The sequence below is a fragment of the Flavobacterium sp. Arc3 genome (genome assembly GCF_041431375.1).
In the GTDB taxonomy this organism is placed as follows: Bacteria; Bacteroidota; Bacteroidia; order Flavobacteriales; family Flavobacteriaceae; genus Flavobacterium.
Genome location: NZ_JASMRI010000008.1, coordinates 115,343 through 173,013 on the forward strand (window position 1 = coordinate 115,343; position 57,671 = coordinate 173,013).

Annotated in this window: 47 protein-coding genes, 1 tRNA gene and 3 pseudogenes (2 of these 51 running past the window's edge); 26 read left to right on the forward strand and 25 right to left on the reverse strand. The window is 33.0% G+C overall.

The window, feature by feature from the left end; translation table 11 throughout:
- Positions 1 to 696 carry the 3' portion of an aminotransferase class V-fold PLP-dependent enzyme gene (locus QO200_RS07695; protein WP_371538441.1) on the forward strand. The gene continues 792 nt to the left of window position 1, outside the view, so 696 of the gene's 1,488 nt are visible here — the last part of the coding sequence; the start codon falls outside the window, past its left edge; its stop codon occupies positions 694 to 696.
- A 78-nt stretch (positions 697 to 774) separates the two neighbouring features.
- Here the strand turns inward: QO200_RS07695 and QO200_RS07700 are convergent, their stop codons facing one another.
- Positions 775 to 2,340: a YdiU family protein gene (locus tag QO200_RS07700; protein WP_371538442.1), complete on the reverse strand. Its 1,566-nt coding sequence runs from the start codon at positions 2,338 to 2,340 to the stop codon at positions 775 to 777.
- 79 nt (positions 2,341 to 2,419) lie between these two features.
- Entirely contained in the window at positions 2,420 to 3,289 is an 870-nt protein-coding gene (locus QO200_RS07705; protein ID WP_371538444.1) for a lysophospholipid acyltransferase family protein, read from the reverse strand.
- Positions 3,290 to 3,404: 115 nt separating this feature from the next.
- Between QO200_RS07705 and QO200_RS07710 the strand changes: the two genes are divergently transcribed.
- Both QO200_RS07710 and QO200_RS07715 read left to right on the forward strand, forming a co-directional pair.
- Complete coding sequence (locus QO200_RS07710) at positions 3,405 to 4,043, forward strand: rhomboid family intramembrane serine protease (RefSeq protein ID WP_371538446.1); 639 nt, start codon at positions 3,405 to 3,407, stop codon at positions 4,041 to 4,043.
- Between the two features lie 53 nt (positions 4,044 to 4,096).
- Positions 4,097 to 4,786: an SIMPL domain-containing protein gene (locus QO200_RS07715; RefSeq protein WP_371538447.1), complete on the forward strand. Its 690-nt coding sequence runs from the start codon at positions 4,097 to 4,099 to the stop codon at positions 4,784 to 4,786.
- A gap of 323 nt (positions 4,787 to 5,109) precedes the next feature.
- Here QO200_RS07715 and QO200_RS07720 read toward each other — a convergent pair.
- The 5 genes and pseudogenes from QO200_RS07720 to QO200_RS07740 all read right to left on the reverse strand — a co-directional run bounded on the left by QO200_RS07720 (position 5,110) and on the right by QO200_RS07740 (position 8,130).
- Positions 5,110 to 5,194, reverse strand: a tRNA-Tyr gene (locus tag QO200_RS07720).
- 176 nt (positions 5,195 to 5,370) lie between these two features.
- Positions 5,371 to 5,757: pseudogene (locus QO200_RS07725) on the reverse strand (TlpA family protein disulfide reductase); the annotation flags it as partial.
- An 18-nt stretch (positions 5,758 to 5,775) separates the two neighbouring features.
- Positions 5,776 to 6,552, reverse strand: coding sequence for a DUF4369 domain-containing protein (locus QO200_RS07730; RefSeq protein ID WP_371538449.1), 777 nt, complete (start codon positions 6,550 to 6,552; stop codon positions 5,776 to 5,778).
- Positions 6,553 to 7,263: 711 nt separating this feature from the next.
- Complete coding sequence (locus QO200_RS07735; RefSeq protein ID WP_339921332.1) at positions 7,264 to 7,704, reverse strand: KTSC domain-containing protein; 441 nt, start codon at positions 7,702 to 7,704, stop codon at positions 7,264 to 7,266.
- A 177-nt stretch (positions 7,705 to 7,881) separates the two neighbouring features.
- Complete coding sequence (locus QO200_RS07740; RefSeq protein ID WP_371538450.1) at positions 7,882 to 8,130, reverse strand: hypothetical protein; 249 nt, start codon at positions 8,128 to 8,130, stop codon at positions 7,882 to 7,884.
- A 94-nt stretch (positions 8,131 to 8,224) separates the two neighbouring features.
- On the opposite strand from QO200_RS07740, the gene QO200_RS07745 reads away from it, so the two are divergent.
- Complete coding sequence (locus QO200_RS07745) at positions 8,225 to 8,782, forward strand: hypothetical protein (protein WP_371538452.1); 558 nt, start codon at positions 8,225 to 8,227, stop codon at positions 8,780 to 8,782.
- Between the two features lie 15 nt (positions 8,783 to 8,797).
- Here QO200_RS07745 and QO200_RS07750 read toward each other — a convergent pair whose 3' ends face one another.
- Positions 8,798 to 9,193 carry a response regulator gene (locus tag QO200_RS07750; protein ID WP_371538453.1) on the reverse strand — a complete coding sequence of 132 codons (396 nt, stop codon included), beginning with the start codon at positions 9,191 to 9,193 and terminating at the stop codon, positions 8,798 to 8,800.
- Complete coding sequence (locus QO200_RS07755; RefSeq protein ID WP_371538455.1) at positions 9,190 to 12,033, reverse strand: PAS domain S-box protein; 2,844 nt, start codon at positions 12,031 to 12,033, stop codon at positions 9,190 to 9,192. Before QO200_RS07755 ends, QO200_RS07750 begins: the two co-directional genes overlap by 4 nt.
- Before the next feature lie 487 nt (positions 12,034 to 12,520).
- Here QO200_RS07755 and QO200_RS07760 point away from each other — a divergent pair, with 487 nt between their 5' ends.
- Genes QO200_RS07760 through QO200_RS07770 form a run of 3 tightly spaced genes read left to right on the forward strand, consistent with a single transcriptional unit; the run spans position 12,521 to position 13,307 of the window.
- On the forward strand, positions 12,521 to 12,676 hold the full coding sequence (locus QO200_RS07760) for a hypothetical protein (RefSeq protein WP_371538456.1): 156 nt from the start codon (positions 12,521 to 12,523) through the stop codon (positions 12,674 to 12,676).
- 11 nt (positions 12,677 to 12,687) lie between these two features.
- The gene (locus QO200_RS07765; RefSeq protein ID WP_371538457.1) at positions 12,688 to 12,918 is read left to right on the forward strand and encodes a hypothetical protein; all 231 of its coding nucleotides are present in this window, start codon (positions 12,688 to 12,690) and stop codon (positions 12,916 to 12,918) included.
- Positions 12,919 to 12,926: 8 nt separating this feature from the next.
- Positions 12,927 to 13,307: a YchJ family protein gene (locus QO200_RS07770; RefSeq protein WP_371538458.1), complete on the forward strand. Its 381-nt coding sequence runs from the start codon at positions 12,927 to 12,929 to the stop codon at positions 13,305 to 13,307.
- Between the two features lie 112 nt (positions 13,308 to 13,419).
- Here QO200_RS07770 and QO200_RS07775 read toward each other — a convergent pair whose 3' ends face one another.
- On the reverse strand, positions 13,420 to 14,655 hold the full coding sequence (locus QO200_RS07775) for an ATP-binding cassette domain-containing protein (protein WP_371538460.1): 1,236 nt from the start codon (positions 14,653 to 14,655) through the stop codon (positions 13,420 to 13,422).
- A 148-nt stretch (positions 14,656 to 14,803) separates the two neighbouring features.
- Between QO200_RS07775 and QO200_RS07780 the strand changes: the two genes are divergently transcribed.
- The 3 genes from QO200_RS07780 (at position 14,804) to QO200_RS07790 (ending at position 18,295) form a co-directional block, all read left to right on the forward strand.
- Complete coding sequence (locus QO200_RS07780; protein ID WP_371538461.1) at positions 14,804 to 15,922, forward strand: VWA domain-containing protein; 1,119 nt, start codon at positions 14,804 to 14,806, stop codon at positions 15,920 to 15,922.
- 152 nt (positions 15,923 to 16,074) lie between these two features.
- Complete coding sequence (locus tag QO200_RS07785) at positions 16,075 to 17,538, forward strand: AAA family ATPase (RefSeq protein WP_371538463.1); 1,464 nt, start codon at positions 16,075 to 16,077, stop codon at positions 17,536 to 17,538.
- Positions 17,539 to 17,701: 163 nt separating this feature from the next.
- Complete coding sequence (locus QO200_RS07790; protein ID WP_371538465.1) at positions 17,702 to 18,295, forward strand: 2OG-Fe(II) oxygenase; 594 nt, start codon at positions 17,702 to 17,704, stop codon at positions 18,293 to 18,295.
- A 185-nt stretch (positions 18,296 to 18,480) separates the two neighbouring features.
- On the opposite strand, the gene QO200_RS07795 is transcribed toward QO200_RS07790, so the two are convergent.
- Both QO200_RS07795 and QO200_RS07800 read right to left on the reverse strand, forming a co-directional pair.
- Entirely contained in the window at positions 18,481 to 19,191 is a 711-nt protein-coding gene (locus tag QO200_RS07795; protein WP_371538466.1) for a DUF4339 domain-containing protein, read from the reverse strand.
- A 100-nt stretch (positions 19,192 to 19,291) separates the two neighbouring features.
- Positions 19,292 to 20,434, reverse strand: coding sequence for a saccharopine dehydrogenase family protein (locus QO200_RS07800; RefSeq protein WP_371538468.1), 1,143 nt, complete (start codon positions 20,432 to 20,434; stop codon positions 19,292 to 19,294).
- A gap of 824 nt (positions 20,435 to 21,258) precedes the next feature.
- On the opposite strand from QO200_RS07800, the gene QO200_RS07805 reads away from it, so the two are divergent.
- From QO200_RS07805 to QO200_RS07815, 3 genes are all read left to right on the forward strand, one after another.
- Positions 21,259 to 21,459: a hypothetical protein gene (locus QO200_RS07805; protein WP_371538470.1), complete on the forward strand. Its 201-nt coding sequence runs from the start codon at positions 21,259 to 21,261 to the stop codon at positions 21,457 to 21,459.
- 58 nt (positions 21,460 to 21,517) lie between these two features.
- On the forward strand, positions 21,518 to 23,728 hold the full coding sequence (locus QO200_RS07810; RefSeq protein WP_371538472.1) for a bifunctional alpha,alpha-trehalose-phosphate synthase (UDP-forming)/trehalose-phosphatase: 2,211 nt from the start codon (positions 21,518 to 21,520) through the stop codon (positions 23,726 to 23,728).
- 220 nt (positions 23,729 to 23,948) lie between these two features.
- The gene (locus QO200_RS07815; protein ID WP_371538473.1) at positions 23,949 to 25,025 is read left to right on the forward strand and encodes a DNA topoisomerase IB; all 1,077 of its coding nucleotides are present in this window, start codon (positions 23,949 to 23,951) and stop codon (positions 25,023 to 25,025) included.
- A gap of 271 nt (positions 25,026 to 25,296) precedes the next feature.
- On the opposite strand, the gene QO200_RS07820 is transcribed toward QO200_RS07815, so the two are convergent.
- The 3 genes from QO200_RS07820 to QO200_RS07830 form a co-directional block, all read right to left on the reverse strand.
- Entirely contained in the window at positions 25,297 to 27,099 is a 1,803-nt protein-coding gene (locus QO200_RS07820; protein ID WP_371538474.1) for a glycoside hydrolase family 15 protein, read from the reverse strand.
- Between the two features lie 686 nt (positions 27,100 to 27,785).
- Entirely contained in the window at positions 27,786 to 27,962 is a 177-nt protein-coding gene (locus QO200_RS07825; protein WP_264619783.1) for a histone H1, read from the reverse strand.
- Between the two features lie 499 nt (positions 27,963 to 28,461).
- Entirely contained in the window at positions 28,462 to 28,785 is a 324-nt protein-coding gene (locus tag QO200_RS07830) for a helix-turn-helix domain-containing protein (RefSeq protein WP_371538475.1), read from the reverse strand.
- Positions 28,786 to 29,388: 603 nt separating this feature from the next.
- Between QO200_RS07830 and QO200_RS07835 the strand changes: the two genes are divergently transcribed.
- Positions 29,389 to 29,541, forward strand: coding sequence for a hypothetical protein (locus tag QO200_RS07835; protein ID WP_371538477.1), 153 nt, complete (start codon positions 29,389 to 29,391; stop codon positions 29,539 to 29,541).
- Between the two features lie 1,214 nt (positions 29,542 to 30,755).
- Entirely contained in the window at positions 30,756 to 31,274 is a 519-nt protein-coding gene (locus QO200_RS07840) for a peroxiredoxin-like family protein (protein ID WP_371538478.1), read from the forward strand.
- A gap of 121 nt (positions 31,275 to 31,395) precedes the next feature.
- Here QO200_RS07840 and QO200_RS07845 read toward each other — a convergent pair whose 3' ends face one another.
- A complete protein-coding gene (locus QO200_RS07845) occupies positions 31,396 to 31,938 on the reverse strand; it encodes a hypothetical protein (RefSeq protein ID WP_371538479.1) in 543 nt (180 codons plus the stop codon).
- 446 nt (positions 31,939 to 32,384) lie between these two features.
- Between QO200_RS07845 and QO200_RS07850 the strand changes: the two genes are divergently transcribed.
- Entirely contained in the window at positions 32,385 to 34,349 is a 1,965-nt protein-coding gene (locus QO200_RS07850; RefSeq protein ID WP_371538481.1) for a metallophosphoesterase, read from the forward strand.
- Positions 34,350 to 34,412: 63 nt separating this feature from the next.
- Here QO200_RS07850 and QO200_RS07855 read toward each other — a convergent pair whose 3' ends face one another.
- On the reverse strand, positions 34,413 to 35,477 hold the full coding sequence (locus QO200_RS07855; protein ID WP_371538482.1) for a phosphatidylinositol-specific phospholipase C1-like protein: 1,065 nt from the start codon (positions 35,475 to 35,477) through the stop codon (positions 34,413 to 34,415).
- A gap of 239 nt (positions 35,478 to 35,716) precedes the next feature.
- Between QO200_RS07855 and QO200_RS07860 the strand changes: the two genes are divergently transcribed.
- The 4 genes from QO200_RS07860 (at position 35,717) to QO200_RS07875 (ending at position 42,365) form a co-directional block, all read left to right on the forward strand.
- Positions 35,717 to 36,247, forward strand: a complete 531-nt coding sequence (locus QO200_RS07860) for a sigma-70 family RNA polymerase sigma factor (protein ID WP_371538484.1) — start codon at positions 35,717 to 35,719, stop codon at positions 36,245 to 36,247.
- 78 nt (positions 36,248 to 36,325) lie between these two features.
- Positions 36,326 to 37,249, forward strand: a complete 924-nt coding sequence (locus QO200_RS07865; RefSeq protein ID WP_371538486.1) for a FecR family protein — start codon at positions 36,326 to 36,328, stop codon at positions 37,247 to 37,249.
- 67 nt (positions 37,250 to 37,316) lie between these two features.
- Complete coding sequence (locus QO200_RS07870; RefSeq protein ID WP_371538487.1) at positions 37,317 to 40,589, forward strand: SusC/RagA family TonB-linked outer membrane protein; 3,273 nt, start codon at positions 37,317 to 37,319, stop codon at positions 40,587 to 40,589.
- 3 nt (positions 40,590 to 40,592) lie between these two features.
- Positions 40,593 to 42,365: a RagB/SusD family nutrient uptake outer membrane protein gene (locus QO200_RS07875; protein WP_371538488.1), complete on the forward strand. Its 1,773-nt coding sequence runs from the start codon at positions 40,593 to 40,595 to the stop codon at positions 42,363 to 42,365.
- A 227-nt stretch (positions 42,366 to 42,592) separates the two neighbouring features.
- Here the strand turns inward: QO200_RS07875 and QO200_RS07880 are convergent, their stop codons facing one another.
- The 5 genes and pseudogenes from QO200_RS07880 to QO200_RS07900 all read right to left on the reverse strand — a co-directional run bounded on the left by QO200_RS07880 (position 42,593) and on the right by QO200_RS07900 (position 45,612).
- Positions 42,593 to 43,843: a type II toxin-antitoxin system HipA family toxin gene (locus QO200_RS07880; protein WP_371538489.1), complete on the reverse strand. Its 1,251-nt coding sequence runs from the start codon at positions 43,841 to 43,843 to the stop codon at positions 42,593 to 42,595.
- A gap of 49 nt (positions 43,844 to 43,892) precedes the next feature.
- Positions 43,893 to 44,183, reverse strand: coding sequence for a helix-turn-helix domain-containing protein (locus QO200_RS07885; protein WP_371538490.1), 291 nt, complete (start codon positions 44,181 to 44,183; stop codon positions 43,893 to 43,895).
- Between the two features lie 95 nt (positions 44,184 to 44,278).
- A pseudogene (locus tag QO200_RS07890) lies at positions 44,279 to 44,767 on the reverse strand (conjugal transfer protein TraG); the annotation flags it as partial.
- A 158-nt stretch (positions 44,768 to 44,925) separates the two neighbouring features.
- On the reverse strand, positions 44,926 to 45,282 hold the full coding sequence (locus QO200_RS07895) for a type II toxin-antitoxin system HigA family antitoxin (protein ID WP_371538491.1): 357 nt from the start codon (positions 45,280 to 45,282) through the stop codon (positions 44,926 to 44,928).
- 2 nt (positions 45,283 to 45,284) lie between these two features.
- Positions 45,285 to 45,612: pseudogene (locus QO200_RS07900) on the reverse strand (type II toxin-antitoxin system HigB family toxin).
- Positions 45,613 to 45,881: 269 nt separating this feature from the next.
- On the opposite strand from QO200_RS07900, the gene QO200_RS07905 reads away from it, so the two are divergent.
- From QO200_RS07905 to QO200_RS07915, 3 genes are read left to right on the forward strand one after another with little or no spacing between them, the layout of a single operon-like run.
- Positions 45,882 to 46,091 (forward strand): helix-turn-helix transcriptional regulator, encoded by a 210-nt coding sequence (locus QO200_RS07905; RefSeq protein WP_371538492.1) that lies wholly within the window; start codon positions 45,882 to 45,884, stop codon positions 46,089 to 46,091.
- Positions 46,092 to 46,093: 2 nt separating this feature from the next.
- Entirely contained in the window at positions 46,094 to 46,408 is a 315-nt protein-coding gene (locus QO200_RS07910; RefSeq protein ID WP_371538493.1) for a HipA N-terminal domain-containing protein, read from the forward strand.
- On the forward strand, positions 46,401 to 47,327 hold the full coding sequence (locus QO200_RS07915; RefSeq protein ID WP_371538494.1) for a HipA domain-containing protein: 927 nt from the start codon (positions 46,401 to 46,403) through the stop codon (positions 47,325 to 47,327). The genes QO200_RS07910 and QO200_RS07915 overlap by 8 nt, the downstream gene beginning before the upstream one ends.
- A gap of 327 nt (positions 47,328 to 47,654) precedes the next feature.
- Here the strand turns inward: QO200_RS07915 and QO200_RS07920 are convergent, their stop codons facing one another.
- Positions 47,655 to 47,978, reverse strand: a complete 324-nt coding sequence (locus QO200_RS07920; RefSeq protein ID WP_371538495.1) for a helix-turn-helix domain-containing protein — start codon at positions 47,976 to 47,978, stop codon at positions 47,655 to 47,657.
- Between the two features lie 2,092 nt (positions 47,979 to 50,070).
- On the opposite strand from QO200_RS07920, the gene nagB reads away from it, so the two are divergent.
- A complete protein-coding gene (gene nagB, locus QO200_RS07925; RefSeq protein WP_371538497.1) occupies positions 50,071 to 51,984 on the forward strand; it encodes a glucosamine-6-phosphate deaminase in 1,914 nt (637 codons plus the stop codon).
- Between the two features lie 126 nt (positions 51,985 to 52,110).
- Here the strand turns inward: nagB and QO200_RS07930 are convergent, their stop codons facing one another.
- Together QO200_RS07930 and QO200_RS07935 are read right to left on the reverse strand one after the other, a co-directional pair.
- The gene (locus tag QO200_RS07930; protein ID WP_371538499.1) at positions 52,111 to 52,827 is read right to left on the reverse strand and encodes a LytR/AlgR family response regulator transcription factor; all 717 of its coding nucleotides are present in this window, start codon (positions 52,825 to 52,827) and stop codon (positions 52,111 to 52,113) included.
- A gap of 77 nt (positions 52,828 to 52,904) precedes the next feature.
- Positions 52,905 to 53,705, reverse strand: a complete 801-nt coding sequence (locus QO200_RS07935; RefSeq protein ID WP_371538501.1) for a sensor histidine kinase — start codon at positions 53,703 to 53,705, stop codon at positions 52,905 to 52,907.
- Between the two features lie 383 nt (positions 53,706 to 54,088).
- Here QO200_RS07935 and QO200_RS07940 point away from each other — a divergent pair, with 383 nt between their 5' ends.
- Both QO200_RS07940 and QO200_RS07945 read left to right on the forward strand, forming a co-directional pair.
- Positions 54,089 to 56,338, forward strand: coding sequence for a GH92 family glycosyl hydrolase (locus QO200_RS07940; RefSeq protein WP_371538503.1), 2,250 nt, complete (start codon positions 54,089 to 54,091; stop codon positions 56,336 to 56,338).
- On the forward strand, positions 56,338 to 57,671 hold the 5' portion of the coding sequence (locus tag QO200_RS07945) for a sodium:solute symporter family protein (RefSeq protein WP_371538504.1). Its footprint extends 544 nt past the window's final position; only the first 1,334 of its 1,878 coding nucleotides appear in the window; the start codon lies at positions 56,338 to 56,340; its stop codon lies beyond the right edge, outside the window. The genes QO200_RS07940 and QO200_RS07945 overlap by 1 nt, the downstream gene beginning before the upstream one ends.

Consider the following 57,671-nt stretch of genomic DNA (forward strand, 5'->3'; position numbering starts at 1 on the left):
GTTTTAGTCTTTAATAAAAAATTATATCAAAACTTAGTTCCTGATAACCCTGGAGGAGGAACTGTTTCTTGGACTAATCCTTGGGGCGGACATAAATATATTGATAATATAGAAGATCGGGAAGACGGCGGAACTCCAGGTTTTCTACAAGTGATTAAGACTGCTCTGGTAATTCAGTTAAAAGACCAGATGGGAATTGATAATATCCTGAAAAGAGAACACGAAATTGTAGATTACATATTCTCAGCATTAGGAACTATTTCGAATATTAAAATTTTGGCGGCACAACACCAAGATCGATTGGGTGTAATCTCGTTCTATATTGAAGATTTGCATTTCAATTTGGGTGTAAAACTACTAAATGATAAATTCGGAATACAAACTCGTGGAGGATGCAGTTGCGCTGGTACTTATGGACATTTTTTATTGCACGTAGATCAAGAAACGTCCCATAAATTGATTGATGAAATTACCTTAGGGGATTTAATCAGAAAGCCGGGTTGGATTAGAATGTCTATTCATCCTACAACAACAAATGCCGAAATTGAATTTGTTTGCAACAGCATCAAGGCTTTGGCAGAAAACCATAAAACATGGGCTTTGGACTACACCTACAATAGAGATAGTAACGAGTTTGTCCACAAGGATGCGCAGCCGTTAGAAGACGAATTGGTTAAAAGTTGGTTTTCAATGTAACCCATTAAGAAATATGTTTTATATACAAAAGCCCTTTAAGAGATACTTAAAGGGCTTTTTAGTTGGTATTAATTCATCTTAAGAACTACAGGAAAGCATGGAGCTACCAATTTTTTCTCTGGCCCAATCCGGTCTTTTGGCAAACCATTTTTGGTGCTCTGCTTGTTCTTGATAAGGGTTTTTTAATAAAAGGTGTAGTTCTTCAATTAGCGAATAATCTTCTTTTTCGGCCCCTTCAATAGCTAATTGTGACATATAATTACGCAATACATACTTAGGATTCACTCTATCCATGGCAACTTTACGGTCGGCATCTGATATTGACTCTTGTTTTAGTCTGTTTAAATATTGGGTAAACCAATACATCCAGGCATCGTATGTTTTGTCTACAAGCTCTTCCATTTTGTAAAAGGATTCTTTTATCAATTCAAAAGCATCTTCAACGGATTTTTCTTTCTCGATTTGGCTTAATTTTCTAAAGAAAATAGTCATATCCGTTTCTGTCAATTGTAGATTTTCTGTGAGGATATGAATAAGCTGGTTGTCCTCATCTTCTGTAGTGGATAGTCCTATTTTATCTCGCATCATACTTAAATATTCCTGCTCGTATTGCGACTGAAAGGCCTCTAATATTGCTTCTAGGGGAGCTGCTTCTTGGATCAGTGGATACAATGCATTAGCCAACTGATATAGATTCCAAAGTGCTATTTCGGCTTGGTTGCCAAAGCGATACCTGCGATTTTCACGATCCGTTGTATTAGGAGTCCAGTTGGGGTTGTAGTCTTCTAGCCATCCATAAGGTCCATAATCTATAGTAAGTCCTAAAATAGACATATTATCTGTGTTCATCACGCCATGCACAAAACCAACGCGTTGCCAGTGCACAATCATTTCGCGAGTCTTGTTTGCAACGGCTTGTAAAAGGGCGGCATAATTGGCTGTCGTATTTCCTTTAATTTCAGGAAAATGGTATTTAATCGTAAAATCAGCGAGTGTCTTTAATGTTTTGAGATCTTTTTGTGAGGAGAATAACTCGAAATTTCCAAAACGAATAAAAGAGGGTGCTACTCTGCAAACTACGGCACCTTTTTCATAGGCAGGGTTTCCGTCGTACATCACGTCGCGCAAAACCTGGTCTCCAGTAAGCATCAACGATAAAGATCGGGTAGTAGGAACACCTAAGTGGAACATAGCTTCGCTACACAAATGCTCTCGGATGGAAGAACGCAATACCGCCAAACCGTCAGCTCTGCGTGAGTAAGGCGTCATACCAGCTCCTTTTAATTGTAAAGTGTAAACTTGTTCCCTGTATTCTACTTCGGCAAGAATAATAGCTCTACCGTCTCCTAATTGCCCAGCCCAATTACCAAACTGATGTCCGGCATAACTCATGGAGTACGGTCGTGAATCCGGTAGTAGTTCTTTCCCTGAAAATACATTTGTGAATTCAGGTGATTGTATCTCTTCATTAGAAATGCCTAGCATCGCTGCTACTTCCTCTGAAAAATGAATTAATTTGGGGTTCGAAGGAACTTGGGGTTTAACATAGGAAAAACAAGCGTTTTTTACCTGACGCGTAACATTGGTTTCATCAGGATCTGCAGGTAATTCTGCGCTAAATCTATTGTTGATTTTTAACTTCATTTTGTTTTGCATTAGCCTCAAAATTAGTCAAATATTTTTGGACCAACAGTTAATTAAAACTAAAATTATGGCGTCCGTCTTAGCGTCTGTGTTTCCATCTTTTATGAGTCCAGAAATAATATTCGGGAGCTTCATGGATTTGTTTTTCTACTTCCTGAATAAAAGCATCGGTAATTTCAAAATTAGGAACCGACTTAGGATCATCACTGATAGGAATCAGAGTGGCTTCATAATAGCCTCTTCGTACTTTTTTTACTTTTGCAAAAATCACATTAAGATCATATTTTTTTGCCAACATTTCGGGACCGGTATGCACTGGAACTTCGACACCCATAAAGGATTTCCAATGAAAAATCCTACCAGCTTTTGGGGATTGGTCGCTGGCCAAACCGTATATAGATAGTATATTCTCTTTTTGATTATGGGAGATATAAGGAATCGTTTTGCTGGTGGTAACCAGTTCTGTATTGTATTTTGATCGAATATCCCTGATGAGTTTGTCAAAATATTTGTTACTTAATTTTTTATAGACGCCCACCCCTTGATAGCTAATTTTTTGATTAAGTGTGATTAACCACTCCCAGCTCGCATAATGGGAAGCTATAAGCATAATGCTTTTTTCTTTTTGTTCGTACTCTTTCATCAACTCGATATTTGTGATTACAAATCTTTTGTTCATTTCTTCGGATGATATGGTCATGGTTTTTATCATTTCCATAAACATATCACATAAGTGTCTGTATGATTTCTTCTCAATTACTAGTCTTTCCTGATCACTAAGATTAGGTAGTGCCAAAGCTAAGTTTGCTCTAACAACTTTTTTACGATAGCCTATAATGTAATAGACTAGAAAATAGACGCAGTCTGACAACCAGTAAAAAATGCGAAAAGGAAGAATGGAAATAATCCAAAGAAAAGGGTAAGCTATGATGAAAACGAGAAATTGCATGCAGTATTTTTTCTTGCAAAGATAAGTCAAAAATGAATAACCAGATATATTTTGATGAGGTACTAATAGGGTCTATGAGAATTAGTACATTTGTAATTCACAATAAATAGACTTTATGAATATCATTTTAATAGCAATAATCGTTGTAACCGCATTAGTTAGCTGGAAAGGGTTTAATGACCAATCTTTTTTTAGAAAATACGAATTCCATATGGGTAGTGTTCGCGCCGGTGAACAAATTAGACTGATATCCTCTGGTTTTCTTCATGCTGATATTGCGCATTTGGCCTTCAATATGATTACGCTTTACTTTTTTGCTCCTGTGGTTATAGGTCATTTAGGAAGCTTGTCGTTTTTGATTATTTATTTTGGAAGTTTAATTTTTGGAAGTCTATTGACTATCATGTTCCATAAAGACGATTATAATTATAGAGCGATAGGGGCTTCTGGGGCCGTTACGGGTATTTTGTATTCGGCAATATTATTGCAACCAGACATGATGTTAGGGATCTTTTTTATAATTCCAATGCCGGCTTATCTTTTTGGAATACTTTATTTGCTTTATTCTATTTACGGAATGAGAGCTAAGAACGATAACATAGGTCATACGGCGCATTTTGGAGGTGCTATTGGGGGGTATTTGATTACTTTGATATCTAACCCTCACTTAGTAGTTGACCATACTTTTATGGTTGTGTTACTTACTATTCCTATAATTATTCTTTTTGTGATGGCAAAAATGGGCAAATTATAGTGGCATAACTTTTGAAAGAATATTAGTTCATAAATTAATTAAAATAGTTCAAGATGAAAAAAGCACTAGTAGTACTGTCAATGATGTTTATGACGATGTCATATGCACAAGAAATTAAACAAGTTCCTCAAATCAGTGTTGTAGGAGAAGGAAAAGTAAAAGTTGTTCCAGATCAGGCTACCATTTCTGCCACTGTGGAAACAAAAGGAAATAATGCTAAGGACGTAAAAAAGGAAAATGACCAACAAATGGAAGCGGTACTGAGAATCATAAAAAAAATGAATTTGGCACCAGCTGATTATAGAACACAACGTGTTTCATTAAATCCGATTTATGATTATGAAAAAAAGAAAACGAGTTACAACGCTACTCAAACGGTTGAAATAATATTGAGAGATCTATCTAAATATGATGAGTTAATGGAAGGTTTAGTGAATCAGGGAATCAACAGGATTGATAATGTGGTTTTTCAGTCTTCAAAATTAGCGCAATACCAATCAGAGGCAAGAAAATTAGCGATGAAGGACGCTAAGCTTAAGGCAGAGGATTTTGTGTCTGTTTTGGGACAGAAAGTAGGTAAAGCGATGAATATCTCAGACAATTCGCAAAACTCTCAACCACAGCCTGTATATGCAAGAATGAAGACCATGTCGATGGACGAGAGTGCAGCGCCAAGAGAGACATTGGCAGCGGGAGAAATCACAATAACTGCAAATGTAAGTGTAAGTTTTATTTTAGAATAAGAACAGAATAAATAATAGTTAAGGTCCCGTCTCTTTCAATAAGAGGCGGGGCTTTTTTTTTATATTCTTTTTTGGCTTTATTGTAAGCTGTGAGGTAATAAAAATAGAGTAGTGTATAGTTATGCTAACTGGAACTAAACAAACAGCTATAGCTGCTTGAAGCGATTTAGAAGTCAGTTTAGAGGAGTTCGTAAAATTAATTTTCTTCTATTTAGATTATCTAACCTTTTTGGATAATCCCCAACTTTTGCTTTTGATCCTTGATCTGTTTTATTTACATTTATTGGGGCAAAAAAAAATCGCTGCAATTGCTTGTAGCGATTTGGTGGGGAGAGTAGGATTCGAACCTACGAAGACGTAGTCAGCAGATTTACAGTCTGCCCTCGTTGGCCGCTTGAGTATCTCCCCGAAGCCTTTGAGTACAACACTTATGTTGTTGTTAGCGGTGGCAAATATAGTAACACTTTTCGTTTCTGCAAACAAATAATGCACTTAATTTCACTATTATTTTTAACTGATTGGTATTGAATAAAATAAAAAAATCTCCACTAGGGAGATTTTTTTTATCTGTTCTTGAAAAACGATTATTTAGCTAAAAGTTCAAGAATTTTTGCTTTAAGTTCAGCGCCTCTTAAATCTCTTGCTACAATTTTACCAGAAGCATCAAGTATAAAAGTTGCAGGAATTGCTTCAACTCCATATTGAGCTGCAATTGGTTCATCCCAAAATTTTAAATTAGAAACCTGATTCCAGGTTAACTTATCTTTTGCGATAGCTTCTTTCCATTTGGCAGCATCTTTATCTAATGAAACACCAATGATATTAAGACCTTTTGCGTGTAACTCTTTATAGATCGCAACAACATTTGGGTTTTCTTGTCGACAAGGAGCGCACCATGATGCCCAGAAATCTACAATTGTTACCTTTCCTAAGCTTTCTTTAAGAGAAATTACTTTCCCTTCAGGATTTGGCGCAGAAAAATTTGAAGTTCATTTAGCGTCTCCCATTGGAGCAGCAGTAGCACCAACAGCAGGAGAATTAACTTCAGTAAGTTTTGTTTTAACAGCTTTTCCAGCTTTAGTGTTTTTTAAAGACTCTTCTAAACTATTGAAAATTGTCTCCGTTTTTTTAATATCAGCACTTGGATCGTTAACCATTCCTTGTACAATTAATACACTGATATAAGACTTAGGATGTGATTCAGCGTAAGTTGTATATTTTGCTTTAGTAGCAGCACCAACTTCTGATTGAATTTCTGTATATCCTTGCATCAATTTATTGATTACAGCTGTATCTTTTGTTTGTTGCGCCGCATTCATTGCTTGCATGTTTTGAGTTTGGAAATCCATTAGTTTCTTTTGAACTACTTTAATTTCCTCATTGAATTTAACATACTCATCATTACTATAAGTTCCTGAAACTTTAGATTTTTGAATACTGTCTTTATCGATAGCGATAGTGATTTCTCCATTTTCTAAGATAAAAGGAATTTTTCCGTAAGGTTCTTTTCCTGCTACTGATTCTAATTGTATGGTATGGAAAGCTGGTTCAGTAACTTTTCCTTTGATTTCAAACTTACCGTTTTCTACTTTTACAGTGTCTAAAGCTGTAATAGCGCCAGTGGTAGGATCTTGAGTTTCTAAGATTATAGTTTTACCATTTTCAATACCAGTTGCAGTACCAGTGATAAGGAATTCATCTTTTCCAACTTTGTTGCAAGAAAATAAAACAACAGCAACAGAAAGTAATAAAATTATTTTTTTCATTATTAATTAGTTAATTAAGTTAAGTGTGCAAAAGTATTTAAATTTATTAAAGTACAATTAATTTTATAACCTAAATTTTTGTTATTTTTTTAGTATTCATAATGATGAATATTAGCAGATAGTTGTTAAATTAGGGAATAAAAGAGGAGTGTTTGTAAGCGAAGACTCAGGCACTCTCTTTTTTAGCCTAGAGATATTTATTAGTTTGTCTGATGAGAGGAATTGCCGCTTATTCTCATGGTAATCAATTGCTTATTAATTTTTTGTTAGTATCTGTATTCAGAAAAATAGGGATTGCCTTAAAATAATTTATATAGGCTATCTGCTGACCTGAATTTGGAAAACAGTAGGTGTTTATGTTTTAAGAATTTAGAATAACGGCTGTAGCTAGGTAAATTTAAGTTCTATTTCCTATTGTTTAATGCAATAAACTGCTTCTCCTAAGTTATTTAAAAATAAACATAAATGGCTTTAATTTACCTTTCTTTATCAGACAGTAGTATTGCAATCGGGTTCCGTGTTGAAACCTATTGTGGCATTTTAAATATATGATCTGTATCTAGAAGGCATTAGTCATTAAAAAATTCGCTGTTTTTTTTAGAATAATTAATCTGAGGGGAGGTAGTAGCGAAATTTTAAGTTTTAAAAAAAGATGATGTATAAAAAAAGCACCCGTTAAGAGTGCTTTTAGTATTTCTATTTTAGAGTAATCTAGTCTTGGTTTAATGTTTTTCTCCAAGTAAAAGAACTAAGAATATGTCTTTTTGCGAATCTTCCAGGAGAAGCTGCATTTACCATTTTTACATAAGTTGCTTTAGGTACACTGATGTACTCATAAACGCTACCGTTTGAAAAATTGATAATCAATCTACCTTCAACAAATTTGTAATCTGTAATTGTTGCAGTTGTAATTGTTTCTGTGTATTCAGGTAAGTTCAACTTTGTAGTTTCAGGATTGATACTTACTAAGAAGTGGTAGGCCTCAATTACTTGTTTACTTTTTTCTTCTGCTGCTTTTAATCCTGCCTCATCACCTTGAAATTTATCAGGATGACATTCCTTCATAGAATTACGGTAGATTGTTTTTAACTCTTTAAGCTCTGCGGTTTTTTCTACATTTAGCAGTTTGCGGTATTCAACTATTTTTTTCATAAATATGGTAACTACTTGTCTTTTAGTATAAAATCAATGTAATTTGATTTCAGAACCGACAATTTTTTTGCAAAAGTACACTTTTTTTTTAATTTTTAGTTTGAGACTAAAAAATATTCCTAAAAAAGAGCATACAACAGTTCTTAGTTTCTAAATAATATGGACTCTAAAACAATATTATTGTTGCGGTTTGTTGTTTGCTTTATCGAAGTTCTTAGATTTCTTAGGGTACTTGTTATAGCTGATATCACTAGGGTTCTCGATAATCGACTTAATTGTAATATAATCGCCCAGAGTATGATTAGAACTCGCCATTTTATAATCTAAAAGATATTCACCACAAAAGAAATTGTTGTTTTCATCTTTTTCCATTATCCCGGTATAAACCCCTTTTTGTAACATTTTTTCTTGTGAAGACTTTGTCATAATCAATTTAATTTTATAAAATTCTAATTTGCAAAGTTAATCAAATATTTAATTCCCGCTGTCGCATTTTAGACTTTCTGACTACCTTTGTGCAATGCAAAAAATATTTCGCCCCAGTCCTAAATCTTTCAAGAACACTTTCTGTGTTTTTCAAGAGCTACCCATAAGTAGCCTCGAAGCGCTAACGGTGCAATATGCCAGTAAGTCGGGGAGTAGTTATTATTACACTAAATTGGGGATGTATCGCTTATCAAACCATTGGGGAAGGTTAGCCAACAGCAAATGGAGATTAGAACCTATGGAACCCGAATCTGACTCAAAAACTAAATTAGGTTTTGCGCTTTGGTCTCAATTTTATCCTGATAATGCGGTCGAGGAACTGTATTATTTAGAAATGAATTATAGTAAGAACACGGTTAATTATCAGCATAAAAATAACCCTGATTATAATGGAAAAGCAATACTTCGCAGCAGTTTTGAAACCACTAAAAAAATCAAACAAATTAGAAATCTACTCAATTTGACCTCATGGGCTAAGTATTATGAATACGATGATTTAGATGTTTTACGAAAAAAAATCATAGAGGAATTGATTTTTACGACCAAACCTTTAGAAGACGTTAAAAGAGATTTGATTGATGCTAGCTCGTAATAATTCTATAGTATTTTAATCATTAGAAGCAATCAATTCGATATCGTTATTAGTAATAGGTTTAGATAAATAGCCTAAAATTGCAGGATAGGTTTTGGAATTGTTCTTATCCTCAATTGCAATCGAAGAACTGGAAATATAGACGTCAATTTGTTTGTTTATTAAGAATTTCAGTTTTACCAGTTCTTCCATAAACTCCCATCCGTCCATAACGGGCATATTGATATCCAACAGAATGATATCTGGAAGCGCTTCCTTGTTTTCAATCACACTAATCAAGGCTTCTAACCCGTCTTTCCCGTCATAAAAAGAGGAAATACTTGAGAATAAATCTGTTTTTTGGATAATTTTAGTAACGATGATTTGGTAAATTGAATCGTCGTCTATTATCCATATTTTCTTTTTTGTCATCGAATATAGATTTTAAAAGTAGTACCTACGTTTGGTGTGCTCTCCACCGTAATATTACCGTTCATAGCGTCAATTTGGTTTTTTGTAATAAATAATCCAATTCCTTTTGACTCCGGATTATTGCTGAATGTTTTGTACATCCCAAATATCTTGTCTGCGTTTTTTAACAGATCAATTCCAACTCCGTTGTCTGTAATTTGAAGTATGTTCTTTTCTTCTTCAATTAACCATTTAATGTTAATAACGGGAGACCTGTCAGGATGGCTGTACCGAATCGAGTTAGAAATAATGTTGTATAAAATACTCTCTAAATAAGCAGGATTGTAATTGACCTTTACATCATGTGGAATTTCGGCAAAAATAGTCGCTTTTTTGGCAATTATTTGTTGAGAAAGCACTTTTTTTGTTTCCTCTAAATAGTAATTTAAATTTAAAGATTCTGATATCAAACCGATATTATTTCTAATGTTTATGACCTCGTTTAAGTGCAGCATCGTTTCATTTAAGGAATTAGATACTGATTTTAATAGCAGTAGTAACTCGTTTTTTTCTTGCTCAGAATCAGAGGTTTCGATTAAGGACATAATTGAAGCAATATTACTAGTATGAGATCTTAAATTATGAGACACAATATAAGAGAAATTCAAAAGCCTTTTATTTTGTTCTGTAACGAGGTTAAAAGAATTCTTTAAATCTTTTTCTGATTCTTTATTCTTTGTAATGTCGATCATGATACCTCTTAAACCTACAGTTTTATCATTTTCATAAACAACACTTACAATATCTTTCAGCCAAACAATTGATCCGTTTTTAGCAATCATTCGATATTCAAAAGTATGATTTAAGTTCTGAGTTGTTTTCAAATTGCAATAGTTGACTGCCCATTCTCGATCCTCCGGATGAATATGGTCATTCCAAAAAGTACGACTCGCCAGCCACTCCTCTTGAGTATAACCTAATATTTCTTCTACTTTTTTACTGATAAAGGAAAATGAAAAGGTTGCAAGGTCACTTTCCCAAACAATTCCATCAATAGTATTAATTAGAGATTCTATTCTTTTTTGTGAATCAATAATATTTTTTTCAGCTGTTTTTCTTGCTGTAATATCTTCGGTTGAGATTATTACTCTTTCTAGAGAATCTTCATATCCTTTCATTACATTGTACATCAAATGTATGTCCCTGATCTCTCCATTTGGATTTTTTGTCTTGGCATCTATTTTAAATTGATTCTTGCCTAAGCAGATTGCCTCAATATTTTTGATAAAAGAAGGAATAGATTCTTCGGTAAAAATAATTGAAGAATCGTTAAGGATTTCAAACTTTGTTTTAGGGAAAAAATGAACAAGACATTCCGCATTAATATCAAGAATTTTAACCAAGGAGAAACAATTCCTCACTACTTCAGGATGTTTAAATAAATGAGTGGAAATTTTTTCGGGGTCTTCACCAATGAGTTTCAGATCTGAAAGGTATTTTTTAACTGCAGAATAATCTTCTTCCCATAGCTGAAGAGGAGAGTCATTAAATAGACTTTTAAAACGAATTTCACTTTTTTTAAGTAATTCTTCGGCTTCTTTTTTTAATGAAATATCTTCAACAATCGCAATGTGAGTGGATGGTTTCTCGCCAACACTCCAAAGGGGTGAAACGGTTAGATTAGTCCAGATAATTTTTCCGGATTTTGTTCTGTATCGTTTTTCCATTGAGTATTCTCTGATCGTTCCTTGTTTCAGTTTTTCTAAATTTGATAGATCTTGTTTCAGGTCGTGAGGATACGTGACGGATTGAAATGTTTTTTTTTGCAATTCCTGGGCTGAATATCCTAATAATTTACAATATTGATCATTGATTTCGAGAAAATAGCCGTCGATAGAGTCCATGTATGCGATACCCACAGCAGCTTGGTCAAATATCGATTTAAATTTTATTTCGCCATCAGAAAGGATAGCGGCCTGATTTTCGACTAAAAGTTGTAATTCGGCCGGTTTTTTCAGGATAATCGTTACCAAAAAACCAAATAATGCTGCTAATAGCAAACCAAAAATGGCTGGTATTACAATTTGGCCATATAGATAGTTTTGATGTTTAGAGGTAAGGTATATTTCCCAATCACCATCAGGTATACGAAACGATACGCTATAATTTTTTGAAAATTCGTTCTCTTTGGGCAGGTAGAAAACCTCTTTTTGAGTAACAGGGTCTACCTTTGAAAACTGAAAGTAATATTTAGAATGATTTATGCTATGTACCCCTGAATACTTCAAGAGGTCTTCTAGTTTAATGATAACTGCTGAAAACCCCCAAAATTTATTATTCTGGAATACAGGAAGACGCCCCACAATCCCAACACCACCTTGTTTCAAATTAAAGGGACCGGCGAAGAACATTTTCCGAGTTTCAATCGATTTTAACGCTTCCTTTCTAAGAGATACGGACTTCAAAATGTCTAAACCCATTGCGGCTTCGTTGCCTTTTGCAGGATAAGTATATTTAATGATTCCGTCTGGTACTAACTGAACTGCAGAGACAGTTGGATTAGAAGCTACTAATTTTTTTCCAATGGTGTCAAAATTTTCAGGAACACCCTCGTCATTTATAGTAAGCGCTAAGGAAAGTGTGGTTGTATAAGAGTTTTTAAGTGACTGTTCAATGTTTTGATGAATAGTTTCAAGCGTATATCTCATCGCATGCTGTTCATCATCTTTAACTATTTTATATTGCTGAAAAGCGATGTATCCTACAAAAATGCTCAAGAATAGGAATGTAAAGAAGCCCGTTGTTTTTGGATTTGTTAAAAACCAATGGTAAAATTTTAATCTAGTATTTTCAGATTTCATTTATGCTATTTGAGGGATTGCGGGAATCTTGAATGACTTACAATTTTAATTATAAAAATTTTATAAATATATAAGAAATTACTGAAAACCGTAAATTTATAGATTATTAATTAACGTAATGAAAGATTAAATTTCCTGTTGGATCGTTGTTAGGACAAAAAATAAATTAATACAATCAACTAAGATATGGTGTTGATTTTTCATGAACTAGTAAGTAAGGTTATTAAATCATTAAATTTATTTGGTTTAATGGGAATCAATTCGTTCTGGAGGATTGTTAATTTTTAATACAAATAGCAGAAAGGTTTTATTAAGCCATAGAAGCACAGTATGATTTCAATTAAAATGCCGAACTTTGCCTAATAATTCTAAAGTACAAGAATCTTCGATTTAAGATTAAAATTATTTTATTTTTAATAGTGATTAGCTAAAGTGCATGTTGCGTTAAGAATAGGTAGTATAGAAATAGATTGAAAAACAAATTATTATGAGCAGGAATAACGAAAAGAATATCAAAAAGCATAACGATAAGTTGCATAAAGCACAGGATAGGGTGAAAAATGCAGAGATTCTTCGCAAAGAAAAGTTAAAACAAATTGTGAAAAAATTCCACGATACTAAGAATTCAGATACTACTATTTAATTAAACAAAAAATGGAAAACGATAAATTTATCTTATTGAACAAAAATGTTCAGGAAATAATTGATTTGATTGCAATTAAAAATGCTAAAGAAGCGAACAACAAATTAGCGGAAGTAAGTGAGCAGTTAGATGATTTTCTTGATTTTTCTGATGAAGACGAGGATTTGATTGAAATCAGTAAATACCAAGTATTATTAAATCAATTGCACCAAAAGATTATAGCTCTTAATGGGCAGGCATAACAACCTATATGACAACATTAAAATGCTATTGCGGTTCGCTAAAGAACTTTAGCCAATGTTGCGAAAGCTACATCAAAGGAGTTAAAAAAGCCCCTACAGCAGAAGCTTTGATGCGCTCGCGCTATTCTGCATATGCTACACAAAAAGCAGATTATTTAGTAGCAACGACTCATGTTTCTACGCGGAAGCACCATAAAAAAGAAGATATTTTAGAGTGGTCTCAAAGTAATGAATGGATTAAATTATCTGTTTTAGACGCGACTATAAATACGGTTACTTTTAAAGCATTTTATCTTGATAGCACACTTCATGCACAAATTCATCATGAACATTCTACTTTTAAATTAGAAGACGGAAGTTGGTTTTATGTTGATGGAGAATTTTATTAGTACCACGTAATCGCGTGAGTGATTGCAGCGGAAATCCTCCCGTTTTTTTCGGGAGATTGAGAGCGTAAAGCACGACCCTTGTGGTCACGCCAAAATTAAATTTATAGTACGATTAGTTTCTAACTATACCAGTAGAACCTGTTGTATTAGGTGTTAATTCATAAACTGTATTAGGGATAATGTTAGGTTCAATTCGATGAGAAACGTATAAAATCGCCATATTTGTTTCTTGCGATAAAAGGGTAATGAGTTGTGCCACCATGGCAACATTTTCATCATCTAACCCTTCTACAGCCTCATCTAAAATTAATAAAGGAGGATGTTTTAGTACGGCACGCACAATGAGCGCAAGTCTTTGTTGGCCTATTGAAAGTGTTTTAAAAGGTTTGTTTTTAAGTGGACTTAAATGGAGTAACTCAAGCCATTGCGAAACTATATTTTTTTGTAAAACTGTGGGTTGTGTGTACAAGCCGATGGAGTCAAAAAAACCAGATAAAACCATTTGTTCGAGACTGTCATTTTTTTGAAATAAATCAGTCATGGCGGTCGAAAAGTAACCAATATTCTTTTTTATATCCCAGATGTTTTCTCCGCTACCTTTTTTCATGCCAAAAAGATATAAATCCTGTCCGTAGCCCTTTGTATTGTCTCCCGTTATTAAAGAGAGCAAGGTGCTTTTTCCAGATCCATTAGGACCCAGTAAATGCCAGAAATCTCCTTTTTTAATAGTCCAATTAATATTATTTAAAATTGGTTTTTCGTGGTAGCTTACGCAAAGATTATTCATTTTTATTAGAACCTCTTCAGAAAAAATGATGGGGTCAAGAGGTGGTGGGATGCTATTCGCTTTAAATAAATCTTGCGCTTTAATTATTGGCTTTATTTCGTTCAAGACAAATGAATTGTCTTTGATGTGCGCTTTTTTTACTTGAAAAGGAACTAAATCGCTCTGACGATTTACTAATAGAATCAATTGCGTTTTTTGAGCTAATTCCTGTAATATAATTGTAATCGTATTTCTAGATTTTTGATCTAAATGGTCTAGTGGATTGTCAACGATAATATAATCAGGTTCTTGGTCGATGCAATAGTTCAAAAAAACTTTTTTTCGTTCGCCAGATGAAAAAGTCCTTAGCTTTCTTGGGGTCTCAAATGAAGTTTCGACTGTATCATATTGATATTCTTTTTTAATGAAGTTGTCAATGGCTATGTCTGAAAAAAGGATTCCTTTTTTAGTGTTAAAAGTACTTAGCTCTGTGCGGGATGCTCCAGAAAGAATGGTTTCTATAAATGCATTTTTATCGACTTGATTGGATAGAAAGATTCCCCAATGTTCTAATGGTTCCATTATTGATTTTTTTAAAACGATAAAATTAAACTTATTTATTTTCGTACCACCTGATTCGAAAGGAATGTGATAACAAACTCTTTTTTTAACTAAAAATTAATAATCGTTTGCCAAGACACTGTTTCAAAATGATGTAATTTTAAAGTCTATGAAAAATGATACTAAAAAAGGTTTCTACTTCAAGCAATATGAGGCGCCAAATCAGTCTCCGTTTGATAAACTCTTTGGAATTTTCAAGGAATTAATCACACATACTTCAGGAGATTTTGACGAAGCAATTGACTGGTTGCGGGAATTAGACAAAGAATATAAACTCACAGATGAACACTATACCATCGATGATTTTATAGAAGATTTAAAGAAAAAAGGATACATCAGAGATGAACTAAAGGACGATGGAACTTCAGGTATTGGAATAACGGCGAAAACAGAACGTGCCATCAGGCAGCAAGCTTTAGACCAGATTTTCGGAAATTTGAAGCGGTCTGGAAGCGGAAATCACAAAACAAAACATTCCGGGAATGGAGATGAGCATACGGGAGAATTTAGGGAGTTTCATTTTGGCGACGGCCTGGAACGAATTTCCCTGACTGAGAGTTTACGTAATGCCCAAATCAATAACGGAGTAGAAGACTTTATGCTCACCGAAAATGATTTGGTTGTCGAGGACACCCAGTATAAATCCCAAATGAGTACCGTACTGATGATCGACATCAGTCACAGTATGATTTTGTATGGTGAAGACCGAATCACACCCGCCAAAAAAGTGGCTATGGCGCTAGCAGAACTAATCACAACGCGCTATCCAAAAGACACTTTAGATATTTTGGTTTTTGGAAATGATGCTTGGACTATCGCCATTAAAGATTTACCGTACTTAAAAGTAGGTCCTTTTCACACTAATACCGTGGCGGGATTGCAACTGGCAATGGATTTACTGAGAAGAAAGCGAAATACCAACAAACAAATTTTTATGATCACAGACGGTAAGCCGAGTTGTGTTCGTGAGAAAGATGGTAGCTATTATATGAATAGTAATGGGCTGGACGAATATATTGTAGATAAATGCTACAGTCAGGCACAACAAGCCAGAAAGCTGCATATTCCAATAACAACATTTATGATTGCAAACGATCCGTATTTACAGCAATTTGTCAATAAGTTTACAGAAGCTAATCAAGGAAAAGCCTTTTATACGGGACTGAAAGGTCTTGGTGAAATGATCTTCGAAGATTATGAGACGAATCGTAAAAAGAGAATTAAGTAGTATTCAGTGTTCAGTTTTTAATGTTCAGTCGAGCAGTGAAATAAAGAGGATAGCAATAAATACTTAACGTCTTTTGTTTTTAAATATAATGAGTTACCGTAAGAAATTAGAATAACGACTTCCCGCACTTAGCGGTTAATTAAATAAAAAAAATGAAAATAGAAAATATAAATACATTAGGGGAGTTAAAAGCTTCAGGATATCAAAGTAAAAGTATAAAAGAAGAATTACGTACTAATCTAAGAGAGAAAATAAAATCAGGAAAGCCAACTTTTGAGGGTGTTCACGGTTTTGAAAACACGGTAATTCCGGAGTTAGAACGTGCTATATTATCGCGTCACAACATCAATCTATTGGGGCTTCGTGGTCAAGCAAAAACTCGTTTAGCGAGAAAAATGATTGAATTGCTGGATGAGTATATTCCATTTGTGACTGGTTCAGAGATTAATGATGATCCGCTAAAGCCTATTTCGCGTTATTCCAAAGATTTAATTGCAATAAACGGAGATGCTACCGCTATTTCATGGTTGCACAGAAGTGACCGTTTCTTTGAAAAACTAGCCACACCAGATGTAACTGTTGCCGATTTGATAGGTGATATTGATCCTATTAAAGCCGCTAATTTAAAACTGTCTTATGCTGATGATCGTGTGATTCATTTTGGGATGATTCCACGTGCTAATCGTTGTATTTTTGTGATTAACGAATTACCAGATTTACAAGCCAGAATCCAAGTGGCATTGTTTAATATTTTGCAGGAAGGTGATATTCAAATTAGAGGATTCAAATTGAGAATGCCGCTAGATATGCAATTTGTATTCACTGCAAATCCAGAAGATTATACTAACAGAGGGAATATTGTAACTCCGTTGAAAGATAGAATTGGATCTCAAATATTGACACATTATCCTGAAACGGTACAAATCGCCCGTACTATTACAGAACAAGAAGCGAAGCTGGACGTTGCTCAGAGCGATATGGTTCATGTTCCTTCTCTGGCCAAAGATTTATTAGAACAAATTAGTTTTGAAGCTAGAGAAAGTGAATATATTGACAATAAAAGTGGGGTAAGTGCCCGTATGAGTATAACTGCTTATGAAAACTTATTAAGTACGGCAGAGCGTCGCGCGCTAAAAGCTGGAGTAGACAAAACCACCTTGCGTTTATCTGACTTTATGGGAATTATTCCATCGATAACAGGTAAGGTAGAGTTGGTTTATGAAGGAGAGCAGGAGGGAGCAGCATTTGTAGCGCAAAACCTTATTGGATCAGCAATTCATACGTTTTTCCCAGGTTATTTCCCGAAAATTGAAAAACTAGAGAAACCAGATGAAAAAACGGCCTATACGGATTTAATCGAATGGTTTTTTGCAGAAAGCGGTTTTGAATTATTAGATGACGCTACAGATGAGGAATACCAGAGAATTCTAGGATCAATAGTTCCTTTGGAAATATTGGTTAAGAAATACCAACCCCAATTAGAAAAAGAAGACAAATTTTTCATGAAAGAATTTATTTTGTGGGCAATGGTAGAATATAAAAAACTGAGCAAAGACAGGATAACTGATGGTTACCAGTTCAAAGATATGTATGGAAGTTATATCAGTAAATTATAATCACTAATATAGCATTTATAAAATTGCAAAAAGGATTCAGATTCAGTTCTGGATCCTTTTTTTTATGTACTTCGTAATGATTATTAAGTTTAGTAAATACCTATTGCTATTTATTTTTAATCTACCTTGCTCCGTTGGCATCACTTTCGGTCAATGAAATACAATGGAAAATAGCTTTGAAGCTTTAATTACCTCCTATATCGAGAATAAAGTAGGTATCTCTGAACATTTTTTAAGCAACGACTTGGCCAATAGCTTAAAGCAAAATTTACTCGCCTTAAATCAACAAAATTTATTAATTGTCGCTGGAACTGGAAACTCAGAAGTTATTGCTTATGATAGCGCTGTGCGAAGCGATTCTATTTATTGGTTGGATAAAAAACACAATAACGAATTTGAAAATGCTTTTTTTGTTCAAATTGAAGCTTTTATAGCCTACCTAAATGAAAGTTGTTTCACTGGAATTACAGGCTATGAATTTCATTATTCCTTATATGAAAAGGGCGATTTTTACTTGGAACATTATGATCAATTTCACAATAATCCAAGTCGGAAATATTCGATGATTAGTTATTTAAATAGTAATTGGCAACCGGCTGATGGCGGGGAATTGTTAATTCACCAAGATAATAATAACCAGAAAATTGCACCGACGCAGGGAAAAACTGTTTTCTTTAAAAGCGATGAGCTGCTTCATGAAGTTTTAGTTACTCAAAATACCCGTATGAGTATTACAGGTTGGTTAAAATGTGATTGATGTTTAAAACAGTTTTAGTAATTGAGACGCAGATTAAATAGATTTCCGCACCTAATATAAAAATGCGGAGAACCTTTAAATCTGCTTTATCTGTGTGTTATTTTCTAATGTACTGCTTATGTATGCCACTTTATTATATTTTAAATCAATAGGACGGTTTGCATGTCAGTTATAGCAATAGGTTATTAATGAATTGTTTCAAGTTGTAAATACAATCTGTCCGATTCATTTTGTAGTTGGCTTATTTGACTTTTTATGTTTTGGAGATCATTTTGCAACAAGCTCATTTCTTCTAGTTTTTCATTTTCAGATCGAAAGAATGTGAATTTTTCGGCATCTGTAAAATCCTTTTGTGTGTTTTCGAACTGATTTTTATTGTCAATAAGTAAGGCCTTAATTTCAGTAATACGACTGTTAATAGAATCTCTTCTTCTCAGGTTATTATTTTCTAATGCTATTCTTTTTTTTATTTCGTCTTGTATTCGTTGTTCGTTAAATTCGTTTTGTTCCAGTGTGATTTTTTCGTTACTGAATTCTGTTTGTTTATTTTTTAAATCTAATTCGCTTCGTTTATTATTTTGAATAACATTAAGCACAAGGACAGCTGCGAATATGGATAAAAATAAAAGCGTCAAAAAAAAGTGACTTTTCTTTAATCCTAAAATTGTTGTAGACTTTTTTATGGGCTCAATTTCTGGAGAAGGAATTGATCGCTTTATCGTTGGAGGAACTACTGCGAAAAAAGTTTTAAGTTCCTCTATATCCTGAGCGTTTTTCCATTCGTTCATACCTTGGTACCAAACTAAAGAGGCTTTATTTAAGTCTTGTTTTTTTAATTCTTCTAGGATAAAAGGACCACCATTTTCCTTGCCATTATTGATGTAGTAGCTTCTCATAAATTGCAAATATTTGCTGTGCTTTAATAGAGTGTAATATTACAAAAAAATGTATTTTGTTTGTGTTGAAAACAGTAGTTTGTTTTGTTCTAGTTAGATTTTATAATTTTCCATATACTCTTGAAACAAAAAATCCGTTGAGGAATGCGGCTGAATCAATATGACTTTGAAGAAGAACGCCTCTGTGCTTGCCTTCTAGTAGTAATTGAGCGGCTTGCGCCAAAGGAGCTGCGGTAGTGGTTTGAATTGCTCTTAGTAGATGATTTCCTATTTTTTGAGGAAGTATGGTTTTGGCTATTTCTCGACGGCGTAAAACACCTTCAATATCTCTGCCTTGTATAGCGGCATACAATACAATTTGGTCGTCCTCAATATGTGGAATTACCTCTTGCATTTTGTATTGTAGTTCTTTAATTTTAGATGCGGCAACATCTATTTTTTTAATTTGCTTTTCAATCCATGCGTAATGACCGGGGTAGCGTAGCGTTTTATAATCGAGTCTGCACACTTTTCCAGATAAGGCATGAGGTAAATCAGCACCACCACCAGAGGTAAGGTCTTCTTCATAAGTAATGCCGTCAATAATAATTTCAGCTCTTTCTGATAAGGAGGGAAGCGTGGTTTTTACGTAATCTCTAAGTACGACGGTAGCTTTTAGATATTCGGTGGCCACACCTACGGGACTCCAAGTAAATCCGTAGTAATGCGGTGCTACAGCATGTTTTGTTAAAGCACCTACTTTGAATTCTAAAGTGTGAACAGAGTTGACTTTGTAGTCATTACAAAATTTTCGGAATAATTCATGGGCTAATAAATTAATATATCCAGGTGCTAAGCCAGTTTGTAGTAGAAAACCAGTATCGGCATTTTTAGACAAAGCTATAATTTCTTCCGTCTCGGCCACATACTCGGTAAGGTTAGCATAGTGAAGTTTGAAGTCTTTTGCAAATTGAGCAATTCTTGGTGATGCACTACCTGGGAGACAATCGAGAATGATGTCCCCCTGTTGAAAGATGGCAATCATTTCCTCAGTTAATTCTTTTTCGTCAAGATTAAAAGCTTTGATAGTGCAGGGTTTTGTTGTTCCTTCCTCAACCCATTTAGCTACTTTTTTAGCTTTTAAAAAACTCCTATCACCTATATAAAGAGTAGGAGTGACATCACTCCATTCGGCTAAAATTAAACTAACTGCCTCAGCAATACCTCCTGCACCTGCAATAATAATATTGAAATGTTTTTTCATATACTAAAGTTAATAAAATTTATATAAACAATTGATTTTTAATTAATTAAATATTTAGTGGTTTAAAATTAGGTACTGTTGTTCCTCTCAATTTATTTGCTAGAACTATTTTTGGCCACGTCCCGCAACCTCGGGATAACAAAATAGTACCGATTAATTAATGATAATTAGTCAAATCCACCTAAATTTTAATATGGTAGACTTGGTTTTTTTGTAATAAAAAACGTGGTATTGTTTTCAAATAACCCAACTATGATGTCTCGATTTAATAATACTCAAAACCTACCAATCTATCAAAAAGCAGATGGGGTCTTTACTTAAGATAATGATTGTAGTCAAGACACTAAAGAATTAATTCGAGCAGATACAATGTTTACGTCCTGCCTAGGATAGTAACGGAAAGCCCGTAAGGGAAGGAGCACTAAATAAAACAAAACCCAAAACAGCGACCGTAGGAAGCTCGTTTTGTGTTTATGTTTTTAAGTGCGATGCCCGCGGACTTGTAGTGAAAAGCCTAAAATGGCAGCATACTTATTATTTATACGATAAATTAAGAATTCATGAAAAAAAAGTGATGTCAGGATCTTAATGTGTAATTTTTAGAAGGAATTATTAATTTTCAGTTTCATAATTAGCTGGTAGTTAAATAATTCACTATTTTGAGTGACAATTCTATAAGATCTAAAGGGGGTATTGTAATAGGATTCAGCAGGAGTGGGGGTAATTTTATTACTAAAAAAAATAGTGCTACAATGATATAAAAGGAGCTATTAGCCAGAATGTATAACCTAATAGGAAAGTGACTAGAATAAAAAACAATAACTATGTTTAAAGTAAGACAAAATGTAGGACAAGAGTTTGGATTTCAAATTATGGAAATAATTGATTTTGAACTTGGCTTAGTTGAAAACGTGATTATGCAGTGGGAGGATGATTTAGGAAATAGATTAATAGGAAAATTTAGTGAGTCACAACTTACCAATGCTGATAATGTTGCCAATGTAAATAGTAACGCACAGCAGTAAATTATATTAAGCACTAAAGTGGTTGATTTAAAGATAATAATTTTTTATAAAAAATATAATGAATAAAACGATAATAGTTTCTAATAGATTACCAGTAGATTTAAAATATGATGAAGACAAGTTAGTTGTAAAATCAAGTTCGGGTGGTTTAGCTACTGGAATGAAATCTGTTCATAGAGAGGGCAACGGGATATGGATAGGTTGGTCAGGTTTGGCTAACGAAGATATGAGCGATTTGCAAAAAGCGGAAGTTGATGCTGCTTTGGCCAAAGAAAAATGTGTACAAGTCCCGCTTACTAATAGTGATATTGATAATTATTATTATGGTTTTAGTAATACTGCCTTATGGCCGTTATTTCATTATTTTCAAGCGTATACTGAATTTGAATTAAATCACTGGGAATCGTATGTTGAAGTTAATCAAAAATTTGCCGATGTTGTTTTAGAAAGCGTTAATGATGGTGACACGGTTTGGGTTCACGATTATCAATTATTGCTGCTTCCTGAAATGCTTAGGGAAAAGAATCCTACATTGACTATTGGATTCTTTTTACACATTCCATATCCATCTTATGAGCTTTTTAGAACTTGTCCGTGGCGAAATGAATTGCTTCAAGGAATGCTTGGTGCTGATTTAATTGGTTTTCATACTTATGATTACGCCCGACATTTTCTAAGTTCAGTAGGTCGTATAAAAGATGTTGAAATAAACTTTAATGAGATTTCATATGGTAACCGAATCATAAAAGTAGATTCTTTTCCCATGGGAATTGATTATAATCGCTATCATAATGCTGCATTGGAACATGATAAATATCCCGAAGATTCTAAGTCGGAATTAATGAAAAGCATCGATTTTCATAACAGATCGAATGATGAAAGTAAGTTGATTTTGTCTATTGACAGAATGGATTATACGAAGGGAATCCCTAATAGAATAAAATCTTTTGAATATTTTTTAAATAAATATCCGGAATATAAAGGAAAAGTACGATTGGTAATGTTAGCAGTACCTTCGAGAGAAAATGTTGCCCAATACCAACTATTAAAAAGAGAAACAGATGAACTTGTAGGAAGGATTAATGGTGATCTATCTACTATTAGTTGGACTCCTATCTGGTACTTCTACAGATCATTGCCTTTTGACGAGTTAATCGATTTGTATGTTTCTTCAGATGTGGCAATGGTAACGCCAGTTAGGGACGGAATGAATTTAGTTGCGAAAGAATATGTGGCTAGTCGAACAAAAGAAAATGGAGTCTTGATATTGAGTGAAATGGCTGGTGCAGCCAAGGAAATGCATGAGGCATTGATTGTAAACCCGAATAATTTTGATCAAATAGCGGATTGTCTTAAAGAAGCATTAGAGATGCCAGCAGAGGAACAAAAAACGAGATTAGAAGCGCTACAAAAAAGAATTTCTAGATACGATGTAGAACGATGGGCAGGAGAATTCTTAAAAGCGCTTAAAGTGGCAAAGGAAGCTGTTCCAATACAAGTTGCAAAAAAGCTTACGCCAAATAAAATTGAAGAAATTGGGCTACATTATAAAACGGCTACTAAAAAATTACTTTTACTGGATTACGATGGTACCTTGGTAGGTTTTAAAAATAATCCAATCGACGCTAGCCCAAGTCAAGAGTTATATGACTTATTAGACAAAATTAATCGTGACGAAAATACTGAAGTAGCCATAATTAGTGGGCGAGATCGTAAAACACTCGAAGGTTGGTTTGGTAGTAAAAGCTACACTTTGGTTACAGATCATGGGGCATGGTTACGAAAAATAGGAGAGGATTGGGTCGCTTTAGATCATTTAAAATCACAATGGAAAGAAAATATTAGACCAGTACTGGAAGCTTTTACAGATAGCACCCCAGGAGCGTTAATAGAGGAGAAAGAATATTCGTTGGCTTGGCATTATCGAAAAGCAGATGCTGAAATGGCGGCTTTGAGAACGATGGAATTGAAACATGTTTTAAAAAGTTTGTTATTCAATAATAGTCTTTCTGTTCTTGATGGAAATAAAGTGCTGGAAGTAAAAAACAGCAATATCAATAAGGGTCGCGCTGCTACGAGTCTTATTTCGAATACAAAGTATGATTTTATATTTGCTATAGGAGATGACTGGACAGATGAGTTTATGTTTGAAGAACTTCCTGAAAGTGCTTACACGGTAAAAGTTGGAAATGTAAAAACAGTAGCCAACTATTTCATTAAAGACAATACAGAAGTTCTTGGTCTTTTAGATAATATAACCTCATTATAATTTATAACAGCAGTTAATTCTGCATTTAGATTGTTTAAATAATAAGAAGCGTTTTTAAAATCACATTTAATTGATGGTTTTAAAAACGCTTTCTTAGATTTTAATAGCCTTTAAAAAGGGGAACTATTTATTATAAAACTATAATTCCTAAACGAAATACGATAAGGATTTATACAAACAATCATGCTAAATTTACTTTAATTGTTTAAAGTGACTGATTGTGCACAGACTAGAAACTAAATTATCAAAAATTGATAATAATCCGCAACAGACGGCTAAATTAGTCGGTTTACGTTATTTTATAAATTCGTCAAGAGGGTTTTACCGTTTTAAAAAGGGGAAAGGATTTTTTTATAAAGATGAAAATGATGTCCCAATTCATGATGGAGAATTGTTAACCCGATTCAAAACATTAGTACTTCCTCCAGCTTGGGAAAAAGTATGGATTTCGCCTTGTGAGAATTCACATTTGCAAGCAACTGGAATTGATACTAAAGGAAGTAAACAATACCGTTATCACGCTAATTGGAATAGAATACGAAATCAATCTAAATTTTATCGCTTACGCCAATTTGCGAAGGCATTACCAAAAATTAGAGTACAAGTAGAAAAAGATTTGAATAAAAAAGGAATGCCTTATGAAAAGGTGATTGCTCTAGTTATTAGATTGATTGAAGTAACCAATATTAGAATAGGAAACGAAGCATATAAAAAGTTATACGGTTCTTTTGGGCTTACTACATTACTCGATAAACATGCAAAAATTAGTAAAGGACTAATCTCTTTTGAGTTCAAAGGAAAAAAAGGGGTGAAGCACAACATTACTTTAAAAGACAAGCGATTAATGCGCTTGGTAAAAAGATGTCGTGATATTCCTGGACAAGAACTTTTTCAATATCATAATGATAATGGCAACCATCATACTGTAGGCTCTGGAGATATTAATAGTTATCTGAAAGAATGTACTTCATTAGATTTTACGGCTAAAGATTTTAGATGCTGGTCAGGGAGTTTAAATGTTTTAAGCAGCTTTTTACAACAACAGAAACCATTATCAGCAACTGATTGTAAGAAAAAAATTGTAGTTGTTTTAGATTCAGTTTTAGAAAAACTAGGCAATACGCGAACTGTTTGTAAAAAGTATTATGTGCATCCCACAGTTATTGCATCCTTTGAAAGTGGAGCCATTTGGAAATACCAACCTCGTAAAAGCATGTCAAAGGGAAAATTAAATGTCGAAGAAAAAGCACTAAGCAAGCTTTTATCAACGGAGAAAATTGCTGAAGTATTAGTTTAACAAATAATCATTTGTGAACGTTTTTAAGTGCTTATTTAATTTGCAATACAATTAAAAGATAAAAGTAATTGTTGTATCATTTCTATTAGAACAAAAGGAATAAAAAAACTTGTGTTTTAACGATTACAATTATGGAAATAGTAGGAATGAAGCCTGATTATAACTCAATAAATTCTAAAATTGATGTTTTTACAGCATTAAAAAAACCGCAATTAGAAATAAATTGCGGTTTACTATTTTACTCAAATTAGCGTTTTTGAAACGACTAGAATTAGTTTTTTATTGCTTCTAAAACTTCTTCATCATCAGTAATTTTAGAAAGATTAATAGCAGTTTCAATAAGTGCTAGATGTGAATAAGCTTGCGGAAAATTCCCTAACAAACGCTTGGTTTCAAAATCAATATCCTCACTAAACAAACCTAAATGATTGCTATAAGAGAGTAACTTCTTAAACATTTTTTCAGCTTTTTTAGTTTCTCCAATTTTGTACAGACTATTGATATACCAAAATGTGCAAATTGTAAAGGAAGAGGACGGGAGTCCAAAATCGTCTTTATTTTTATAACGGTATAGAAGACCGTCGTTGCTCAGGTCACGTCCTATTGCGTTTACGGTTGCGACATATTTAGCATCTTTGGCATCAATAAAACCATAGTTTTCCATCAAAAGCACCGATGCATCTAGGTCAGGTGAACCGTACGATTGAGTAAAAGCTTGAACCGATTCGTTCCAAGCGTTATCCAAGATATCCTTTCTTATGGCTTCAGCTAATGGTTCCCATTTTGCCGCGTTAGATTTTTTACCTAAAATTTTTGCTACTTTAATTGCTCTGTCAATGGCGGTCCAACATAATATTTTAGAAAAAGTAAAATGTCTTTCTTCGGTTCTAAATTCCCAGATCCCTTTGTCAGGTTCCTGCCAGTGTTTTGCGACTACCCACACAATCCCTTTGGTTATATTCCATAGTTCTTCACCATTTTCTGTGTCGTTGCTAAAAGTGCTTAGTTGCTGGTGAATGACATCCATCAAAATTCCGTAAATATCATTTTGACGTTGTGAGTAAGCGGCATTCCCTATTCGAACCGGCTTACTTCCCATATAACCACTTAAATGATCGAGCGTCTTTTCGGTCAGTTTTTTCTCTTTGTTGATACCATACATGATTTGGAGTTTCTCATCCTTATCTGGAATTAAATCAACAATAAACTGCAGGTAATTTTTAGCCATTTTTTTATGACCCAATTCTGAAACTACCTTTACGACCATTGAAGCATCACGAATCCAGCAGAAGCGATAATCCCAGTTTCTAACTTCACCTATAGTTTCTGGTAGAGAAGTTGTGGCAGCAGCAAGAACTGCCCCTGTTTTTTCATAACTAAGCAATTTTAATGTGATAGCACTTCTTATAATTTGCTTGTTAAATTTTTTATATTCAGTTGTTTTATCAACCCATCCTAACCAATAAGTTTTCGTTCTTTGAAACTCCAAATTAATTTTTGCAGTGGTTGGCATTAATATTTTTTCATTGTAGGCCAATAATACATATCCATCTTCATCAAGTTGGATGCTTTTACCTTCTTTAATAGCCGTGAGGTCAAAGCTGCTATATAAAAACAGTGAATCAAATTTAGTAGAGTCACTTAAGCTTATAATATGGTCATCTTTCACATAGTTTAACGTTTGTCCTAAGGCATATTCTAACTTTGGGTTATATTCTATAGTAAATTTTGGTGAACCGCTTATTTTTTTAAAGTAACGAATAATTTCAGGAGGGATCACATATCCTTCTTTCTCTTTTCGGTAACGCGGCATAAAATCATTGATTTCAAATGCATCAGTACCATTATCAAAAGTAGTTACGAGTATACTAGTATTTTCAAGATATTTTTGGGAAATAGAATAGTCATCACTGCAATGAATTTCAAAACTTCCGCCTATTTCAGTATCTAAAATTTTAGCAAATACAGAAGAGGAATCGAATTCAGGTAAGCAACACCACTCGATAGCTCCAGTATCCGAAATTAGTGCAGCACTTCGACAATTACCTATTATGCCATAATTTAAGTTTTTCATAAAGTATTCTTTTTTCGTTGGTGTTTCTTAATTCTTTAAAATTAATAAAAGAATCTTAGTTGGCCTAACGACTCCTTACTTAAAAAGATAATTACCAATTGATGAAAATATTGATTAACTAAATAGATTAATCCTATAATTTGGATGTTCTTTTTACGATTTTCACTACTAAATTTTGGGGCTAATGAACGTTTTATAAAAAAACAATTGTATCAAATTGGTTAGACGTAAATTATCTGGGTATAATTGACTGAAATGTTTAGTAGATGAACTATTGAGAACTAAAATTTTTTCTAGTAAGATTTTTTAAATCCGAGATAATAAGCTTTGCTACTATTGAGACTAAAATTTTTTGAACATGAAGGACTTAATTCATGTTTAAATCGTCTTTATTTTGTTTTCGAATAACGATTTATGTTCCAACTTTAATTACTGCTAATTCATCTTGAGTAAAAGCAGTATGTTTTATCTTTTTTTAATAAAAGCAGCAATTGAATTCATATTAGATGCTTTTGGATATAAACAATAAATAGCGAAAGTTGTTTTGAAAGTATGAATATAAAAATAAAATATAAATACTTATTACAAAATTGATTTTTGATTTGTTTGAAGCAAAGTAGCTTCAGCTAACAACGTAAAAAACAAAAGTCCTCAGATTAACTAAGGACTTTTGTGATAAAAGGAAATTATTTTTTAGACTCTTCGATAGAAAGTTTTCTAAATTCCTTTAGCATTTTTTCCATTTCTAAAGTTGACTTACGTGCTCTTGCTCCAGCTGCTTTTACTCCTTTATCAATTAGAGATTCTGTTTCTGCAGTAAATGCTTCAAACTCAGCGTTAATTTTTGCTACTAATTCTTTCATGTGTTTTTTATTAAATTAAAGTCACAAAAATAGAATTTTGCGAAAGATAGCCTAGTAATATTATGTTAAAAATAATTCAATATTAAAGTTTATTGCTCATTTAGTACTAAAAAGGACTATTCGACCTGCTTAAAATTAGCTGATTTTGTCATAAATAAAAAAGTTGTTGATTTTTATTAAAGTTCTTTAGAACATTTTTAACTGTAAACTGCGGCTGAATATTGGTCAGTACTATTACTTCCCGATGCAGAAAATAACTTTCCTTACTTTAATGGAGTTTTAAACTTCTGTGGTACAATTATGGTACAATTTAAAGCAAACTATCGCAAAACAAAACAAAGTATCCTTGTCAAGATAACATAACTCATGGGAGTTGTTTGTGCAAAAATAGTTATAAATTTTGATTATATCACTAATATAAAAAAGCTAAGTCTTGTATGATGAGAATACTTAGAGATTAGGGGAAAAAATAAAAGAGGTCAAAAATCTAGTATTAACTTTAGATTTTTGACCTCTTTTCAATATCATTTTGGATTTCGAAATAAGTTTTTACTCGACCAGACTTAATCCATTTCATTAACTCATGTCTGTAAAAATAAATGCGTTTACCTTGTTTATTAACTGGGATTTCCTTTTTACATACTTTACTATAGATTGTGGATACCGATAGATTTAAAAGTTTTGATGCCTCTTGAATGTTTAGAAGTTCTTCCTTATTTTCTTCTACATTAGAAATTCTTACAATAAGTTTTTCTAAATACTCCAATTTATCATGAATCTTGTTCATCATTACAGGTATTTGGTCAAAAGTAAATGGCTTCATGGCGATCTGTTATTTAAATCTTCATGTAAAAGTATTTAATACGAACACTGGAGATAATACATGTCCTTTAAAGGGGGAGTTTGGCTTTTAATTTCTAACTATTACTGATTGTAAGGCAATAGAAAATAATTATTCATTTTGGAAAATGTTGTTTAGCCCCATCCAATTTAGTAGCGCTGCTGTACGAATAAATGTAGATTTTTTTTGTAGAGGATTTGAGCGTTTACCCTGTAAATATTTAGGATTAAATATCTATATTATTTATGCTGCAATTTTCAGTGATATTGATCACCCAATTCTGATTTAAAGAGATGATTTAGTTTTATTTAATATTGTAATTCAGATATTTATAAAATTTTATGGATTCCATTCCTTATTTTATCACAGCTGTTTTTTATCAATACACCTACCTTTTTTTACGGAAATAGCACCTACCTGATCCTATTTTTTGCTCTTAATTTGTAGTTGTAAATAAATTGCTAATTGTAGAATAAATAATAATGTTAAATCAAAAAAAAAGTCTTTATAAAATTTTAAATGTTATGTATAAAGAAAAACCATCTCTTGTGATTTTGCCGCGGGTATGGGATTAGCTTCGGGGGCTTGAAACAAGTAGATGCGTTTACACCAGAAGGCGATACCACTATTGATTTTTCAATGTATGATGCACTTCAAGATGGCTTTGGAAAATTTGTATTTATAATACGTAGAAGTTTTGAAAAAGAATTTAAGGAAATTTTCAATAAAAAACTTTAAGGGAAGGCAGAGTAGGATTCGAACCTAATCGGCTGAACCCTTACTTATGCTGCATTTCTATAAATTTATAACCTAATGTGCCACGATGTTGCCATAAGAACTGAATCAATTCTTTTAATGGGCTAATCATCTTGTTATAAGATGATTGCCTTGATTTTAATGAACGAAAATAATTCATGTTTAGTTAAAGTCAAATATAGCTAAATTTAGAATAAAATTGTAGTAGTTTAATGAAATTATTTTTGATTCTTACCAAGAATATTATTCAATCTTGTGAGGGTATACTTTAACGCAGTAGTAAAGATAATCTTTAAATATTTAAGCACTTTTAGAAATCTAAAGGGGCTATTCAATTACGCAAATGTTATTTAAAAAGAAGGTAGCAAATTTATACTCGATTGCAGTTTATAATATCAAGATGATCTTGATATACTTAACTTGATTCCATTACGGTCTCGCGATCACTTGCTAATGCAAGAAATAGGGTTGTTGAATTATTATAAAAAAGGATGATTCTTCAATTATCCCATCCAGTGGAGTGGATGGGAGCACAGTCGAACACCTTGTTCCTATTTTAACTTTTCTAGATAGATCTAAAATAAACTTATAAGCATTGATTTTTAAATTTTCTAATTTTTTAAAATTAATAAAACAGTACTGTTTTGATCGCTATTTACTTAAGAATACGTGGAAAGTTTTTATGGTAAAAGAATGCTTAGACAAAATAAAATTAAAGAGAAATAAGTAATCCTTAACCCAATAGTCTACACCATTTTTAAATAAAAACAGTTGTAATTATTATTAAAAGTTAAGATAGTGGATACAGGTAAATTTGTTGTCGCTTTACATGGATCTCCACTATGATTTTTATGTGTAACAGAAACAGAGTTCACAGTGATATATGTAAATTGCTTATTATAACTTTCAAATTACGATTAAAAACTAAATCATATTTTTTAACATTTCCATTTAAATCAGAAGCTGTTAGTAACTAAATTGTGATGCGGAATTAATAACTTAATTCAACTATAATGCAACGTTAAAGAATTTGTTAAAAGAGATGCCTGCCATTGTCTCTTATAAAATTCTCTTTATTTTTATAAGACAATGATTTTATAATCTAAGTTTTAAATTGGTCATTGAAGTATTTTGACTTTACGCTATTTCACTATTTAATTTAAAACCTATAATTATTAATTTTAAAATAAAACAATATGAATAGACCCACACCCAAACATAAAGCACCAAAACTTAGTTTTCCTTTATTAGATGGAAGTACTTGGAATTTAGAAGAGCAACAACCAGAAAATTTTACGCTTTTGGTTTTTTACAGAGGCCTACATTGCCCATTATGTAAAAAATATTTAGTAGAATTAGAAGATTTATTAGAAGATTTTAATAAAAAAGGCGTAAAAGTAGTTGCTGTAAGTATGGATGATGAAAAGCGCGCACGTTTATCAAGAAAAGACTGGGGATTAAAAGACCTGCGTGTTGGTTACAATCTTGATTTAGAAATAGCAAAAAACTGGGGATTATACATCAGTAAAGGGATTAAAGAAGGAGAGCCAGATGTTTTTAGCGAACCAGGATTGTTCTTAATCGATAAAAATGCGGAGATTTATTATGCCGCAATCAATAGTAATCCTTGGGGAAGGCCTTATTTACCGTCATTTGTAAAAGCGGTAGATTTCATTACAGAATCAGGATATCCAGCAAGAGGAGAAATGTTGTAAATAACTTTCAATCTTGAAAATATAGATAGTTTTTGTGTATCGCTATTTCAAGATGGGACATTCATATAAAAAAATGCCCATATTAATAATTAAGAAGGGTATTAATTAAGCGGTTTTAATACTATCTATAAATATCTCTACCACTATTTGTTTTCCAATTTTTCTCTAAATAATCAGCATCTTCATCTGTTCTAGGATGTACTCCTAAAACTACGTGACCTTCATTTATTCCAGATTCGTATATTTTTGTACGCTCTTCAGGAATTCCTGAACCTACAAGTGCGCCAATCAAAACACCTGTTATTCCACCAGCTCCAGCACCAGCTAATCCTGCGGTAATAGGCCCTGCAATTATTAATCCTAATCCTGGAATAACAACACTTGTTCCTATTGCTGCGATTACCCCAACAATGGCACCGATAGTTCCACCAATGGCTGATCCAGTTGCAGCAGTTTTAGCTGCTTTTGTTCCTAATTCGGAGTGGTCATCTGAATCTGAATAATGTTTCTTACGCGTTTCATCTGACATTAGTAAATTGATTTCTTCACGTGTATAGCCGCGATCGTGTAGCGCATTATAGGCATTTTCAGTGCTTCTTCTATCTGCAAACATTCCTGTCATCATAGGACGTTTGTCTAAATTGTGATTGTCTCTACTTTCCATAATTTTTGTTTTAATTGTTTGTTTATTCGTAGATGTAAAATTGCTAAATCATCACAATAATCAGACTATGAAATTTTTGAAAAATATTATATAATTTTAATATTACTGCTTAGTTTCCAAATTGTTATGGCAGTTATATTTTTCGAATAAAAATAAAAAATCATTAAAGAGTAGTGTAATTATGAGTGACTTTTAGGATTAACAATCTCTCAATTATTCTAATTTTCAGAATGAATTTTTGGATACAACTTTTCTATTTTGCCAAATTAGTTACAGCATAGGTAGGTAGTTTAGCAGCGGCTAGTATTCACCTCTGAATTTGAAAATAAAATCAGCGTTGATAATATGCTAACCTTTATTTAAAATGTAAATCAGATTAAACTGCTACTATTGTGTTTGCTTAGGAAACAATTTATAAACAAGCTAAGTTTTACAACTACAAACTCATGTACAATACATTTTTAATACCACTACTTAAAAAGCTAGAGAGGCCTGGCTATTCTGTTTTTCTAGTATTCGTCTTTATCAATTCGCATCAAATAGTAGCACAGCATGCAAACACAAAAGTCAATATCCAAATTGCTTTCTTAGCTGATATTCATTTACAAGATATTTACGGTTCACTTTCTGATTCTAATTTTAAGGGTGTTCTAAATCCTAAAAATAAGAAGAATGTCCTGATCCGCACGATGGAATCTCAGTTGCAATCGACACGTATTTACAATGAAAATTATTTTGCATTCATAGCTGCTTTAGATGATATTGCTTCAAGAAACATCAAATTGGTGGCTTTACCTGGTGATTATACTGATGATGGACAGCCACTACATATAAGAGGATTAGCAAAAATTCTAAAACAATACCAAGACGAGCACGGAATATCATTTTTTATAACCACTGGGAACCATGATCCCTCAGGTCCCTTTGCACAAGAGTCTGGTAAAAGTGACTTTATGGGACATAATGGAAAAAGCCAAGCAATCTATAGCCAACCGGATTTACACAAATTAAATCAAGAAAAGGAAGACCCACTTGTTATTTCATCAGATGTAATGAAATTGGGTTATGAGGGTATTATCAATGAATTAAAGGCCTTTGGTTTTTATCCTAACAAAAAAGACAAATTTTGGGCGACATCATTTTCGAATTATAATACTGAAAATTATGATTTTTCGAACGCAGAAATTGCGGCGTCGTTAAACAATCGGCAATACGAAATAACAAAAGGCTACACAGTACCTGATGTAAGTTATTTAGTTGAACCTGTAGAGGGTTTGTGGTTATTGGCAATTGATGGTAATGTGTATATTCCGAAGTCTGATGATGGTAAAAATACAACTTCATCTGCAAGTTATGGAGAAGCGAGCACGGGCTATAATAATGTTTTGTCTCACAAAGCACATTTACTAAATTGGATCAAATCAGTATCGGCACAAGCAAAAAAACAAGGGAAGACACTAATTGCGTTTAGTCATTTTCCGATGATTGATTTTAATGATGATGCTACAAATGATCTAAAGGAATTATTAGGTAAAAATAAATGGCAACTCAATCGCGTACCTGATGAGGCGGTTGCAGAACAGTTTGCCGATGCAGGTTTGAAAATACATTTTGGAGGACACATGCATATCAATGATACCGGAGTGAGGGTCAGTGCCAACGGAAATCAATTGGTAAATGTACAAACGCCTTCGCTTGCAGCTTACATCCCTGCTTACAAACTGTTGACTATTTCGTCTGATAGTATTGCTACTGTGGAAACGGTGACAATAGATGAAGTGCCTCGCTTTAACGAGCTTTTTGATTTATATGAAAAAGAATACCAATTTCTAAAAAGTACAGGATCAAAAACAGTGTGGAATCACGATATATTAAAAACAAAAAATTACCATGAATTTACCGATTTCCATTTAAAAGAATTGGTTCGGTTACGCTTTATGGCAGACTGGCCCAAACCGTTTGCCGATTTTCTTTCGAATACAAATGGAGCTGATTTAGTTATGCTTTCGCAAATAAAATCCAGTAAGGATTTACAAGAAATTATTGCAAATAAAAAATCAGAAACTGCACAGTGGCAGAAGACAGAAGAGAAAATTGCAGCCCTTTTACAATCTCAAAATTTAAATATTGAAGATTTTAAAAAGTGGAACGGTACTGACTTATTTATAGATTTTTACCGACTACGCAATGCCGATAAATTAGCGATAGGTGATATTGGTTTAGAAAAAGTGAAACAATATAACCTAATAATAGATTTGTTTTTAACTTCTAAAAACGAAAACAGTACTAATGAGCAGCGCCGTCAACTGTATTTGTTTTTCAAGATTTTTAATAAATTTATGAATGGAGCGCCAGCAGATCATTTTTCAGTTAATTTAAAATCGGGTGCTATCGATGATTTGAATAAGTAGGAATACAAATAAAAAAGAGAGACAATTATCTGTTGATAGCTTGTCTCTCTTTTTTATAAATTTTTACTTCCCGTTGACTGGATTTTTACGAACATAAGTACCATCGTCAAAATTTACCTTGTAAGTAGAATCAAAAAGTAGACTTGGCATATAGTAATCTGTCGTAATTATTTGCGCTCCAGATTTCTTAGCTTCTTCAAATCGACTGTAATCATTAGTGCGTGCTTCTTTTGTATCTGCATCAGCGCGGGTTCGTATCAAGTATCCTTTTTCGACCAAATCTTTTATAGTCGCATCTTTAGGATCGTTTCTAAATAAGGTAGCTGCTTCTGGCGTTCCTGGTTCCGCATTGATAAAGAGTACAGCACTTTTAAGAGAGGGATGGTGTTCTGCGTACATTGTTTTTTTGGCTCCGTTGTTATCCATGATAAACAAGAATTTTCCTTGTGCATTTTTTAATGATGGCCAATTGTGGTGTAAAACAGCTTCTTCTAATGTTTGGTACGAACCACGTACATTATCAGGCGTGATGACTTTATCAGGACCTAAAGTATTTATAATTACGTGATCTAATTGATCAAATAAAGCGGTGGTAAATTCTTCAGGCATGTTGTTAAAAAAATTAGGACCACCATCTTTTGGTTCTAAAGTGATAAAAACAGGAGTGTGATTTGGATTGTCATTGGACCATTTTTTTAATTCTTGTAAACACAGTTCTAATGTTAAACAAGAGGTTCTAAAATCGATGTCAGGCATGTGCAATACTTTGAATCCTGGTTTATTCATGACTCCTAGAGGATCATAAGCTATTTTAGAATTTACTATTTCTAAACCTTTGGGATGCGCATATTTTCCTCCTATGGTATCTGAATAGACATCAATTTCTAAATTTCGTAAACCCTTATTTAATTGGTCTGTTATAGCGATGTGTTCGTATTGCAAACCTTGATAGGAGTTAGTCGTATCTCTTTTACCAACCAAATTATAAAGGTCACTTTCGAGAGCTTGCCTATAACTGTTGTGCGATCCTATTACTTGTAATTGGTTGATTTTTAAATTGCTCTTTTGAGCGTGTAGTGTGGCACCAAGTGAACAAGTGCTTAATAAAATTAGCGCTGCTTTTTTCATAATAAAAATGAATTTTAGTAGTGGTACGGCGGACAGTAATAAGTGGATGCCGAAGATACCTATTATGAGAATGAACTGTGTTAAATCAAGAAAAAGAAAAGGACAAGAGATTATTACCAACTATGAAAGTTACAATAGAGGTATAGAAACCATTTCTTAATTTATTGTTAACACTCAGGCAAAAGTGGTTGACCAAACATTTCATTCATTTGTATAAACAAAAACAGCCATTTATTTTTATGAATAATCCTGAAAATTTTGAGAAAACCTATTTGTTATACTGGGAAAAACTTACTGCTTTTTCTTTTAATATGACTCAGGACATGGATGTCGCTCAAAACATAGTTCAAGACGTTTTTATTGATTTATGGGAGAGGCGAAACAAACTCGAAATTACTGCAATAGAATCGTACTTATATAGAGCGGCTAAAAATCAAGTCTTTAAATATTATCAAAATAACCGATTTGATAAAACCATTATTGAAGACAAATTTGAAGATTACATCGTTGATAATTGCAGTACAATTGATCCAGAGGTGATGGAGAAAATTTACGCCATGATTGAAAATCTTCCAGAAAAAAGAAAAGAAATTTTGCTCATGCACAAAATGCAAGACATGACCATTGATCAAATTGCAATAGAGTTGTGTTTGTCTAAACAAACAGTGAAAAACCAAATTTCTTCTGCTTTAAAACAACTTCGTTTTGAATTAAAAGATGTGTCTTGGATGGCGTCATTGCTAGTAGTATCGTATAAATTTTTAAGATAACCTTCCCTTAATGGTTTGATAATATTCTTGGATAGTACGATTTTAAGTTTTCAGTACTTATAGGTAACACTACCTATTATGATGAGAAAATTGAAACACAGTTTAGAATATTTTACAAATAAGAGTCTGAATAAAAAGACCACTCCGGCTGAGGAAGATGTTTTAGATTCTTTTGCTAAAGCAGAATATAAAGCAGCATTTTGGAATGAAGATAAAATGGGTAGCAGTAAAATAGTAAGACAAACTATTTATGAAAACATTTTACATAAAACGGAACGTAAAAGTAGTTGGAAATCGTACGCAATGTATGCGGCCGCAGCAAGTATTGTGGTACTCTTAGGAATAGGTTTATATAAAAGTACAACCACAATTTCTGAAGAACAAAAACTGTTTACGACATCAAACAGCTCTAAATCAATTCAACTTAGCGACGGATCAATTATTCATTTATCTGCGCATTCGACTTTGCAATATCCTGAAAATTTTACAGCCTCAGAACGAAACGTAGCTTTAATAAAAGGAAATGCCTTTTTTGAAGTAGCAAAAGATAGTGGGCATCCATTTATTATCTCCTCGGGAGCAATCAAAACAAAAGTCATTGGGACTTCTTTTCATATTCAATTAGCCAAAACAAAATGTATTGTAATGGTAAGAACAGGTAAGGTAGAGGTGAGTACAAAAAATCAATCCGTTCAATTAACTCCAAATGAAGAAGCAATATTTTCTAAAAATGCTTTAAGCAAAAAGACAATGGATGCGATTTTTGCTACTAATTGGTACGCTGAAGATTTAACTATAAACCAAATGAGTTTGCGTAAGGTTATTGAATTAATCGAATACAAATACGGAGTTACTTTTCAGTATATGAAGGGAGTTAACGGCGACGCTCCTTTGACCGTTTTTATTGCTAAAGATGCAAGCCTAGATAGCGTATTACGACAAATCAATTATATAACAAATTTAAAATTCAGTGTTTATGGCGAAACAGTAAAAGTGGAATAAAAAAAGCAGTTGCTACGAACAACTGCGATTAATAATTAAGTATCGAAATCAACCAATAACTTAAATCATGTATTTTAAAACTAACTATTTAAAAATAAAAAGTATCGTCTTTTTATTTCTGGCCTTACTGTCGTTTGAAAACGGAGTAGCAAAAGCATATTCTAAAGATCCAAATGTAAAAAATAAAGTAGAAAAAGCAACATTAGTCGCCATATTTTCAAAATTAAGTAAAAACACTGCTTATAAATTTAGCTACGGAGCCGAAGTGATTGCTGATGATAATATGTATGTAGTTGAAAACCCTGAGAAGCCGGTTCTTACTGTTCTAAAAGAACTTTCTCAAAAAGCAAATTTTAATTATTCGATAAATGGAAAATTAATTCTCGTACAAAAAGAAAAAACGACGATGGTACAAAATGCAGATAAAATAACTGCTAAAGGTAAAGTCGTAGATGAAAATGGCATGCCCGTTCCCGGCGCAACGGTGTTAGAAACAAATACTTCAAATACTGCAATAACAGATTTTGACGGAAATTTTCAAATAACAGTTAGTGAGGGTAAAACGCTTCAGATATCTTATCTTGGCTATCAAACAAAAACCGTAACTGCCTCAAAAACTTTTATCTCTATTCGCTTAGAACCAGATACATCTGAGTTAAATGAGGTCTTAGTTGTAGGATATGGTAAACAATCAAAAAAAGATGTTACTGGTGCTGTTACGCAGCTCGATGCTTCTAGTTTTAGAGAAGGGGTTGCTATATCTGCTGATAACTTAATTCAAGGTAAAGTTGCAGGAGTACGCGTAGTAAATACTAGCGGTGAGCCGGGTGCGGGAGTAAATGTTACAATAAGAGGGGTAGGATCAATACGAAGCGGTAGTACACCATTATTTGTAGTCGACGGAATTCCTTTGTCAAATGACGATGTGAGTCCATCGGGAAGCAATGTAGGTTTTGGCGCTTCAGCAGCTAAAAATCCTTTAAACTTCTTGAATACAAGTGATATAGAATCAATCACTGTCTTGAAAGATGCGTCTGCAGCCGCGATCTATGGAGCTAGAGGTTCTAATGGAGTAGTGCTGGTTACTACAAAAAAGGGAATGAAAGGACAAGGAACATTAAATTTTGATTCGTATTTAGCCGTTTCAACCGTAGCAAAAAAACTGGATATCTTGAATGCAGAAGAATACAGAAATGCCATTAGTGACCCAGCTTTTGATCATGGAGGCAACACAGATTGGCAAGATGTAATATATAGAACTGCCATTACTAAGAATAATGCTTTGTCATTTGCAAAACAAACTGATTCAGGAAATTACTATGCATCGCTGGCGCAAATGGATCAAGAAGGGATTGTTAATAATAGTAATTTCAAGCGTCTTTCGGCGAGAATAAATGCTTCCGAGTCTTTTTTAGATAATAAACGACTAAAAGTAAAAATGAACCTTACGGCTAGTGAGACTAAAGATGATGGCGTACCTACAAGCGATGACGGTGGATCAAATGGACAATTGATTATCCATACTTTAATGGCAAACCCCACAAGGTCTGTGTATGATGAGAATGGAGATTTCACCAATTTTAATATGAATGCACATTATAATCCAGCGTATTTATTGAGTATTTATGATGATGAAACGCGCAATTTAAGAGTGCTGGGAAATTTAGAAACTTCTTTCCGAATAGTAAATGGGTTAGAGTATAAACTGAATTTGGGTATTGACCGTTCTCGCGCAAAAAGGAGTACTACTATTTATCCTAATTTAACCGACTTAAATCCCAACGGAAAGTATGTTCAAAATAATCTAGATTCAAAAAACTCTTTGATTGAGCATTACTTAACTTATAATTTGGCATTAACCAATCAGAAATTTGAAGTTTTAGGTGGATTCTCGTATCAAAAATTTGAACGTTCAGGAACTAGTTTCAGTATTGATGGGTTCGCTCCTCAAGGTACAGGAGTTAAACCCGAGATCAACCCTGGATTCTCAGGAGTACAATCAGGAGTATCAGGTTATGCTCAAGAAAATGAGTTACAATCTTATTTTGGACGTGTGAATTACACCTTAAATGAAAAATACCTTTTGACAGCGTCAATGCGTGCTGATGGTTCTACTCGTTTTGGTACAAATAATAAGTACGGTTACTTTCCTTCATTTGCACTAGGATGGAATATCGCAAAAGAAAAATTCCTGATAGATGTTCCTGCAGTCGATAATTTAAAATTAAGAAGCAGTTGGGGACAAACAGGAAATCAAGAAGTTGAGAATAAAATTACTCAAGCCAGTTATTCATTATCTGGTGCAGATGGATATTATTTGTATAATGACTTAAACTTAGTAAACGGAATCACGGTAAACAGAACACCTAATCCAGATTTAAAATGGGAGGTTGTTACTCAATACAATGTTGGTCTTGATTTTAATTTATTGAAAGATAAGATTTATGGTACTGTTGATTATTTCAATAAAACCACGACAGATGCCATATTGAATATCCCTTCTCAAACTTTGAGTCCAACTACAACGATATGGACAAACATTGATGGGAAAATTATTAATAAAGGACTGGAAGTTTCTTTAGGATCGAAAGTAATTGCAACGGATAACTTTTCTTGGAACATTGATGCAAATGGAGCCACCTTAAAAAATAAAATTGAAGATCTGCCAGTCTCTGAGATCTTAACAGGATCTGTATCTGGACCGGGACAATCAGGAGTGGTTGCAAATATCTATAAGAGTGGCTATGCAGCTGGTTCTTTTTATTTATTAGACCACATTGGCTTTGATGATAAAGGCGCTAATGTTTTTAGAGATACAAATGGAGATGGTAAGATTGACAACTCGGACAGAGTTATTATAGAAGGAGCGCTTCCTACATTCTACTATGGATTCAATAGTGATTTAAAATATAAAAATTTCAGTTTGTCATTATCGATTATTGGACAAAGCGGTGGTTACCTTTTGAATAATACAGGGTTGAATGCTTTGAATATCAATAATTTAGCTTCAGATAGGAACGTAGCGACCGATTATTATGAGTCGGGGGCAAATGCATCGAATTCTCCTATATTATCAACTCTCTTCTTAGAGAAATCAGATTTTATTCGCTTAAACACAGCAAGAATAGGATACACATTCAATTTAAAAAATTTAAGTTGGTTGAACGGTTTGACTTTATATGCAACTGGTCAAAACTTAATCACAATTACAAATTATTCAGGATACGATCCATTAGTTAATAGTCCGAAATCAAGCGGTGGAAATCAATCTATAGGTATTGATTACACCAGTTACCCTACTTCGAGAACGTACAGTTTTGGAGCAATTTTAAAATTATAAACGATGAATACACATAGAAAAATTTACAGAAATATTTTTACACTTTGTGCTGTGGCATTACTATTTAGCAATTGTACAAATTTAGATGAACAAGTATTAGATGAGGTTCTTGGAGAAAGCACTTCTAATCCTGCTGGAGCACTTGCAGCGGCATACGATCGATTAGGAGATGGAACTTTCGTAGACCATTCAGGTGTTTTTGCGATGCAAGAATATACCACAGATGTTGCTTTGCTGCCCACAAGAGGAAGTGATTGGGGAGATGGTGGAAAGTGGCGTGCTATGCACGAGTTTACATGGGCTTCTGATAATGCGGTAATATCAGGAAACTGGAACATGCTAACCAATGGTATCACTCGTTCATTGACAGCTATTCAATCTATCGAGGAAAGCAATATCGCTGAAAAGAAATTATTTTTGGCGGAAGCCAAAGGCTTGTTGGCCTTTTATACCTATACAACTCTTGATTTGTTCGGACAAGCGCCATCAAGAGACCCTCTAAATCCGAAGGCCGATTTAGTAGTATTGAAAGCAGACTCAGCGATAGATGATCTAATTTTAGATGTAGAGGCTATACTACCTGATTTAGCCGATTTTGGGACGCAGTCTACACATCACGGTAGATTTACCAAGCAAGCGGCTTATGGTTTATTGACTACCATGTATTTAAATCGAGCTACGTTTAAAGACCGTTACAATGCAAGTTCTAACTTCAATTTTAGTGAAGCGGCTGTAAGTGGTACTGGTACTGATATGGATCGTGTTATATATTATTCATCATTAATAATCGATTCAGGAAAATTTAGTTTAGAAAGTAATTATTTTAAAAACTTTTCTATTGACAATACAAATGGAAGCGAATTAATATTTGCTATAAGTCAAAAGATTGATTACATCAGAAATGGTTCAAATAGTTTTGCCTATGTATGTATGGAGCGTAATCAAAGAACTTCGCCCGCAAACAGAGGAACAAACGCATCATGTACAACGCCTGAGTTTTATGCAAGTTGGGACGGAAACCACGAAGACCCAAGGTTTCAACGTACATGTCAATATGCTGATGGCACTTGGTTTAAAAATGATGGTACTACAGTAAGCGTTCCAGCTACTGATATTGTTGCAAATAGTAGTGGTTTACCGTGGTTTCATTTTAATGCAGGAATTAATGTAGGACCGCAATATGGTCCAAAGTTAATTTCCTCTGGTAAGTTTGAAATGACTGCAGATAATCGAATTAAAGTTTCGCCTTTATATATGGAGAAGAGCACTACAACTCGTATGGATTTTACTCCAGAGCTTAATTTTGATAATCCCACACAGGCTGTGTTTGCACAAAACCAAATCAATAGAGGAGTGCGTATTTTTAAGTTTGAGTTTGATCCTGAAGAAGGAAATGGATCGAGCAATGTGGATATTCCGTTATTTCGTTTAGGAGGAATTTATACGATGCGTGCCGAAGCGTACTTCAGAAAAGGAATGAATGCACAAGCACTAGCTGATGTGAATATGCTACGCACTAGCCGAAAGAGAGAATCATTATTTGGAAATCAGCCAGGTACTGCTATTACTACAATTGACAAAGAAATATTGTATAAAGAATTAGGTTTCGAAATGTATTGGGAGATGTACCGCCGTCCTCAAATGATCCGTTTTGGAAAATTTGATTTGGCTTACACCGCAAAACCACTATCACAACCTTTCAGAAGATTTTTCCCAATTCCTCAATCTACGATTGATGTAACCAAAGAGTTTACACAGAATATGGGATACAATTAGTTTTTGTTTATTTTTTTTTTTAAGCCTGCTCCATTTATGGGGCAGGTTTTTTTATAAGTTCTAAGAGATGAACAGCGAATTCTTTGTTCCTATCTAGATTATATGATTACTTTGTAAAACTAGATTAATAGATTTCGTTTACACCTTAATCATGAAGGAATACTGACGGTAGCAGCCGAACGAAGCAAAGAGAATGACTGGAGTGAGACTGATTATTTAAACTATCACTAATAAATAAAAGCCTTTTCCATCATTTCCAACTCTGTTCTAGAAATTCCTATTTCTGTGGCTATAGTTTTCCAGTTGCTTGTAACTTGTATGACATCTTGAATAATGTTTTCCATTTGTAAAGTATTCAATCTAAAATACTCCCCAACACTTTTAGCCAATTCAAAATCCAATGCATTATTATTCATATCAATATTAAGAGCCAAACCATCCTTGTCTATGGATGGGTTAAGGTCGTAAGCAGGGGAGAGTATCCAACCTTCTTTGGTTAAAATAAATCCATGGTTACGCAAATGGTCATCGGTGTTAGAAATGGCTATATTAAAAATGATTCTGCGCCATAGTTGGTGTAGATTTTCCTCTACGTTTGCACCTTGATTACTAATGAATTCGGCAATATCTAAATAACTTGCGGGATTGTCTCTTATAGTATCTTCATTGTTTCCAGTCATTGTCATAGCCGAGGCAAAATGAATTCTTTCACCATTCTCTCTGTCAAAGCGTTTAGTAAAGAAAGTATTGTGCTTGCCCATGATTTTTTCAATTCGACAAGGCGCCATTTTAATGCCCGCATTGGTAGCCAACTGATAGGCCAGAAACTCCCAAGCTGCTTTGTCTACAGTATCTGTTTTGGAGGGGAATTTAGCAATCCAAAGACTTTTGTCGTTGTCTAAAATATTGGCTTTGGGTCTAGCGCCACCCAATGAAGATCCAGGTGCTATAAGAACCGATAACCATTTATTGACCTCTTCATTATCTTTGTCATTTTCGAAATTAGCTGCTGCATTTTGGAGTTCTCGAATAGAGGACCAGGGCGGGGTAGAAGTGTTTTTATTGTTATCTAATAAATCTCCTTTGGCATCAATTTTAAATCGTAGTGCTCCCATACGACTTTCATCATATACACCTAATAGAAAATCAATATCATAGACTGTTTTTGGTTTTTCATTCCTTTCTCTAGCAAGTTGTGCTTCTCGACGTTTCATTAAGGTTCGTCCCCAAGTATCAGGCATGCTGTCTAAAAAAATACCGAAGTTTTCTTTTTGGTTTGGGTATTGTGGACCACCATATAATTGGATGTCTGGATCCAAAAGGAATTTTTGTTCTGTTTTGAGCCAGTTTCTATCGTATTCAAAACTAAATGCTTTTTTACCTTTGGCTTGTTGTGCGGATAAGACACCTATTAATTTAGGTTCCTGCATTTCTTGCCAATGGGCATAAACGTAGATGTCGGTTTTACTTTGTGACATGTTTTGTGTTTTGAGTAAGAGATCAGTTTAATTTATTTCTAGCAAGGGATTACTTTAATAGGTCAAGGTCTTGAAGTTTTCTTCCTAGTTCGTCGTCAGCAGCTATTTTTAAAAAATCGTCTTGCAAACCTAGTACTCTCAGTACATTAAAATAGGCACCTATTGCCACACTAGAGTTTCCTTTTTCTATTTGGTATAAAGTGGTTCTAGCGATATCGGCTCTTTCAGCAATTTGTATTGCAGTGAGTTTTCTTCTTTTTCGAGCCAATTTAATATTCTCCCCCATTTTCTCTAAAAGGAGTTGGTGTTTAGGGAATAAGATTTGCTTTTTTGCACTCATATTCATAAAATGTTCATTAATATGAACAAAAATAGCAAATATGTATATAATAACAAACACTAAGTAAAGGTTTATTCTATTTAAGGTTATTGATTTCACCCCTCTTGCACCAAATGTTGCAAATCAGGATCATTTTTAATGCGTTCCAATTCACTTTCTATGATAAGAACAATATCACACTTGATCTGTTTGTAATTAGTCTCAATTTCGACTTTCATATTATCTTGTCCGCTTTCATCAACGAAAGGTAAAATAATCGGGATCTTTTTATACGCTTTGGTTTCGGAAGCTACTTTTTCATTGTCTACCACAATTTCAGAATGGAAAATTTTCGGTTCTATGCGTTCGTCAAAATTATCTTAAACAGCCCCAACAAACACGCCCTGTGTAAGTGTGGAGATTTTTGATGCTGGTATCAAGCTGTCTAGTTGTGTAGATATTGAGGTTGATTTGTCATTTCGATTGATCGTTAAACTCTGGCGTTTCTGTAATACTTTGCCAAACCTTTCTGATAAGCTTTTGGCCGTTTCTCCCACAACCTGACCACTAAAGATGTTGCCCACCTTATTTTGGATAACCTTACTTCCCGATACAATATCTAATTTTTCTTTATTTATAAGGAGTTAGAAGGGTAGAGGTGTACAAAAGAAGTACCTTTTTTATTAAATTGACAGTAGTTATTGTTATTATAAACAGCCATAGTTATTTTTATAACTGTCATTTGAATTACCATAAACCTGTTTTACGCACTATGTAAAAAGGCTTCTGCTGGAATACCAAAATAGTTTTTAAGCTTTTTAGCCATCTTTAGGGTAATTTCACGCTTGCCAGATAGTATTGCTGATACGTGTCCTTTACTCCCAATAATAGGTTCTAAATCTTTGTTTTTCATTCCCATTTCTTGCATTTTTATTTTGATAACCTCTAGGGCATCAAGTTCAGCTATAATGTAATGCCTGTCATCATAATCTTTGATTAGTACAGTTAACATTTCCAATTCCTCAAATTCAGATGAATTAGGTTCTACATGGAAAATCTCCATAAGTCTTATTGATGCCTTATTGTACTCTTCTTCCGTTTTTAATACTTTCCAGTTCATAATTATTTTTTTATAAAGTTTAGTATATTAGTGTCATAAGCAATCGTTTCAACATTAATTTTGTCATATTCTACGTGCGTTCCGAACCAAATCAAATAACAAGTTTGTTGCTGAAAGTTGATTGAAACTACTAATCTAAAATCATTTCCTTTAATTAAAAACAACTCTATTGTTGCTGACAATACTTGCATTGCCATAAACTTTTTTTAGTTCATTGAAATTTTCAAAAGCCATTTCTGAAAACTCATTATGCCAAATATATAGTTGCTTTTCTACAATTGGAAATTTGTCAATATAATAGTGTAATATTTTCTTAACAAGTACTTTCATTTGTCAAAGGTATTAAGTGGTTTTCAATTTGCAAACTCTCTTTGTAGTCCGTTAAAGAATCTTTTATTCACGGAGTTTACAATCCGTTCAATATATTTGGTTTATTTTACCGCTTTTGCAGTAAATTTAAAAATGATTACTTGTGAATATGTCTTCTGTCATACTTTTTTTACTTTTTTACTGTTATAACAGTAAAAATAAGATTTTTTATATTTTTTATCCGAATGATATCATTAAATTGTATATTTTTACCGTTAAAACAGTATATAATGGTTGATTTCGATTTAGGCGCTTTAATTAAAGACCATAGAAAAAAAGCAGGACTTACACAACTTGAACTAGCCGACTTAGCCGGAGTAGGTAAGACCACTGTTTTTGATATTGAAAAAAATAAAGAAACAGTTCGTTTGAACAATCTTTTTGCAGTACTCAGAGTGCTAAATATTAAAGTAGAATTCAAAAGTCCTTTAAATAAATAATTATGAGAAGAGCAATTGTATTTGCACACGGAAAAAGAGCTGGAATTTTAACAGAAATTGCTGCTAACGACTATCATTTTAAGTATGATGAAAATTATGATGGCGAAGCGGTTTCATTGACCATGCCTATAACTCAAAAAAAATATAGCTATACATCCTTTCCTCCTTTTTTTGAAGGGCTATTACCTGAGGGTGTAATGCTAGAGGGATTACTACGTATTGTGAAAATTGATAAAAAAGATTATTTCTCTCAACTGATAGCAACGGGAAATGATTTAGTAGGAGCAGTAACGGTTAAATTGATGGAAGATGAATAGATGTCCTATTACGTATGAATTGTGTGGTACGGATAAGTACAGTGAAAAAGGATTACGCATGATAGCTCCTAAACTGACTTATTTAAATGATTTACCCTATACAGCTGTTGAGCTTCGTCAGGAAGCCGCAAATAGAGCTAAAAAGCTATCCATTCAGGGTGTACAACCTAAGCTTAGTGCAGCTATTTCAATAGTGGATCAAGAATTTAAAATTGTTGACCAATTTGGAACCTACATTATAAAGCCACAAAATGATCTATTTCCACAATTACCAGAAAATGAAGATGTAACTATGCGAATGGCTAAAGTGTTTGGTTTAGAAGTACCATTTCACGGGATGCTATATGGCAAAGATGGTAGTTTGTCTTATTTCATTAAACGTTTTGACCGTTACGGTAAAGGAAGTAAGTTCGCAACAGAAGATTTTGCTCAATTAACAGGGAATACAAGAGATACTAAATACCGTTTTACAATGGAAAAATTGATTCCTGTACTTGACGAGTACTGTTCCTTTCCTGCTATTGAAAAAGCCGATTTTTTCAAAAGAATTCTTTTTTGTTATGTTACCGGAAATGAGGATATGCATTTGAAAAATTTTTCTTTAATTACTAAAAACGGCAAAATAACGCTCACTCCTGTATATGATTTCTTAAATTCGACCATATCCATTAAAAACCCTGAAGAAGAGATTGCGCTTACTTTGAGAGGCAAAAAGAGTAATTTAAAAGCAGCTGATTTTGTGGATTATTATGCTAAAGAAAGGCTCCAACTCAATGAAAAAACAATAGCTGCCATTTTACTGCAAATGAAAAAAGCAACTCCTAAATGGAAGGAGCTGCTTGAAATTTCTTTTCTTACTGATGAAATGAAAGAGAAGTATTTGGAGTTATTGGAAAGTAGGGTAGGGATGTTTAAGTAGTTTAGTAAAACCGTAATGTTTTACAAATAAAACTGATATAAATTATTTTGGTTAAAAGTTTAAGTATTTAACTGAGTATTGTTTTACTTTCCTTACTTTAATGGAGTTTTAAACTTTAGCGGTACAATTATGGTACAATTTAAAGCAAACTATCTCAAAACAAAACAAAGTATCCTTGTCAAGATAACATAACTCATGGGTTTTGTTTGTACAAAAAAAGTTGTAAATTTTGATTATATCACTAATATAAAAAAGCTAAGTCTTGTATGATGAGAATACTTAGAGATTAGGGGAAAAAGAAAAGAGGTCAAAAATCTAGTATTAACTTTAGATTTTTGACTTCTTTTCAATATCATTTTGGATTTCGAAATAAGTTTTTACTCGACCAGACTTAATCCATTTCATTAACTCATACCTGTAAAAATAAATGCATTTACCTTGTTTATTAACTGGGATTTCCCTTTTACATACTTTACTATAGATTGTTGATACCGATAGATTTAAAAGTTTTGATGCTTCTTGAATGTTTAGAAGTTCTTCCTTATTTTCTTCTACATTAGAGATTCTTACAATAAGTTTTTCTAAATACTCCAATTTATCATGAATCTTGTTCATCATTACAGGTATTTGGTCAAAAGTAAATGGCTTCATGGCGATCTGTTATTTAAATCTTCATATAAAAGTATTTAATACGAACACTGGAGATAAAACATGTCCTTCAAAGGGGGAGTTTGGCTTTTAATTTCTAACTATTACTGATTGTAAGGCAATAGAGAATAATTATTTATTTCGGAAAATGTGGGTTCGCCCCATCCAGTTTAGTAGCGATGTACGAACAAATGTCGATTTTTTTTGTAGAGGATTTGGAACGTTTACCCTGTAAATATTTAGGATTAAATATCGTTAGTATTTATGCTGCAAATTCTAGTGATATTGATTACCCAATTCCGATTTAAAATGATGATTTAATTTTATTTAATATTGTAATTCAGATACTAATAAAACTTTAGAGATTCCATCCCTAATTTTATCACTGTTGCTTTTTATCAACACACCTACCTCAACATATTTTTTGCTCTCTATTTATAGTTTTAAATAAATTGCTAATTGTAAAATAAATAATAAAGTTAAATCAAAAAAAAAGTCTTTAAAAAATTTTAAATGTTATGTATAAAGAAAAACCATCTCTTGTGATTTTGCTGCGGATATGGGAGTTGCTATGGAGGCTTGAAACAAGTAGATGCGTTTACGCCAGAACGGGATACCATTATTTATTTTTCAATGTATGATGCACTTCAGGCTGGCTTTGGAAATTTTCAATAAAAAACTTGGCAAGAATATTATTCAATCTTGTGAGGGTATACTTTAACGTAGTAGTAAAGATAAACTTCAAATATTTATGCACTTTTAGAAATCTAAAGGGGCTATTCAATTACGCAAATATTATTTAAAAAGAAGGTAGCAAATTTATACTCGGTTGCAATTTATAATATCAAGATGATCTTGATATACTTACCTTGATTCCATTAAGGTCTCGCGATCACTTGCTAATGCAAGAAATAGGGTTGTTGAATTATTATAAAAAATGATAATTCTTCAATCATCCCATACAGTGGAGTGGATGGGAGTACAATCGAACACCTTTTTCCTATTTTAACTTTTTTAGATAGTCTAAAACTATGATTTTAAATATTAAGTGTATCACTTAAAGAAATGATTTGTTTAAGCTTTTTTCTCTTACGGAGAAAGAGGCTCCGATGTCTTTATAATAATACCAGTAAATACTAGGTTTTCAAAACATTTTTTAAGAACAGGGTCACCAATTGGGTCACTAGACTTTCAAAGTCTTTTTTTTAGTTATGTAATGGTAAGGAATAAGAATTTAATTTATTCACTATTTGATATTGACATTAATATCCATGACTTTGTATGGGGTGTATATGCAAATAAAAATAGCACCATTAGTTAATCTGCATTTTTAAAAATATTATTCTTTTTCCAGAATTCTTCAATTGTTTTGTATTCGATAGTAAGTAGAATGCCTTTTTTTCTGTTGTTCTAGATTTTATTAAATTCGAAAATATCGAATACCATATGCTCTTTTGAAAGGGTATTACCAAAAAATTATTCTGTTTTCAAAGTCTTAAAAAAGCTCTCCTGTACTACATTATCACAATAATTTATTTCCCAGTCATGTTTCTTGTAATGACTTTATAAGAGTCAATTAAATTGTTAAACTGAACTCCTCTGTCAGAATTAAGCACTAATCCTTTTTTTAAAGGCTTCGATTTTTAACTGCCGTTCTGTAAGCTGTCAAAGTAGTTTCCTCTGCGCTCACAGCATTACTCAATCTCAAACCTGTAATTTTCTATAATAGAGGTCTAAAACGGTTGTTAAATATATAAAACCCTCTTTTACTGTGGTAGAGGTAATGTCTGATAGCTAAACTTTTGACGGCTATGTAACCACAAATTCTCTGCTCAAAACATTTAGGAATTGAAATTCAATGGATTTCTACTATGAAAGGACAGGTTGTTTTTCAAAGTAAAATTTTTGATGTCATAAATATGTTTGAAAACCTTTATCGAAATTACAGAATGATTGAGATGGATTAAACAGTCTAAAATTTTTTTTAATTATGTTTTTTGCCGAAGTACAAAGGTTGTTAGTCGAATTTTTAACTCGTATTTAGACCTAATCTGTAATTTTAGTTCCGAATGAAATTAAAATGATAAACCGAGAGATGATTAGAGATGAAATAAGTTATAAAGAAGCAGGGAAATTTGAAGAAACACGTTGTGAGAAAATTCATAATGTTATTTTTGATTCGTCACTTGAAGCTTCAATTTTAGTAGCTCGTGAAATAGCTAATTTAATACAAAGGAAAGAAGAATTAAATGAACCTTGTGTTTTGGGTTTAGCAACAGGATCTTCTCCTATAAAAGTCTACGAAGAACTTGTAAGAATGCATAATGAAGAGAAACTAAGTTTTAAAAATGTGGTAACTTTTAATTTAGATGAATATTATCCTATGGATAAAGAAAATATTCAAAGTTATTTTCATTTTATGCATGATCATCTTTTTAATTATGTAGATATATTACCTGAGAATATTAATATTCCTGATGGAGAGGTTAGCTCACAAGAACTTTTGCAATATTGTATTGATTATGAGATGAAAATTAAATCTTATGGAGGATTAGATTTTCAACTATTAGGAATTGGAAGAACGGGACATATCGGGTTTAATGAGCCAGGTTCTCATATTAATTCTGGTACAAGGAGTATTACTCTAGATCATATTACTCGCATCGATGCAGCATCTTCTTTTTTAGGGATTGATAATGTGCCTAGAAAAGCCATTACAATGGGTATCGGTACGGTCAGAAGAGCTAAAAGAATTGTACTTCTTGCTTGGGGAATAAATAAAGCTGAAGTATTAAAAGATACAATTGAAGGAGAAAAATCATCTCAAGTACCAGCAACATATTTGCAAGAGCATAATAACACAACTTTTGTTTTAGACAGGGATGCTTCGTCTGAATTAACCAGAGTAAAAACTCCTTGGTTAGTTAAGTCCTGTTTTTGGAATGATGATTTAAAGCTTAAAGCTGTTGTTTGGTTAAGTGAATTAACTAAAAAACCTATTCTTAAATTAACAGACAAAGATTATAATAATAATGGGATGTCTGGCTTATTAGCCGAAGTAGGAATAGCGTATCATTTGAATATTAAAATGTTTAATAAATTACAACATTCTATAACGGGTTGGCCCGGTGGTAAACCTGATTCGGAAGATACTAATAGACCAGAACGTTCTATTCCTGCCAAAAAAAGAATTATAATTTTTAGCCCTCATCCAGATGATGATGTAATTTCAATGGGTGGAACGTTTGATAGATTAGTTGAGCATGGGCATGAAGTCCATATAGCTTACCAAACATCAGGAAATTTAGCTGTTTCTAATGAAGAAGGTTTAAAGTTTGCCGAAGTAGCAGAGATTTTAAATCCTGGATCTAATGCGTCTAGTACTATTATTCAGTTTTTAAAGAATAAATCTAAAAATGATATTGATCCAGTTGAAGTAAGAAAATTGAAGACATTTATTAGAAGAAGTGAGTCTTTAGGAGCTACGAGATATTTAGGTGTGCCAGATGAGAATGTTCACTTTCTTGATCTTCCTTTTTATGAAACTGGTACAGTAAAAAAAGGTAAACTTACTGATACTGATATTAAAATTATGTGTGATCTTATCGAAGATATAAAGCCACATCAAATTTATGCGGCAGGAGATTTAGCTGATCCACATGGAACTCATAAAGTTTGTTTGGACAGTTTATTTGAAGCATTAAAACGATTAAAGAGCAAAACATATATGGATGATTGCTGGGTATGGTTGTATCGTGGAGCATGGCATGAATGGGAGTCATGGCAAATTGAAATGGCAGTACCTATGAGTCCTGATCAAGTGCTAAAAAAGCGTCATGCAATATTTTACCATCAATCTCAAAAAGATGGAGTGATGTTTCAAGGGGATGATTCTAGAGAATTTTGGGTTCGTGCTGAAGATAGAAATAGAGGTACAGCAATCAAGTATAATGATTTAGGTTTAGCTGAGTATGCTGCAATAGAGGCTTTTAAGCGGTATCGTTTTTGAAAATATATAAGAGTTAATGAATATTTTTTGGTTTAAGTATTTGTTTTGTTTGGTTAATTACTATTGATGGTTATCACTTTTTATAAAGATGATAGCCATCAATTTTTTTAATAAAGGTTCTAAATTCTATATAGATGAATTTAAAATTTTCTGCTTTACATCATCGATGTAGGATCTACCGATAATGTATCTAAGCCCTTCAATCTCTATACTATTTCCTTCAAGAGTGTCAATTTTATGTATAGAAATAGTGAAAGAACGATGTATTCTTATAAAATCCCTTGCAGGTAATAAATTAGTGAAGTCAGTTAATGTGCTGTGAACTATATATTTACTGCTAATGGTATTTATTTTTAAGTAATCTTTTAGACTTTCAATTACTAAAATTTCATCTAGAAAGATCTTCTTCATTTTTTTCTTATCAATCTTAACAAAAATGAAGGGACGTTCCTTATTAGTTTCTATAGTATGTTTACCATTTATAGGATCCAGCCTTTTATCTACCTTGTTGATAGCTTTCATGAATCGAGGGAATTCAATAGGTTTAACGAGATAATCTAGAACATCTAGTTCATATGTTTCTAGTGCAAATTCATTGTAAGCAGTCGTCATTATGACAAGGGGAGGAGCTTCTAAACTTTTAATGAAATTTATTCCGTCCAGTACAGGCATGTTGATATCTAAAAAAATGACGTCAATACTATTGCTTTTTAAAAATTTCAAACCATCTATAGCATTATTAAATGTAGAAATTAATTCAAAATTCTCAAAATTATCTAAGTAATTTTTAATAATGTTAATTGCTAACGGCTCATCATCTATAATTAAACATCTTACTTTCATATCTTTATTATTTCTTAACTCTAGGTAGCTTTTAGAAGGAGCTTCTTTAAAGAAGTATTAATTTATTTAAGATTTAGCTAACTAACTCTTATTTTAAGCTTAACGACAAAACTATTGTTTTTATTTTTAATGGTTAGTTTATAATCATTCTTTTTATATCCTAATTCGAGCCTTTTTGTTACGTTAGCTAATCCAATACCATTTGTAGCATTAATATTTTCTTCAGAGATGATTGTATTAGGCATTGGATTTGAAATCGAAAAGTAAAGAAAATCTTCTTTTATTTTAAATTTAATATCGACTTTAACGTTTCCGATGTTTTTATTTACCCCGTGTTTAAAGGCATTCTCAATGAATGATAGTAATAATATAGGAGCAATTTTTTTGTCTTCAATGTCACCAGAAATAGCCATATTTACTTGAAGTCGATTATCGTGACGGATCCTTTCCAGATCTAAGTAGTTTTGAATACAAAGAATTTCATTTTCTAATGATTGTCTTCCATTTTTGGTTTCGTAAATCATATAGCGCATTAACTCAGATAACTTTAAGATGATTTTAGGGGTCTTATCAGACCTATCGACTGATAAGGAGTAGATATTATTTAAGGTGTTAAAGAAAAAATGAGGAGAGACTTGAGCCTTTAAAAATAGTAATTCAGTTTCTAATTGTATTTTGGTAAGATCAGCAGCTCTTTTATTTTCATTTAAAAAATCAAGCGTTATTTTTATAGCAGTAGCGAAAGTAATTACGTAAAGTTCACCTATCATAGTGTCAATAGCATATGTAAGATTTATTCGATCAATACTTTGCGGACCTTCTGGCCAAACCTTGTGACCTAATAAATAATAGGTAAGTTCAAACTTTACAACCATCATTATTAAAAGTGCCAATAGAATAGCAATAATATAGCTAAAATATTTTTTTTTGTAAACCAAGTAGGGCATTAATACAAAAATATTCAAATAACACAAAATCATATGGATAGGGAAACCCAATAAATTTGATTTAAAAGAATATAAAAAATCATTAAAATAACTGCCCCAGCGAAAAGTATTGAAAGAGAAGTAAATTAACCAAAAGATGACATGATGTGTAACTGAAATTTTGTAAAGTTTATTAGAGGTAAAATTCATTTGCTAAAATTGGATTTGTAACTGCTTTTTTGATGTTTAACATCGTTTAGATGTTGTCCGTCTAAATTTGTTTTAAGAGTGGTTAAATTTATGAAAATTTAAAGTTAAATTAAGATAGTTAACATATGAAGAGCAAGATTTTATTTATTTTAGTATCAGTGCTTATTTATAGTTGTAAAGATAATTCAACTAAAAGGGAGATTAAAAAAAACTTCACGGCTTTTGTAAATCCATTTATAGGGACGGGTGGCCACGGACATACGTATCCAGGGGCTACGGTACCTTTTGGGATGGTACAAGTGAGTCCTGATAATGGAAAGTCGGATTGGGACTGGTGTTCGGGTTATCATTATTCAGACTCTATTATTGTTGGGTTTAGTCATTTGCATTTGAGTGGAACAGGTATTGGAGACTTAGCTGATATTTTATTAATGCCAATTAATAAAAAAGTAGATTTAACTATCAAAGCTACTTCACGAGATGAAATTCCTTATCGATCATTTTACTCTCATTCTAATGAAAAGTCTAGTCCTGGTTATTACCAAGTGTTTTTACAAGATCCAAAAGTAAATGTTGAGTTAACGGCAACACAGCGTACCGCATATCAGAAATATACTTTTGCTAAAGGGGACGAGCAGTCTGTAGTAATTGATTTGGGTTATGCCATTAACTGGGATAAAGCAGTGAAAACGAGTTTGACTCTCGAAGATGAGTATACATTGAGCGGCTATCGTTTTAGTACAGGATGGGCCAAAAATCAAAAAGTGTTTTTTGTAGCCAAATTTTCTAAGCCTATAAAGAATCATATTCTTGCTAGCAATCACAAAATAATTGATGGAGCTGCTTCTGAAGGCGAAAAAACTTCAACTCAATTATTTTTCGATACTAATAATAATACCGAATTAGTAGTAAAAGTAGCAGTTTCATCAGTTAGTGTTGCTAATGCAAAAGATAATTTGGATTCAGAAACTTTTGATGTTGCTAGAACTGCAGCTGAAAATGTTTGGAATAGTTCTTTGGCTAAAATTGAAGTTGAAACTCCTATAGATTCACTTAAAACTATTTTTTACACGGCAATGTATCATGCTCAAATTGCTCCTGTAACTTACAGTGATAAAAACGGACAATATCGAAAAGAGAATGACAGCATCGTTACTGCTAAGAACTATACGGCTTACTCTACCTTATCACTGTGGGATACTTTTAGAGCTGAAAATCCTTTGTTAACATTAATCGCTCCGGATAAAGTTTCAGATATTGTAAACTCGATGTTGTCCTATTATGATACTAAAAAGATATTACCTGTTTGGACGCTTTATGCTAATGAAACTAATACTATGACAGGCTATCATTCTATTCCTGTAATAGTAGACGCGTACCAAAAAGGAATTAAAGGTTTTGATGCTGAGAAAGCATACGAAGCTATGAAAACCACAATGATGCAAAACGAGCGTGGTTTGGACTTTTATAAACAATTTGGATTTATTCCTTATAATTCGCTTGATGAGTCTGTCACTATTACTTTAGAATACGCTTATGATGATTGGTGTGTTGCTCAAATGGCAAAAGCGTTGGGTAAAGAAGCAGATTATGAATATTTCATGAATCGTTCTAAAGCATATCGCAATTTATTTGATCCAAAAACCGGTTTTATGAGAGGTAAATCTAAAGACGGAAAATCTTGGAATGAACCTTTCGACCCTAAACATTCAAACCACAGAGAACAAACAGATTATACTGAAGGAAACGCTTGGCAACACAGCTGGTTTGTGCCACAAGATGTTACAGATTTTATTTCACTACATGGAAGCAATGAAATCTTTGCTAGCCGCTTAGAAAAATTATTTACTGAAAGTTCTGAGATTACAGGTGATAATGTATCTGCGGATATTTCGGGATTAATAGGTCAATATGCACATGGTAACGAACCGAGTCATCATATTTCTTATTTATTTAATAGTGCAGGACAGCCCTGGAGAACACAGTATTGGGCACATTATATTTTAGAAACACAATACAATACAACGCCAAACGGATTAAGTGGAAATGAAGATTGTGGTCAAATGTCTGCTTGGTATATATTTAGTTCTATAGGTATATACCCTATGAATCCAGCATCTGGAGTGTATCAGATAGGAAGTCCAATTTTTGAGAAATCAACGATAACACTTGCCGATGGTAAAACATTCGTGATTGAAGCAGAAAATGTTTCTAAAGAGAATTTTTACATTCAGTCAGCTACACTAAATGGGAAGAGATTTGATCAAACGTCTATTTCTCACAAACAAATTACACAAGGTGGTGTTCTGCATTTTGAGATGGGGTCAGAGCCAAATAAAAAATGGGGTTTAACAAATAATAACAAAAGGGGATAATGGATATCATCGATTTAAGTATAATTATAATTTACATCCTGATAACTATTGGTATCGGTATTTGGATTTCTAGAAAAGCATCAAATGGCTTAGATGACTATTTCCTTGGTGGTAGATCTATAAAATGGTATTACTTAGGTTTAAGTAATGGATCAGGAATGTTTGATGTTTCAGGAACAGCCTGGATGGTAGGGATTTTGTTTTTGTATGGGGTTAAAAGTTTTATGCTAATGTGGCTTTGGCCAATATGGAATCAAATTTTTGTGATGATGTTCCTTGCAGTTTGGATAAGAAGATCTAATATAATGACAGGTTCTGAGTGGATTTTAACGCGTTTCGGAAACGATAGGGCAGGAAAGGCTTCTCATATTATTGTTGCTGTTTTTGCTATAATTTCAACGATAGGTTTTATAGCTTATTTCTTTGAAGGTATTGGTAAATTTTTGACTGTAATTTTACCTTGGGATTTAGCGGTTCATTTTAACGGATCGGTATTTTTAAATTCAGAACAGTCATATGCTTTAATAATTATCTTTTTAACGACACTTTATACCATAAAAGGAGGGATGTTCTCTGTTGTTGCGACAGAAGTGTTACAATATGGAATCATGGTGCTTTCAGGAGTACTTGTGGCAGGATATACTCTAATAAATTATACTGATATACAGATTAGTTCTGTTATTACAGAAGAATGGAAGAATGTTTTCTTTGATATGGAATTAGATAGTCATTGGTCAGGTAAATATGAAGTATTTGATAAATTAATCAATACCGAAGGCTATAAAATGTTTGGTGCATTAATAGGAATGTCATTATTTAAAGGCTTTTTTGCTAGTATTGCAGGACCTACCCCAAGCTATGATTTACAAAGGATCCTTTCTACTAAATCAGTTAAAGAAGCGGCTTATATGAGTGGTTTTACAAATTTAATTCTATTTATTCCAAGGTATTTATTGATTGGAGGAATTGTAGTGATAGCATTGATGACACTCGCTCCACAGATGAGTAATAATCCTGCATTGAGCGGAGGTGACTTAGAGATTTTGTTGCCAACAGTAATTAATTTTCATGTCCCGGTAGGGATTAAAGGATTGTTGTTAGCAGGATTATTAGCAGCTTTTATGTCTACTTTTTCAGCATTTGTAAATGCAGGGCCTGCTTATATAGTGAATGATATTTATAAAAAGTATTTTATACCAGTCGCTACAAGTGCGCATTACATAAAAGTTAGCCATATAGCTTCTTTTCTTATTGTAGGTTTAGGTGTTTTTATGGGTTTCTTTGCTGATTCTATTAACTCGTTGACTTTATGGATAACCAGCGCATTATTTGG

Coding starts and splice junctions, on each gene's coding strand:
- QO200_RS07700 (WP_371538442.1), bottom strand. CDS start 2,340: ATGAAGTTAAAAATCAACAATAGATTTAGCGCAGAATTACCTGCAGAT.
- QO200_RS07705 (WP_371538444.1), bottom strand. CDS start 3,289: ATGCAATTTCTCGTTTTCATCATAGCTTACCCTTTTCTTTGGATTATT.
- QO200_RS07710 (WP_371538446.1), top strand. CDS start 3,405: ATGAATATCATTTTAATAGCAATAATCGTTGTAACCGCATTAGTTAGC.
- QO200_RS07715 (WP_371538447.1), top strand. CDS start 4,097: ATGAAAAAAGCACTAGTAGTACTGTCAATGATGTTTATGACGATGTCA.
- QO200_RS07730 (WP_371538449.1), bottom strand. CDS start 6,552: ATGAAAAAAATAATTTTATTACTTTCTGTTGCTGTTGTTTTATTTTCT.
- QO200_RS07735 (WP_339921332.1), bottom strand. CDS start 7,704: ATGAAAAAAATAGTTGAATACCGCAAACTGCTAAATGTAGAAAAAACC.
- QO200_RS07740 (WP_371538450.1), bottom strand. CDS start 8,130: ATGACAAAGTCTTCACAAGAAAAAATGTTACAAAAAGGGGTTTATACC.
- QO200_RS07745 (WP_371538452.1), top strand. CDS start 8,225: ATGCAAAAAATATTTCGCCCCAGTCCTAAATCTTTCAAGAACACTTTC.
- QO200_RS07750 (WP_371538453.1), bottom strand. CDS start 9,193: ATGACAAAAAAGAAAATATGGATAATAGACGACGATTCAATTTACCAA.
- QO200_RS07755 (WP_371538455.1), bottom strand. CDS start 12,033: ATGAAATCTGAAAATACTAGATTAAAATTTTACCATTGGTTTTTAACA.
- QO200_RS07760 (WP_371538456.1), top strand. CDS start 12,521: ATGAGCAGGAATAACGAAAAGAATATCAAAAAGCATAACGATAAGTTG.
- QO200_RS07765 (WP_371538457.1), top strand. CDS start 12,688: ATGGAAAACGATAAATTTATCTTATTGAACAAAAATGTTCAGGAAATA.
- QO200_RS07770 (WP_371538458.1), top strand. CDS start 12,927: ATGACAACATTAAAATGCTATTGCGGTTCGCTAAAGAACTTTAGCCAA.
- QO200_RS07775 (WP_371538460.1), bottom strand. CDS start 14,655: ATGGAACCATTAGAACATTGGGGAATCTTTCTATCCAATCAAGTCGAT.
- QO200_RS07780 (WP_371538461.1), top strand. CDS start 14,804: ATGAAAAATGATACTAAAAAAGGTTTCTACTTCAAGCAATATGAGGCG.
- QO200_RS07785 (WP_371538463.1), top strand. CDS start 16,075: ATGAAAATAGAAAATATAAATACATTAGGGGAGTTAAAAGCTTCAGGA.
- QO200_RS07790 (WP_371538465.1), top strand. CDS start 17,702: ATGGAAAATAGCTTTGAAGCTTTAATTACCTCCTATATCGAGAATAAA.
- QO200_RS07795 (WP_371538466.1), bottom strand. CDS start 19,191: ATGAGAAGCTACTACATCAATAATGGCAAGGAAAATGGTGGTCCTTTT.
- QO200_RS07800 (WP_371538468.1), bottom strand. CDS start 20,434: ATGAAAAAACATTTCAATATTATTATTGCAGGTGCAGGAGGTATTGCT.
- QO200_RS07805 (WP_371538470.1), top strand. CDS start 21,259: ATGTTTAAAGTAAGACAAAATGTAGGACAAGAGTTTGGATTTCAAATT.
- QO200_RS07810 (WP_371538472.1), top strand. CDS start 21,518: ATGAATAAAACGATAATAGTTTCTAATAGATTACCAGTAGATTTAAAA.
- QO200_RS07820 (WP_371538474.1), bottom strand. CDS start 27,099: ATGAAAAACTTAAATTATGGCATAATAGGTAATTGTCGAAGTGCTGCA.
- QO200_RS07825 (WP_264619783.1), bottom strand. CDS start 27,962: ATGAAAGAATTAGTAGCAAAAATTAACGCTGAGTTTGAAGCATTTACT.
- QO200_RS07830 (WP_371538475.1), bottom strand. CDS start 28,785: ATGAAGCCATTTACTTTTGACCAAATACCTGTAATGATGAACAAGATT.
- QO200_RS07840 (WP_371538478.1), top strand. CDS start 30,756: ATGAATAGACCCACACCCAAACATAAAGCACCAAAACTTAGTTTTCCT.
- QO200_RS07845 (WP_371538479.1), bottom strand. CDS start 31,938: ATGGAAAGTAGAGACAATCACAATTTAGACAAACGTCCTATGATGACA.
- QO200_RS07850 (WP_371538481.1), top strand. CDS start 32,385: ATGTACAATACATTTTTAATACCACTACTTAAAAAGCTAGAGAGGCCT.
- QO200_RS07855 (WP_371538482.1), bottom strand. CDS start 35,477: ATGAAAAAAGCAGCGCTAATTTTATTAAGCACTTGTTCACTTGGTGCC.
- QO200_RS07860 (WP_371538484.1), top strand. CDS start 35,717: ATGAATAATCCTGAAAATTTTGAGAAAACCTATTTGTTATACTGGGAA.
- QO200_RS07865 (WP_371538486.1), top strand. CDS start 36,326: ATGATGAGAAAATTGAAACACAGTTTAGAATATTTTACAAATAAGAGT.
- QO200_RS07870 (WP_371538487.1), top strand. CDS start 37,317: ATGTATTTTAAAACTAACTATTTAAAAATAAAAAGTATCGTCTTTTTA.
- QO200_RS07875 (WP_371538488.1), top strand. CDS start 40,593: ATGAATACACATAGAAAAATTTACAGAAATATTTTTACACTTTGTGCT.
- QO200_RS07880 (WP_371538489.1), bottom strand. CDS start 43,843: ATGTCACAAAGTAAAACCGACATCTACGTTTATGCCCATTGGCAAGAA.
- QO200_RS07885 (WP_371538490.1), bottom strand. CDS start 44,183: ATGAGTGCAAAAAAGCAAATCTTATTCCCTAAACACCAACTCCTTTTA.
- QO200_RS07895 (WP_371538491.1), bottom strand. CDS start 45,282: ATGAACTGGAAAGTATTAAAAACGGAAGAAGAGTACAATAAGGCATCA.
- QO200_RS07905 (WP_371538492.1), top strand. CDS start 45,882: ATGGTTGATTTCGATTTAGGCGCTTTAATTAAAGACCATAGAAAAAAA.
- QO200_RS07910 (WP_371538493.1), top strand. CDS start 46,094: ATGAGAAGAGCAATTGTATTTGCACACGGAAAAAGAGCTGGAATTTTA.
- QO200_RS07915 (WP_371538494.1), top strand. CDS start 46,401: ATGAATAGATGTCCTATTACGTATGAATTGTGTGGTACGGATAAGTAC.
- QO200_RS07920 (WP_371538495.1), bottom strand. CDS start 47,978: ATGAAGCCATTTACTTTTGACCAAATACCTGTAATGATGAACAAGATT.
- nagB (WP_371538497.1), top strand. CDS start 50,071: ATGATTAGAGATGAAATAAGTTATAAAGAAGCAGGGAAATTTGAAGAA.
- QO200_RS07930 (WP_371538499.1), bottom strand. CDS start 52,827: ATGAAAGTAAGATGTTTAATTATAGATGATGAGCCGTTAGCAATTAAC.
- QO200_RS07935 (WP_371538501.1), bottom strand. CDS start 53,705: ATGATGGTTGTAAAGTTTGAACTTACCTATTATTTATTAGGTCACAAG.
- QO200_RS07940 (WP_371538503.1), top strand. CDS start 54,089: ATGAAGAGCAAGATTTTATTTATTTTAGTATCAGTGCTTATTTATAGT.